The sequence below is a fragment of the Kutzneria chonburiensis genome (genome assembly GCF_028622115.1).
GTDB classification, from domain to species: Bacteria; Actinomycetota; Actinomycetes; order Mycobacteriales; family Pseudonocardiaceae; genus Kutzneria; species Kutzneria chonburiensis.
Genome location: NZ_CP097263.1, coordinates 7008716 through 7065207 on the forward strand (window position 1 = coordinate 7008716; position 56492 = coordinate 7065207).

54 protein-coding genes and 1 pseudogene (2 of these 55 running past the window's edge) are annotated in these 56492 nt (G+C 70.0%); 33 read left to right on the forward strand and 22 right to left on the reverse strand.

Features of this window, described 5'->3' with window-relative positions; all coding sequences use genetic code 11:
• The 4 genes in view from M3Q35_RS32135 to eccCa are tightly spaced (at most 26 nt apart) and all read right to left on the reverse strand, a layout consistent with a single transcriptional unit that may run on beyond the window.
• Positions 1 to 264 carry the 5' portion of a putative alpha/beta hydrolase gene (locus tag M3Q35_RS32135; protein WP_273936285.1) on the reverse strand. Its footprint begins 1470 nt before the window's first position, so only the first 264 of its 1734 coding nucleotides appear in the window; it begins with the start codon at positions 262 to 264; its stop codon lies off the left edge, out of view.
• 26 nt (positions 265 to 290) lie between these two features.
• Positions 291 to 1109, reverse strand: a complete 819-nt coding sequence (locus M3Q35_RS32140) for a TIGR01777 family oxidoreductase (RefSeq protein WP_273936286.1) — start codon at positions 1107 to 1109, stop codon at positions 291 to 293.
• A complete protein-coding gene (locus M3Q35_RS32145; RefSeq protein ID WP_273936287.1) occupies positions 1106 to 1540 on the reverse strand; it encodes a hypothetical protein in 435 nt (144 codons plus the stop codon). The genes M3Q35_RS32140 and M3Q35_RS32145 overlap by 4 nt, the downstream gene beginning before the upstream one ends.
• Positions 1533 to 5456, reverse strand: coding sequence for a type VII secretion protein EccCa (eccCa, locus tag M3Q35_RS32150; RefSeq protein WP_273936288.1), 3924 nt, complete (start codon positions 5454 to 5456; stop codon positions 1533 to 1535). The genes M3Q35_RS32145 and eccCa overlap by 8 nt, the downstream gene beginning before the upstream one ends.
• A gap of 70 nt (positions 5457 to 5526) precedes the next feature.
• On the opposite strand from eccCa, the gene eccD reads away from it, so the two are divergent.
• Together eccD and mycP are read left to right on the forward strand one after the other, a co-directional pair.
• Positions 5527 to 6900: a type VII secretion integral membrane protein EccD gene (eccD, locus tag M3Q35_RS32155; protein WP_273936289.1), complete on the forward strand. Its 1374-nt coding sequence runs from the start codon at positions 5527 to 5529 to the stop codon at positions 6898 to 6900.
• A 128-nt stretch (positions 6901 to 7028) separates the two neighbouring features.
• Entirely contained in the window at positions 7029 to 8129 is a 1101-nt protein-coding gene (gene mycP, locus M3Q35_RS32160; RefSeq protein ID WP_273936290.1) for a type VII secretion-associated serine protease mycosin, read from the forward strand.
• A gap of 35 nt (positions 8130 to 8164) precedes the next feature.
• Here mycP and eccB read toward each other — a convergent pair whose 3' ends face one another.
• A complete protein-coding gene (eccB, locus tag M3Q35_RS32165) occupies positions 8165 to 9541 on the reverse strand; it encodes a type VII secretion protein EccB (protein WP_273936291.1) in 1377 nt (458 codons plus the stop codon).
• Between the two features lie 55 nt (positions 9542 to 9596).
• On the opposite strand from eccB, the gene M3Q35_RS32170 reads away from it, so the two are divergent.
• The 3 genes from M3Q35_RS32170 to M3Q35_RS32180 are packed head-to-tail and all read left to right on the forward strand — an operon-like array spanning position 9597 to position 12344.
• Positions 9597 to 10715, forward strand: a complete 1119-nt coding sequence (locus M3Q35_RS32170) for a type VII secretion protein EccE (RefSeq protein ID WP_273936292.1) — start codon at positions 9597 to 9599, stop codon at positions 10713 to 10715.
• Positions 10712 to 11383 (forward strand): hypothetical protein, encoded by a 672-nt coding sequence (locus tag M3Q35_RS32175; protein WP_273936293.1) that lies wholly within the window; start codon positions 10712 to 10714, stop codon positions 11381 to 11383. The genes M3Q35_RS32170 and M3Q35_RS32175 overlap by 4 nt, the downstream gene beginning before the upstream one ends.
• A gap of 1 nt (position 11384) precedes the next feature.
• Positions 11385 to 12344 (forward strand): helix-turn-helix transcriptional regulator, encoded by a 960-nt coding sequence (locus M3Q35_RS32180; protein WP_273936294.1) that lies wholly within the window; start codon positions 11385 to 11387, stop codon positions 12342 to 12344.
• Here M3Q35_RS32180 and M3Q35_RS32185 read toward each other — a convergent pair.
• From M3Q35_RS32185 to M3Q35_RS32195, 3 genes are read right to left on the reverse strand one after another with little or no spacing between them, the layout of a single operon-like run.
• The gene (locus M3Q35_RS32185) at positions 12335 to 13249 is read right to left on the reverse strand and encodes an SDR family oxidoreductase (protein ID WP_273936295.1); all 915 of its coding nucleotides are present in this window, start codon (positions 13247 to 13249) and stop codon (positions 12335 to 12337) included. The genes M3Q35_RS32180 and M3Q35_RS32185 overlap by 10 nt on opposite strands.
• Positions 13250 to 13292: 43 nt before the next feature.
• Positions 13293 to 13832, reverse strand: coding sequence for a Clp protease N-terminal domain-containing protein (locus M3Q35_RS32190; protein WP_273936296.1), 540 nt, complete (start codon positions 13830 to 13832; stop codon positions 13293 to 13295).
• A complete protein-coding gene (locus M3Q35_RS32195; protein WP_273936297.1) occupies positions 13832 to 14050 on the reverse strand; it encodes a helix-turn-helix domain-containing protein in 219 nt (72 codons plus the stop codon). Before M3Q35_RS32195 ends, M3Q35_RS32190 begins: the two co-directional genes overlap by 1 nt.
• Before the next feature lie 54 nt (positions 14051 to 14104).
• On the opposite strand from M3Q35_RS32195, the gene recD2 reads away from it, so the two are divergent.
• Positions 14105 to 16294, forward strand: coding sequence for an SF1B family DNA helicase RecD2 (gene recD2, locus M3Q35_RS32200; RefSeq protein ID WP_379794254.1), 2190 nt, complete (start codon positions 14105 to 14107; stop codon positions 16292 to 16294).
• A gap of 49 nt (positions 16295 to 16343) precedes the next feature.
• On the opposite strand, the gene M3Q35_RS32205 is transcribed toward recD2, so the two are convergent.
• Entirely contained in the window at positions 16344 to 18539 is a 2196-nt protein-coding gene (locus M3Q35_RS32205; protein WP_273936299.1) for an ATP-binding protein, read from the reverse strand.
• A gap of 329 nt (positions 18540 to 18868) precedes the next feature.
• On the opposite strand from M3Q35_RS32205, the pseudogene M3Q35_RS32210 reads away from it, so the two are divergent.
• The 11 genes and pseudogenes from M3Q35_RS32210 to M3Q35_RS32260 all read left to right on the forward strand — a co-directional run.
• A pseudogene (locus M3Q35_RS32210) lies at positions 18869 to 19288 on the forward strand (ROK family protein); the annotation flags it as partial.
• Positions 19289 to 19412: 124 nt separating this feature from the next.
• Positions 19413 to 19793, forward strand: a complete 381-nt coding sequence (locus tag M3Q35_RS32215; protein ID WP_273944538.1) for an ROK family protein — start codon at positions 19413 to 19415, stop codon at positions 19791 to 19793.
• Positions 19794 to 19842: 49 nt separating this feature from the next.
• Complete coding sequence (locus M3Q35_RS32220; protein ID WP_273936300.1) at positions 19843 to 21261, forward strand: aldehyde dehydrogenase family protein; 1419 nt, start codon at positions 19843 to 19845, stop codon at positions 21259 to 21261.
• A complete protein-coding gene (locus tag M3Q35_RS32225) occupies positions 21258 to 21908 on the forward strand; it encodes a ThuA domain-containing protein (RefSeq protein WP_273936301.1) in 651 nt (216 codons plus the stop codon). The genes M3Q35_RS32220 and M3Q35_RS32225 overlap by 4 nt, the downstream gene beginning before the upstream one ends.
• Before the next feature lie 20 nt (positions 21909 to 21928).
• A complete protein-coding gene (locus tag M3Q35_RS32230) occupies positions 21929 to 23224 on the forward strand; it encodes an ABC transporter substrate-binding protein (RefSeq protein ID WP_273936302.1) in 1296 nt (431 codons plus the stop codon).
• Positions 23224 to 24093 (forward strand): carbohydrate ABC transporter permease, encoded by an 870-nt coding sequence (locus tag M3Q35_RS32235; protein WP_273936303.1) that lies wholly within the window; start codon positions 23224 to 23226, stop codon positions 24091 to 24093. Before M3Q35_RS32230 ends, M3Q35_RS32235 begins: the two co-directional genes overlap by 1 nt.
• Complete coding sequence (locus M3Q35_RS32240) at positions 24090 to 24941, forward strand: carbohydrate ABC transporter permease (protein ID WP_273936304.1); 852 nt, start codon at positions 24090 to 24092, stop codon at positions 24939 to 24941. The genes M3Q35_RS32235 and M3Q35_RS32240 overlap by 4 nt, the downstream gene beginning before the upstream one ends.
• 9 nt (positions 24942 to 24950) lie before the next feature.
• On the forward strand, positions 24951 to 26675 hold the full coding sequence (locus tag M3Q35_RS32245; RefSeq protein WP_273936305.1) for a helicase-associated domain-containing protein: 1725 nt from the start codon (positions 24951 to 24953) through the stop codon (positions 26673 to 26675).
• Entirely contained in the window at positions 26672 to 27598 is a 927-nt protein-coding gene (locus tag M3Q35_RS32250; protein ID WP_273936306.1) for an endonuclease/exonuclease/phosphatase family protein, read from the forward strand. The genes M3Q35_RS32245 and M3Q35_RS32250 overlap by 4 nt, the downstream gene beginning before the upstream one ends.
• 72 nt (positions 27599 to 27670) lie before the next feature.
• On the forward strand, positions 27671 to 29722 hold the full coding sequence (locus M3Q35_RS32255) for a DNA gyrase/topoisomerase IV subunit B (protein WP_273936307.1): 2052 nt from the start codon (positions 27671 to 27673) through the stop codon (positions 29720 to 29722).
• A 36-nt stretch (positions 29723 to 29758) separates the two neighbouring features.
• Entirely contained in the window at positions 29759 to 32242 is a 2484-nt protein-coding gene (locus tag M3Q35_RS32260; protein ID WP_273936308.1) for a DNA gyrase/topoisomerase IV subunit A, read from the forward strand.
• 45 nt (positions 32243 to 32287) lie between these two features.
• On the opposite strand, the gene M3Q35_RS32265 is transcribed toward M3Q35_RS32260, so the two are convergent.
• Both M3Q35_RS32265 and M3Q35_RS32270 read right to left on the reverse strand, forming a co-directional pair.
• On the reverse strand, positions 32288 to 33472 hold the full coding sequence (locus tag M3Q35_RS32265; protein ID WP_273936309.1) for an FAD-dependent oxidoreductase: 1185 nt from the start codon (positions 33470 to 33472) through the stop codon (positions 32288 to 32290).
• Entirely contained in the window at positions 33469 to 34062 is a 594-nt protein-coding gene (locus tag M3Q35_RS32270; RefSeq protein ID WP_273936310.1) for a PadR family transcriptional regulator, read from the reverse strand. The genes M3Q35_RS32265 and M3Q35_RS32270 overlap by 4 nt, the downstream gene beginning before the upstream one ends.
• A gap of 197 nt (positions 34063 to 34259) precedes the next feature.
• Here M3Q35_RS32270 and lysA point away from each other — a divergent pair, with 197 nt between their 5' ends.
• Positions 34260 to 35597 carry a diaminopimelate decarboxylase gene (gene lysA / locus M3Q35_RS32275; protein ID WP_273936311.1) on the forward strand — a complete coding sequence of 446 codons (1338 nt, stop codon included), beginning with the start codon at positions 34260 to 34262 and terminating at the stop codon, positions 35595 to 35597.
• Between the two features lie 219 nt (positions 35598 to 35816).
• On the forward strand, positions 35817 to 36320 hold the full coding sequence (locus tag M3Q35_RS32280) for a macro domain-containing protein (RefSeq protein WP_273936312.1): 504 nt from the start codon (positions 35817 to 35819) through the stop codon (positions 36318 to 36320).
• A 16-nt stretch (positions 36321 to 36336) separates the two neighbouring features.
• On the opposite strand, the gene M3Q35_RS32285 is transcribed toward M3Q35_RS32280, so the two are convergent.
• From M3Q35_RS32285 to M3Q35_RS32295, 3 genes are all read right to left on the reverse strand, one after another.
• Complete coding sequence (locus M3Q35_RS32285) at positions 36337 to 36606, reverse strand: DUF4143 domain-containing protein (RefSeq protein ID WP_273936313.1); 270 nt, start codon at positions 36604 to 36606, stop codon at positions 36337 to 36339.
• 122 nt (positions 36607 to 36728) lie between these two features.
• The gene (locus M3Q35_RS32290) at positions 36729 to 37037 is read right to left on the reverse strand and encodes a hypothetical protein (protein WP_273936314.1); all 309 of its coding nucleotides are present in this window, start codon (positions 37035 to 37037) and stop codon (positions 36729 to 36731) included.
• Entirely contained in the window at positions 37034 to 37327 is a 294-nt protein-coding gene (locus M3Q35_RS32295) for a hypothetical protein (RefSeq protein WP_273936315.1), read from the reverse strand. The genes M3Q35_RS32290 and M3Q35_RS32295 overlap by 4 nt, the downstream gene beginning before the upstream one ends.
• 105 nt (positions 37328 to 37432) lie before the next feature.
• Between M3Q35_RS32295 and dusB the strand changes: the two genes are divergently transcribed.
• From dusB to phoU, 5 genes are all read left to right on the forward strand, one after another.
• Positions 37433 to 38566, forward strand: coding sequence for a tRNA dihydrouridine synthase DusB (dusB, locus tag M3Q35_RS32300; protein ID WP_273936316.1), 1134 nt, complete (start codon positions 37433 to 37435; stop codon positions 38564 to 38566).
• Positions 38567 to 38634: 68 nt separating this feature from the next.
• Complete coding sequence (locus M3Q35_RS32305; protein WP_273936317.1) at positions 38635 to 39120, forward strand: hypothetical protein; 486 nt, start codon at positions 38635 to 38637, stop codon at positions 39118 to 39120.
• A gap of 153 nt (positions 39121 to 39273) precedes the next feature.
• Positions 39274 to 40083: a GGDEF domain-containing protein gene (locus M3Q35_RS32310; RefSeq protein WP_273936318.1), complete on the forward strand. Its 810-nt coding sequence runs from the start codon at positions 39274 to 39276 to the stop codon at positions 40081 to 40083.
• Between the two features lie 240 nt (positions 40084 to 40323).
• On the forward strand, positions 40324 to 43062 hold the full coding sequence (locus tag M3Q35_RS32315) for an LCP family protein (protein ID WP_273936319.1): 2739 nt from the start codon (positions 40324 to 40326) through the stop codon (positions 43060 to 43062).
• Between the two features lie 84 nt (positions 43063 to 43146).
• Positions 43147 to 43815 carry a phosphate signaling complex protein PhoU gene (gene phoU / locus M3Q35_RS32320; protein WP_273936320.1) on the forward strand — a complete coding sequence of 223 codons (669 nt, stop codon included), beginning with the start codon at positions 43147 to 43149 and terminating at the stop codon, positions 43813 to 43815.
• Between the two features lie 129 nt (positions 43816 to 43944).
• Here phoU and pstB read toward each other — a convergent pair whose 3' ends face one another.
• The 6 genes from pstB to M3Q35_RS32350 all read right to left on the reverse strand — a co-directional run bounded on the left by pstB (position 43945) and on the right by M3Q35_RS32350 (position 49724).
• On the reverse strand, positions 43945 to 44721 hold the full coding sequence (gene pstB, locus M3Q35_RS32325; RefSeq protein ID WP_273936321.1) for a phosphate ABC transporter ATP-binding protein PstB: 777 nt from the start codon (positions 44719 to 44721) through the stop codon (positions 43945 to 43947).
• Positions 44722 to 44731: 10 nt separating this feature from the next.
• Complete coding sequence (gene pstA, locus M3Q35_RS32330) at positions 44732 to 45643, reverse strand: phosphate ABC transporter permease PstA (RefSeq protein ID WP_273936322.1); 912 nt, start codon at positions 45641 to 45643, stop codon at positions 44732 to 44734.
• Positions 45640 to 46605, reverse strand: coding sequence for a phosphate ABC transporter permease subunit PstC (pstC, locus tag M3Q35_RS32335; RefSeq protein ID WP_273936323.1), 966 nt, complete (start codon positions 46603 to 46605; stop codon positions 45640 to 45642). The genes pstA and pstC overlap by 4 nt, the downstream gene beginning before the upstream one ends.
• Before the next feature lie 100 nt (positions 46606 to 46705).
• Complete coding sequence (gene pstS, locus M3Q35_RS32340; protein WP_273944539.1) at positions 46706 to 47830, reverse strand: phosphate ABC transporter substrate-binding protein PstS; 1125 nt, start codon at positions 47828 to 47830, stop codon at positions 46706 to 46708.
• Between the two features lie 223 nt (positions 47831 to 48053).
• A complete protein-coding gene (gene mshD, locus M3Q35_RS32345) occupies positions 48054 to 48935 on the reverse strand; it encodes a mycothiol synthase (protein ID WP_273936324.1) in 882 nt (293 codons plus the stop codon).
• Between the two features lie 18 nt (positions 48936 to 48953).
• On the reverse strand, positions 48954 to 49724 hold the full coding sequence (locus M3Q35_RS32350; RefSeq protein WP_273936325.1) for a winged helix-turn-helix transcriptional regulator: 771 nt from the start codon (positions 49722 to 49724) through the stop codon (positions 48954 to 48956).
• Between the two features lie 177 nt (positions 49725 to 49901).
• On the opposite strand from M3Q35_RS32350, the gene M3Q35_RS32355 reads away from it, so the two are divergent.
• Both M3Q35_RS32355 and M3Q35_RS32360 read left to right on the forward strand, forming a co-directional pair.
• Positions 49902 to 50768, forward strand: a complete 867-nt coding sequence (locus M3Q35_RS32355; RefSeq protein WP_273936326.1) for an LmeA family phospholipid-binding protein — start codon at positions 49902 to 49904, stop codon at positions 50766 to 50768.
• Positions 50765 to 51178 (forward strand): thioredoxin family protein, encoded by a 414-nt coding sequence (locus tag M3Q35_RS32360; protein WP_273936327.1) that lies wholly within the window; start codon positions 50765 to 50767, stop codon positions 51176 to 51178. Before M3Q35_RS32355 ends, M3Q35_RS32360 begins: the two co-directional genes overlap by 4 nt.
• Before the next feature lie 23 nt (positions 51179 to 51201).
• On the opposite strand, the gene M3Q35_RS32365 is transcribed toward M3Q35_RS32360, so the two are convergent.
• Entirely contained in the window at positions 51202 to 51669 is a 468-nt protein-coding gene (locus tag M3Q35_RS32365; RefSeq protein WP_273936328.1) for an Imm1 family immunity protein, read from the reverse strand.
• A gap of 11 nt (positions 51670 to 51680) precedes the next feature.
• Positions 51681 to 52157, reverse strand: coding sequence for a DddA-like double-stranded DNA deaminase toxin (locus M3Q35_RS32370; RefSeq protein WP_273936329.1), 477 nt, complete (start codon positions 52155 to 52157; stop codon positions 51681 to 51683).
• A 352-nt stretch (positions 52158 to 52509) separates the two neighbouring features.
• Between M3Q35_RS32370 and M3Q35_RS32375 the strand changes: the two genes are divergently transcribed.
• From M3Q35_RS32375 to M3Q35_RS32405, 7 genes are all read left to right on the forward strand, one after another.
• Positions 52510 to 52938 (forward strand): DUF4395 domain-containing protein, encoded by a 429-nt coding sequence (locus M3Q35_RS32375; protein WP_273936330.1) that lies wholly within the window; start codon positions 52510 to 52512, stop codon positions 52936 to 52938.
• Between the two features lie 33 nt (positions 52939 to 52971).
• Positions 52972 to 53808 carry a sulfurtransferase gene (locus tag M3Q35_RS32380; RefSeq protein WP_273936331.1) on the forward strand — a complete coding sequence of 279 codons (837 nt, stop codon included), beginning with the start codon at positions 52972 to 52974 and terminating at the stop codon, positions 53806 to 53808.
• Positions 53809 to 53819: 11 nt separating this feature from the next.
• Positions 53820 to 54131 carry a DUF1416 domain-containing protein gene (locus tag M3Q35_RS32385; RefSeq protein ID WP_273936332.1) on the forward strand — a complete coding sequence of 104 codons (312 nt, stop codon included), beginning with the start codon at positions 53820 to 53822 and terminating at the stop codon, positions 54129 to 54131.
• Positions 54132 to 54295: 164 nt separating this feature from the next.
• The gene (locus M3Q35_RS32390; protein ID WP_273936333.1) at positions 54296 to 54925 is read left to right on the forward strand and encodes a heme-binding beta-barrel domain-containing protein; all 630 of its coding nucleotides are present in this window, start codon (positions 54296 to 54298) and stop codon (positions 54923 to 54925) included.
• A 3-nt stretch (positions 54926 to 54928) separates the two neighbouring features.
• A complete protein-coding gene (gene pxpB / locus M3Q35_RS32395) occupies positions 54929 to 55540 on the forward strand; it encodes a 5-oxoprolinase subunit PxpB (protein WP_273936334.1) in 612 nt (203 codons plus the stop codon).
• Positions 55537 to 56403: a 5-oxoprolinase subunit C family protein gene (locus tag M3Q35_RS32400; protein WP_273936335.1), complete on the forward strand. Its 867-nt coding sequence runs from the start codon at positions 55537 to 55539 to the stop codon at positions 56401 to 56403. The genes pxpB and M3Q35_RS32400 overlap by 4 nt, the downstream gene beginning before the upstream one ends.
• A gap of 61 nt (positions 56404 to 56464) precedes the next feature.
• A protein-coding gene (locus M3Q35_RS32405; protein ID WP_273936336.1) for a glycosyl hydrolase family 18 protein crosses the window boundary here: on the forward strand, positions 56465 to 56492 show its 5' end (the start). 2534 nt of this gene lie beyond the right edge of the window; 28 of the gene's 2562 nt are visible here — the first part of the coding sequence; it begins with the start codon at positions 56465 to 56467; its stop codon lies beyond the right edge, outside the window.

Sequence of the window (56492 nt, forward strand, 5' to 3'; positions counted from 1 at the left end):
GTTGAGGTGCTCGGGCGTCTGCTTGGTGCCGCGCGCCTCGGCGTCGAAGTCGACCGGCGACGAGCCGTTCACCGTGTAGCCTTCGCCGACGTAGGTCTGCGCCTGCTGCTTGGCCGCGTTGGAGTCGGCCATGTCGCCGCCGGCGCTGTAGAACGCGGCGGCCAGCGTCTCGATCTGCGCCGGATCGCCGGCCTTGAGCTTGTCACGCAACGCCCAGGGATCGACACCGGCCTGAGCCACCAGTTCAGCATGTGAGAACGTCACGCGACACCTCCCTTCCCCATCCGACGTCACCGCGTCCGCAGTGGTTCCAGCGCCGCGGCGATGGTCCCGTGCTCGAACCGGAAACCGGCCTCGACCAGGCGATCGGGCCGCGCGCGAATGCTCTCCAATGCGTCGCCGGCCACGCCGCCCAGCGCCAGCCGCAGCGACCAGCCCGGAACCCGCAGCACCGCCGGGCGGCCGAGCGTGGAGGCCAGGACCCGCGTGAACTCACTGTTGCGCACCGGTTCGGGCGCGGTCACGTTGTACGGCCCTTGCGCGCCAGGAAGATGCCGGATCGCCCGCACGGCGTCGACAAGGGAGATCCAACTCCAGAACTGCCGCCCAGAGCCGAATTGAGCGCCGAGCCCGGCCCGAAAGAAGGGCACGAGCTCCCGAAGAACACCGCCGGCCGGCGTCATCACGAGACCGAAACGCAGGTGGCACACGGGGATGTCGGCCACCGCCGCCGCTTCCCACTGGCGCACCACGGACGGCAGAAACCCTCTGCCACCAACGGAACTCTCGGTCAGCACCTCGTCACCGCGATCGCCGTAGTAGCTCACGCCCGAGGCCGACAGCAGCGCCTTCGGCGGCCGCCGAGCCCGCTCGATCGCCGCCACCAGAGACGATGTCGTGTCAACCCGGCTGCGCAGAATGACGTCCCGGTACGAAGCCGTCCACCGCCGCGCCCCGATGCCGGCCCCGGCCAGGTTCACCACCACGTCGACACCGTTGACGTCCTCCACCACCCGAGGCAGCCGGACCACGGTGTGCCCATCGTCCTCATAGGACTCACGCAGCGCCGTCCCGATCAGCCCACTGGATCCGGTGATCGCGACCTTCACGGCCGCACCACCGTGACCGCCAACGAGAACACGAAGGCCGCCCCGACCAGCCCCGTCATGCACGACGCCAAAAGCCGCAACCGACGCCGATACCCCGCCAACTCCTCGACGACGGCGAAAATCCGGGCCGGCCAGTGGCGCCACGACACGTACCAGAAGATCGCCGCGGCGATCCCGTACAGCGCAACGGAAATCGCGTACCACCAGCTGACGTCCACGGCCAACGCGACACCGGTCAACACCAGCGCCGCGATCAGGCCCACGACCTTCCACCGGTTGCCGTGGGCCAGCAACAGCAGGAACTCCTCGCGCTTCTCCTCGTCCGGAAAGAAGCGGTCGACCTTGGGCTGCACCACGGTCAGGCTGTAGCCCATCGCGCCCATCCAGATGGCGGCGAGCGTCAGGTGCAGCACGAGAAGCACGTCAGTCATGGTGCGAGTCCAACCGGGCCAGCTGCACCGGAACCGCGCCCAATCGCCGGTGCACCAACGTCCCGCGCCCGGCCGGCAACCTCGAAGGTCGTACGCCGAACATGGTGCCCTCGTCCGGCGGCGCGCTGAGCACCACGGCCGGGAAGCTCAGCTCGCGCATCCGCCGCAGCACCGGCTCCAGCAACGCCGACCCCGCGCCGCCGGCCTGCCGGGCCAGATACAGATGCAGCCCGATGTTGCGCGCCTGCGGCAGGAAGTCCAGCAGCGGGGCCAGCGGATTGCCGACCGAGTTGGCCACCAGGTCGTAGTCGTCGACGACGATGTGCACGTCCGGCCCGGTCCACCAGGACCGGTTGCGCAGCTGCTCGGGCGTGACATCGGTGTCCGGCAAGCGTTTGGTGAAGCCCTCGACCAGCCCGGCGACGATCTCCACGGTCTGCTGCGGCGTCGTGCCGTAGGCCAGCACCTCCTGACCCTCGAACTCGCCGAGCATGGTCATCCGGTAGTCGATCAGCGCGATCTTCGCCGCCTTCGGCTCGCCCCGCGCCACCACCTGCCGGGCGATGGCCCGCAGCGTCGAGGTTTTGCCCGACTCGCTGTCACCGATCAGCACCAAACCCTGATCAGCCAACACAATCGGCTCCAGGCGCTGACCCTCCACGCCGATGGTGATGCCCGGCTGGGCCGGTAGGTCGCGGAACTCGATCAGACGCGGCAGCAGGCGAACCGCGGGCGCCGGCTGGCCGGACCAGTTCTCGTTGATCTTGGTGATCAGATCGGCGATGCCGACGGCGAGGTCGTCGGCGCTGCTGCGGCCGTCCACCCGGGGCACCGCGCCGAGGAAGTGCAGACGCTCCCGAGTCACGCCGCGACCGGGCCGGTCGGCCGGCACCGCCTGCTGGGCCTTGCGGTCGATCTCCGAATCCAGCGCGTCGCCCAGCTTGAGCTCGATCTTGGCGCCGATCAGGTCCCGCAGGCCCAGCCGCAGGTCGAGCCAGCGGTTGGCGGTCAGCACCATGTGCACGCCGTAGGTCAGCGAGCGGCCGACCAGGTTGAGCAGGTATGCCTCCAGGTCCTCGTAGTCCTGGCGCAGCACCGACCAGCCGTCCACGACCAGGAAGACGTCGCCGAACGGGTCGTCGCCGACCTTGCCCTCGGCCCGCAGCCGTCGGTAGTCGGCCATGGTGTCCACGCCCAGCTCGCGGAAGCGGGTCTCGCGGCGCTCCACCACCGCGCTGACCTCGGCCACCGTCCGCCGGACGACCTCGTTGTCCTGTCGGCCGGCGACCCGGCCGACGTGCGGCAGGCCGGACATCGCGAACAGCGTGCCGCTGAAGTCCAGGCAGTACACCTGGATCTCGGCCGGCGTGTGCCGCAGCGCCAGCGCCGCGACCAGCGTGCGGACCATGGTCGACTTGCCCGACCGCGGCCCGCCGACGATGGCGACGTGGCCGCCGGACCCGGCGAGGTCGATCAACATCGGGTCCCGCCGCTGGTGGTACGGCCGGTCAACCGTGCCGATCGGCACGGTCAGCGGGGCCAGCTCCGGCGCCGCGCCGAAGCCCCGCCCCGGTCGCACGGCCAGGCCCGGCAGCAGCGCGTCGAGCGTGTCCGGGGCGTCCAGCGGCGGCAGCCAGACCTGGTGCGCCGGGCTGCCCTGGCCGATCAGCTGGTCCACCATCACCGACAACATCGTTGGCCGGCTGGGGTTCTCCTCGTCCTCATCGTCGTCGTCCACCGACGGCAGATAGTCCAGCCCAGCCGGCACCGGCAGCGAGCGCGCGGTGAACGGCCGGACGTCGCCCACACCGAGCAGCGACTGGCCATCCCGGTCCTCGCCGGAGTGGTAGGCGCCGGACACGTAGGCCGCGCGGAACCGCCGCAGCGTCGCGGTGTCGGTCTTGAGGAAGCCATGACCGGGCGCGTTGGGCAGGTCGTTGGCGTCTGGCACGCCGATGGCCGTGCGGCTCTCCTGCGCCGAGAACGTGCGCAGGCCGATCCGGTACGACAGGTGCGCCTCCAGCCCCCGCAGCCGACCTTCGTCCAGTCGCTGCGAGGCCAGCAGCAGGTGCAGCCCGAGCGACCGGCCAAGGCGTCCAATTTGGACGAACAGATCGGCGAAGTCGGGTTTCTGGCTCAACAGCTCGGAAAACTCGTCGACCACGACGAAGAGGCTGGGCAGCGGCGGCAGACCGGCCCCGTTCTGCCGGGCGCGCTCGTAGTCCCGGACCGACACCAGGTTGCCGGCGTCGCGCAGGATCTCCTGCCGGCGGTTCATCTCGCCGGACAGCGCCTCCTGCATGCGGTCCACGAGGGACAGATCATCTTCGAGGTTGGTGATCACCGCCGCGACCTGCGGAAGGTGCCCCATCTTGGCGAAGGTCGCGCCGCCCTTGAAGTCCACCAGCACCAGGTTGAGCTGGTCTGGCGGGTGGGTCGCGGCCATGCCCAGCACCAGCGTGCGCAGCAGCTCGGACTTGCCGGAGCCGGTCGCGCCGACGACCAGGCCGTGCGGGCCCATGCCGTCCTGCGCGGACTCCTTGATGTCCAGGTCCAGCACGGTGCCGTCGGCGCTGATGCCGATCGGCACCCGCAGCCGGTCGCGCAGCGGGCGAGGCTTCCACAGCACGTCCAGGTCCATCGCGCCGGCATCGGTGATGCCGAGCAGGCCGGGCAGGGTCTGGCTGGTGGTGGCCAGATCGTCGGCACCCGAGGTCACGTCCAGGCGGTGGCCGCCCAGCTGCTGGGCCAGCGCCGCCGCCACCGGCGTCGGCATCGCGTCGGCCGTGCCCAGCGGCTCCAGCCGGCTTCCGTTGCGTACAGCCACTTCTCCGTCGTCGACGACCAGCTCCAGGCCGTGCGCACGGATCAGATCGCCGGCCCGGCCGTCCAGGTCCACCACGGTGACCGCTTGCAGGCCGTCGTGGCCCAGCACGAGTTCCGTGCCGGCCACCATGCCGCCGTCGATCACCACCAGCACGTGCGGGGCGTCGGGATCCGGCTCGGCGGTGCGGTTGAAGCGGGGCCGGCGGGTCAGCTCCACGCCAAGGCCGTCTTCCAGCGCGACCAGCGACGGGTTGATCATCCGCAGCGGGCCGGCGTAGTCCACCTCGTCGGGGTGGTGGCAGTGCGGCAGCCACTTGGCCCAGCCCCAGGCCGGGCCGTCCTGATCGGACGTGCAGATCAGGATCCGCAGGTCCTGCGGTGGATGAAACGTGGCGACGTGGGCAACAAGTGAGCGCACCACGGCTCGTGCGGCATCGCGGTCGCCGCCGATGCCGATGGCCGCGAACCGGCGCAGCGACACCTGCACCGGCAGGTCCGGCACCACCGTGTGGGTGCTGATGAAACGCTTGAGGGCCAAGGCGGCCAACGGATCCAGGTCCTCGACCGGTCCCGACTCGCCCGGCACCAGCTGCGTGGCCAGGTACTGCGGGCCGCGGCCGATCCGCACCACGCCGAAGTCCTCGTCGGTCGGCCGGCGCTCCCACAGCCGTTTGCTGGCCGCGACCGCCCACAGCTGCTCCGGATCCGGCGCGCCCCAGCCCAGCGACTCGTGCTGCGCGGACGCGGTCCGGCGCACCTGCTGGCGCATCCGGCCCAGGTAGCGCAGGTAGTCCCGACGAATTTGCTGAGAGTCACCCTTCTGGGTGGATCTCGAGCGCAGCAGCGAGCCGGCGACCATGGCCAGCGAGGAGAACAGGAAGAACGAGCCGGCCACGTAGGTGATCGGGTTGGCCGCGCCGCCGAGCAGGTAGGCCACCGAGCCGAGGCCGCTCAGCGCGGGCAACGCCGTCAGCCACACGTTTCCGGTGTCGGGTTTGGGCAGCTCGGGCGGCGGTTGCAGCAGGACGTCGCCGGCCGGGACGGTCGGCCGCGGCGCTCTCGGCGGCCGTCGGAACAGCGCAGTTGACACGACACCTCCCGATCGACGGATCTACTCTATGGGCTGCGTGGCAACGGCGTACTCCGTTTGGGGGAGCAGCGTGCAGGCAGAGACCGGGGCCTTTTGCCGTATCGCGGTGGCCGGTCCGCGGACCAGGGTCGACCTCGCGGTGCCGGCCGGCATTCCGCTGGCCCACCTGCTGCCGACCCTGCTGCGGCACGCCGCCGACGGCGGTGGCGACGACGGCGGGGTCGGGCATGGCGGCTGGGCCGTCAGCAAGACCGACGGTTCGCGGCTGGATGCCGCCCTGAGCCTGGCCGGTTCGGGGATTCACGACGGCGACGTGCTCGTGCTGCATCCGGCACGGGACCGCACACCGCCGCCGTTGTACGACGACGTCGTCGAGGTGATCGGCGCCGGCGGCGTGCACACCGCCTGGGAGAGCGCCCAGACCCGGGTCGCTTGCGGGGTTGTCGCCGCCATCGCCGTGCTGTCCGCGACCGCCACCGTGGCCTTCAACGGCAGTCAGGTCGGCGGTTATCTGGCGCTGGTCGCCGCGGTGTTGTTGCTGCTCGGCGGCGGTGCGTTGGCCCGGGCTTCCGGTGATCTCCCAGCCGGCATCCTCACGTCCGCGTTGGCCGCCCCGGTCGGGGCCGTCGGCGCCGGCGTGCTGCTCGGCGGCGACTGGGGCCGTGGACACCTGCTGTTGGCCAGCGCCGTGTTTCTGCTGGTCGCGGGCCTCGGGCCGGTGGTCGTCGGTGGCGGCGACGCGCTGTTCGCGGCTGTGGGCGTACTGGGACTGTTCGGCCTGCTGGGCGGGTTGGTGGCCGTGATCGGCGAGGTCGGTCCGGGGCGGGCCGCCGCCGTCGTCGCGCCGTTGGCGTTGGCCATCACGACCGTCATGCCGACCTTGGCCTTGCGCGCCGCCCGGCTGCCTCGGCCCGTGTTGCCGCGCTCCGCCGAGGACCTCGCCGACCTGCCGGGCCAGGTCGAGTTGGAGCGCACCCAGCAGCGTGTTTCCCGGGCGCGGCAACTGTTCACCGGGCTCATCGCCGGTTGTCATGCCGCCGTCGGCATCGGCATTGCCTTGCTGGCCTTTGATGTCACGTTGTGGTCGGCCGTGCTCGCCGCCGTGCTCACGGTCCTGGTCGTGCTGCGCTCCCGGCTGTTCCGGGAACGGGCTCAGGTCTTGGCCCCCGTCGTCACCGTGGCCTTCGTTTTCGTTGCCGGCACCGGCGCTGCCGTCACGCGCTTCGCTTCCGACATCACCGCCATGCTCGGCATCGCCGCTCCCGTGCTGGTCGGCTTGGCCTTGGTGGCCGGCTTGATCGGCGTGAGCAGCGGCCGGCGGCCGGCCAACCCCCGGCTCGTCCGGCTGCTCGACCTGACCGAGACCTTCTTGCTGCTGGCCGTCGTGCCTCTGGTGTTGGCCGTGTGGGACGTGTACAGCGCGTTGTTGGATCTGCACGCATGATGCGGGCTTGTGCGGCTGTCCTTCTGGTTGCCGGTCTCCTGGTCGTGCCGGCACCCATGGCTTTCGCCGCGTGCCAGCCGCCGCCCGCCTCCGGTCAGCCCATTCCTCCTGCCGCCGGCCGTGACCCCATGATCGACCGGCTCGGTCTGCCTCGCGTGAAGGACCTCAGCACCGGGTCCGGCGTCACCGTCGCCGTTGTCGATTCCGGTGTGGACAGTCGCCACCCCAAGCTCGCCCCGGCCGTCATCGGCGGCCTCGACCTGGCCGTCGTGAACGATCCTCGCATTTTTACGGAATCTCCCGGCACGCCTGAGGACTGCCAGAACCACGGCACCATGATCGCCGGCCTGATCGCCGCCCGGCCTCTCGACGACGACCGCGTGGTCGGCGTAGCCCCCGACGCCAAGATCGCCGCCATCCGTATGGTCGGCACCATCTCCGACCTGCCCGATGCCCTCATCGCCCAGGCCATCCGCGACGGCGCCGACCGTGGTTCGGTGTTGAACCTCTCGTTCGCCCTCCCCGTCGACCGTCCGTCCATCAAGGCCGCCGTTCAGTACGCCCTGTCCAAGGACGTCGTCGTTGTCGCCGCCGCCGGCAACGAGCAGCAGTCCCAGCCCGGCCAGACCTGGTACCCCGCCGCTTACGACGGTGTTCTGGCCGTCGCCGCCGTCGACTCCAACGGCGCCCCCATCGCCCAGTCCAATCAGGGGCCTTGGGTCGGCATCGCCGCCCCCGGTTCCGACCTCACCAGCACCGCTTCCGGCGGCAGCGGCTACCTCACCCAGTCCGGCACCAGCTTCGCCACCGCCATCGTCTCCGGCGTCGCCGCCCTCGTCCGCTCCCGCTTCCCCGGGCTCTCCGGCCCCGCCGTCGTTCAGCGGCTGGTCAGCACGGCCGTGCCCGTGGCGGGCAGGCGTGACGACAAGGTTGGCGCCGGCATCGTGGATCCGTTCGCTGCTCTTACCGCTCCCAGGGTTTCTCCGTCCACTTCGGACCGGCCGGGCTCTGTCGCCGTGCTTCCTCGACCTGCTGAGGATGCCGGGTTCGGTCCCGTGTTGCAGGCCGCCCTTGCCTGGGCTGGGGGTCTGGCTTTGGCCGGGTTGTTGGCGTTGGTCGGCGGGATCGCTTTTCGGCGGGCTGCTCATCGGCGGTGGCGGCCGGGTGGGCGGGATGACGTGCGGGAGAAGCCGGAGGCCGTGGAACCGACCGAGGTGGAGTTGTTGTAGGGCCGCTGTGACTGGCTTCTGTGCCCCACCCACCGCTAATTCCCGCCGACAAACTCCTTGGCCGCAGCGCTCGGGTCCAAAGTCGGCCCAGCAGGCAACAAAGTCACAAAAGGCAGGGGCACATTCCGAGCCGCCGAAGGGTCGAAGTGCAGCCGCGAAGCGGCGTCGGAGCTAGGGATGGGAAACCGCTGACCGGAGTCGGTGACCAACGTGAGCACACCGTCCTGCCCAGCAGCGGAAGAGGCCCGAACCACAGCACCGGAGCCGGAAGGGATCCGGACAGTGGTGACGTGCCCGGCCTTGGCGGTCACGGAGGAAAGACCGGCCGGAGAAGGCACCGAAGGGGGAAGGCTGACCGAAAGCGGCCAAGGGGCGTCGCCGGGAGTCTGACCAGGAGTCGTGCTGAGACAAAGGGGCTGATCGAGCTGGGGACCGACGGGAGAAGGAATCCGGTCGGGCCACGTGTTGCTGCCGGGCGGGGTGGCATGCGACTGGGGAGCCGATACGGCGACGTTGGGGTCAATGGTGTCGACGCGGCTGCCGGAAGCGGCGAGCAAGGCATAGGTGAGCTCGGAAATGGGGGCAAGACCGTCGGGCTCGACGACGAAGAACTGGGACTGGACGCCGGTCTGCCGGGTCTGGATGACGTCGCCGACGGACACGGAAGAAGGCAACGACACAGTGGGAGCACCGCCGGAGGGGACCCTCGGTTGGGTGATTTCCGCGCCCTCGGGGACGACGGCGAGGACCTCGGCCGGTAGGCGGACAGTGGCGGCGCGCTGGAGGCCGAGGAGGGCACGGGTGTTGCCGGTGAGCTTGTAACGACGGCCCTTGCTGATCAGCCACGTGCTGTCGTCGGGCAACTGGGCCAACACGCCGGCGGACGAGTCCACAACGCCCTGGCTGACGCCGGCACCGACCAACAGGGTGATCTGCGGCGGGGCGGAGAGGGAAGCGGACTGCACGGTGCAGACGGTCCAGGCACCGATGGTGAGGTTGTCCCGGGACGGCAGCGAATCGGGGGCGTTGGGAATCCCGACGGGGAGGCCGCGAGGCTTGCCGGCAAGAGCCGAAGCGCGGACCTCGGTGAGGGTGCCGCCACCGACGAGCAGGGCGGACGCGAGATTCAACGCGGGATGGACCTGGCCGTCGACGATGACGTAATGATCACCGGTGCCGCTGACGGTCACGGCGCCGGAACCGGGCAGCGCCGGACCGGAGCCGCCGCCGAGGAAGCCGGCGATGCCGAAGCCGGCCATGAGCAGCACGGCGATGACGGTTCCCCCGATAGTGGAACGGTTGAGCCGACGGCGAGGATCGGTCACGGCCTCATCGGCCCCGAGCATCAGGCTGGTAACCTGCCGCCTGCTCTCGTACGTGTAAGCCTCGACCTGGTCCCGCGTGGTAACCATCGCTGCCCTCCCCAACTGGGCGTGCCGAGTCGGACTCTATCGGCATACTGCATCTGTGGCAGACAGTCCCGCACGCACGCGACACCGACGGCCGGGCCGGATCGGCCGCGCTCGGTGGGTCGCGGCCGAGGCAGCGGTGGGCGCGGCGGCGGCCGGCGTGGCGTTCATGGGCTCGTTCGGCATCGCCCTTATGGCGCTGGGCGGCCTCACGCTGGTAGCCACTTTCCTTTTCTGGCAAGGAAAGTGGGCGACCGAGCACCTCACGATCAAGCTGCGGGCGCCGGCGGCGAGAACGCCGGCGACCGGGCCGGGGCTTGGCGTGATCAGGGAAGTGCTGCCCGACCTGCACGTTGTCGAGGTGACGGGCCGAGGCGCGGCCCCGCTGGGCGTGATCGGCGACGGCCAGGGCTTTGCCGCGGTGCTGGAGCTGGAGGTCGCCGGCAGTCTCCGGCTGGACCTGGCGAAACTGGCACAGCAGGTGCGGGCGGACCCGGCGGAGCTGGCCGGTTTCCAGGTGCTGATCGAACAGTTCCCACTGCCGGCGCTGGACGTCACCGAACGGTTCGGCCCGACGATGGTCTACAGAAGGCTGCCGACCACGGCGGTGCCGGTCCTGCGCAGAGTCTGGCTGGTGCTGCGGCACGAACCGCTGTGGGCGCCGGAGGCAACGGAGCGCAGAGGCGGTGGGGCGGCTGGTGCGCGGACGGCGCTGGTGGCGGCGGCCGCGCGGCTGCGGGTGCACCTGATGGACAACGGATTCCAGGCCCACCTGCTCGGACTGGCGGCGACGACGGAACTGCTGGCCGGCGTCGGCGACCCGAGCCAGCAGGGCCGGTTCCACGCTGACGCCTGGCTCACGCAGGCCGGGGCGCACTGCTGCCTGGCGGTCACGGGCGACTGGAGCAAGCTGCTGATGACGGCGGCGTCCATCGCCGCCGACCGCTGCGTGGTCTCGGTCGCCGTGGAACTTGACGGTCACTCAGCTGTGACCCGATCGATGGTACGGCTGTTCGCGACCGACCAGAACGCCGTGGCCAACGCCCGGGCGGCGCTGATCGCCACCGGGCTGGCCGAGCCGCTGCCGAACAACCAGCCGGCCGGCGTGGTCGCCACGCTCCCGCTCGGCGGCGGGGCACGGGACCTGACCAGCGCGATTGGACTGGTACGAGGATGAGCTCACCGGACATCTCGGCGCTGCCGTGGCGTGCCATGGACGACATCAACCCGTCCCTGCGGCTACCGGCGGCCGGCGTGCTGCTGGGGGCCGACCGCGGCGGCAACATCGCCTGCCTGCCGGCGATCCAGCCCCGGCCGGTGCGCATCGGCCTGGTCGGCGAGGTCGGCGTGGCCCGGCTCGTCGCCCACCGGCTGCTGGCCGTCGGCTGCCAGGTCACGGTCTACAGCCAACGCCAGCCGGCGTGGCAACGGCTGTGGACCAAGGTCGGCGGCCGACGGATGACCTTCGCGCAGCGCTCGGCCCGCTGGCCGGGCGTGCCGGCCGGCCCGCGCATGCCGCAGGCGCTGGTGCTCGACGCGCCGGAGGCGCCCGCGAACTGGATCGGCGACGCGCCCTGGTGCACGGTCATCCACGTCGCCAGTCGGGTCCCCACGCGCTCCGAATTCTGGCGCGCGGCCGACGTCGTCGTGGTCTGCGGACCGGGTCACGGCGAAGCCGTGCTCTCGCTGCGCAACCGCCCCGACGCCGGCATGGCCGACGACCTGCGGCCCGGGGAGATCGCGCTGTGCGGCCGCGCCGGCACGACGATCGTCCGGCTCGACGTGACGCCGGCCGAGATGGAGCTGGTGACCGAGGAGTCCGGCGCGTTCGGGCTGCCCCGCTAGTATGCGTGCCGAGCGACTGGTGGCGCTGCTGTTCACCTTGTACAGCAAGCGAAGCGCGACGATCGCCGAGCTGGCCAAGGCGTTGGACGTCTCGGAGCGGACCATGCACCGGGACATCGCCGCCTTACGTGATGCCGGCGTTCCACTGTGGACGGAGCCGGGTCGGCACGGCGGCGTGCGGCTGGTCGACGGCTGGCGGACACACCTGGACGGCCTGACCTCACGGGAAGCCGTGGCGATGTTCGCCATGGGCGTGCCGCAGGCGTTGGCCGAACTCGGCCTGGGCACGGCCATGTCGGCCGCCCACGCCAAACTCTTCGCCACGCTGCCGCCCGCATTACGCGACCAGGCGCAAGGCATGGCCCAGCGGTTCCACCTCGACGCGCCGGGCTGGTTTCGCCAGGTAGACGCGACCGAGCACCTGGCGGCGATCGCCAGGGCGGTGTGGGAGCAGCGGCGCATCGAGATCACCTACGGCCGCGAAGCCAAGACCGTGCGACGAATCCTGCAACCGCTGGGCCTCGTGCTCAAGGCCGGCGTCTGGTACCTGATCGCCCAGGTGGACGGCGATGTCCGCACCTACCGGGTGGCCAGGATCGACGCCGTCGACGAGACCGACCAGCAGTTCGAGCGGCCGGACTTCGACCTCGTCGCCTGGTGGGAGCAGTCGTCGGCGGAGTTCGAGCAGTCGCTGCGAACCGTGCCGGTGCGGATCCGGCTGAGCCCGGCCGGCGTCCGGGCCCTGCCGGCGGTGTTGGACATCGCCGCCGTGCGGGCCCTTGAGCAGGCCGGACCGCCGGGTGACGACGGCTGGACCGACGTCACGGTGGAGCTGGAGGAGCCGCACATCGCTGCCGCTCAGTTGATCCCGCTTGGCGCCGAAGTGGAGATAGTGGCGCCAGACGCCGTCAAAGCGGCTTTCGTGTCAATCGTGCAGCGGATGGCCGACCGTCACCGGTAGCCGGTGGGATCGGCCGGCTTGCCGGCAAGCGCCACCTCCACCATGTACGGCCAGGCATCGGGACGGCTGCCGTCCACGTCGTCGAAGTCGTAGATCCGGGCCAACTGCCCGCTGTCCAGGGTCTGACCGCTGAAACGCTCCCGCGAAGGGTCAGCCGCCAGGGCGGCGACGCCACGACCGACATAGGTCGGCGACTCCGAGATGCAGAAGTGCGGCACCCGGACGAGGGCGTCACGCCAGGTCTCCTCGGTCACGTGATAGTGGTCGAGCATCGCCTCCGATCGCAGGTAGCCCGGGGTCAAAGCCACGGCTGTGCAAGAAAAAGCCTTGAGTTCGGCGGCCTGGCCGATGGCCATCACGTGCGCGGCGGACTTGGCCACGTAGAACGCGAGCGTGGTGCCCTCGCGGTACACCGCGTTGAACGAGGCGGTGCCGTCGGTGAGCTCGACGACGAGCCCGCCGGGTTGGCGAATGACCAGCGGCAGCAGGAAATGGCTGGTGATCAGGTGGGCGTCGATACCGAGGCGGATCATGCGCAGGCTGCCGTCGAGCGGGTGCTCCCACACGGGTTTGGCCCAGGTCATGAGATCGTCGCCGCCCCACACCCCGTCCACCAGGATGTCGAGCCGCCCGTGCTCACGGTCTATGCGGGCGGCCAGTTCCCGCACCTCATCGGGTTCGAGATGGTCGACGCGGATGGCGACGCCGCTCCCGCCGGCCGCCGAGATCAGCGAGACGGTGTCCTCGATGGTCTCGGATCGGTCCACTTCGGACCGTTGCGTCCGGGTGGTTCGGCCGGTGACGTAGACGAAAGCGCCGCGACGGCCGAGTTCGACGGCGATGGCCCGGCTCGCGCCACGGGTGCCGCCGGCGACCAGCGCGATCTTGCCTTGAAGGTCGTTCATGCCGACCACGCTGCCGGCGAACCCTGTCAGAACATGGCAGGGTTCAGGCCGCCCGGCCCAATCCGTCCAGCAGAGCCTGGCGCAGGGCGTCCGGCGAGACCCCGACATCGGTAATGATCTTGGCGGCCCGCCCGTGGCCGTCACGCAGGATGCCGAGCAGGACATGCTCGGTGCCGATGGTGTTGCTGCCCAGGTGCACAGCCTCCCGCAGCGCGAGCCCCAGCACCTTCTTCACCCGCGGCGAGACGCCGACACGACCACGTCGACCAGCGGGCATGGCCCGCCGCAACGCATCGGACCCGAAGGTCTCGGTGATGCGCGAAAGCACAGCGTCCAGGTCGATCCCGACGGTCTTCAACGCATCGGCGTCGGCCGACCCGAGCACGCCCGCGCCGGTCAGCGCCGCGGCGATCCGTTCTCGGGTCAACCCGGCGGCGACCAGGGCGTCGTGCGCGCCGCCGGGCTGCCAGGCCAGCGCCAGCAGCAGGTGCTCGGTGCCGAGATGCTTGTGCCCCAACGACTGCGCCTCGTGCCGGGCCTGCACGACGGCGTCACGGGCCGGGCGGCTGAACCGTTCGAACATCATTCCTCCTGACGGTTGGAGTACTTCTTGTGCACGGCCTGCTTGGTGACCTCGAGCGCCTCGGCGATCTCCTGCCACGACCAGTTCTGCCGCCGCGCATTGCCGACTTGCAGTGCCTCCAGCGTTTCTGCTAGCCGGCGCAGCGCGAGCGCGGCCCGCAGGCCGGTGCGCACATCGGCACCACTGGCGGCGGCCGCGAGCTCGTTCATGTCGGTCACATCGTCAACATTAGTTGACGAGAATCGCGCCGTCAACCAAGGTTGACGCCTACGATGGGGAGCGTGACCGTCGCGGAGGGTGTGGTCGACCGCCTCATATACGTGGGGGCGGACGGCTACACGGTCGCAATCCTGACCACCGGCGAGCGCAGCGAGACGAAGATCGCCGGGACGGTGCTGCACGGCCTCCAACCCGGCGAGACCGTGCGCGTCGATGGCGACTGGACCACCAGCGGCACACTCAAGGTCGACGAATGCGAACGGGTGCTGCCGGCGACTGTGCACGCGATCCGCCGCTACCTCGGATCAGGTCTGGTCAAGGGAATCGGCCGCAAACTGGCCGACGCCATCGTGGACACGTTCGGCGACGACACCCTGGACGTGATCGACCGCGAGCCGAAGCGCCTGCTGGAGGTGCACCAGATCGGCCGCGAACGGCTGGCGAAGATCATCGCCGCCTGGGCCGACCAGCGCGCGGTCCGCGAGGTCATGGTGTTCCTCCAGGGCGTCGGCGTCAGCCCGGCGCTGGCCGTGCGTATCCACCGCAAGCTGGGCGAACAGTCGCTGCACGTGGTCCGCAACGAGCCGTACCGGCTGGTCGAGGAGGTCTGGGGCATCGGCTTCGCCACCGCCGACACGATCGCGCTGGCCGCCGGCATCCCCGAGCAGAGCCCGGAACGCATGCAGGCCGCCGTGCTGCACACGTTGCTCCAGGCCAGAACCATGGGCGGCCACTGCTTCCTGCCGGTGACGGAGGTGCTCACGCACACCACGGCGATGGTGGAGCAGGACGAGGAGCTGATCCGCACGGCGCTGCATGCCTTGCGGCGCAGGAGAAAGGTCGTGCAGGAGCAGATCGGCGGCCGGGACGTGGTCTTCTCGGCCCACCTGCACCAGCAGGAGACCATGTTGGCCGACAACGTGATGCGGCTGCTCGGCACGCCGTCGTCGCTGCCCGGCAAACCGAAGTTCGACAGCCCGGAGTTGGACGACAGGCAGCGTCAGGCGTTGGAGATGGCCCTGACCAACACCGTGTCGATCCTGACCGGCGGTCCCGGCTGCGGCAAGAGCTTCACCGTGCGGCACATCGCGACCACGGCCAAGGCCGCCGGCGCGAAGATCACCCTGGCCGCGCCGACCGGCCGGGCCGCGCGGCGGCTGTCCGAGCTGACCGGCATGCCGGCGATGACCGTGCACCGGATGTTGGGGCGCAACGCCGAACCCGAGGACGACGGCGGCCTGTTCGACGTGAACGATCCGCTGTCGGCCGACCTGATCGTGGTCGACGAGAGCTCGATGCTGGACGTCGGCCTGGCCGACGCGCTGGTCGACAAGATCCCGGCCGGCGCGCACCTGCTGCTGGTCGGCGACGTCGACCAGCTGCCGAGCGTCGGACCCGGCTCGGTGCTGCGGGACCTGCTCGACGTGCCGGACGTGCCGCGCACGCACCTGAGCCGCGTCTACCGGCAGGGCGCCGGCAGTGGCATCACCGCCAACGCGGTGAACGTGCGGGACGGCGTGCCGCCGGTCAACAACGCCAAGTTCTGGTTCGTGCCGGCCGAGGACCCCAAGGACATCGCCGAGACCGTCGTCGACATCGCCACGCGGCGGCTGCCCGCCGCGTACGGCATCGAGCCGAGCAAGGTGCAGGTGCTGTGCCCCGGCCGGGCCCGCGAGGTCGGCGCGCTCCACATCGGACGGCTCCTCCAGGACGTCCTCAATCCGCACCAGGATGGCGATCCGCAGTACTGGTCCGACGACCGTGCCTTCCGCGTCGGCGACCGGGTCATGCCCATTCGCAACAACTACGACAAGGGCAAGGCCGGTGTCTTCAACGGCACCGCCGGCACCGTGACCGCACTGTCCCTTGAGGACCGTCTGCTGGAGGTGACGCTGGAGGACGGCGAGGCCGTCGAGTACGACTTCGACGAGCTGGAGGAGCTCGCCCACGGCTACGCCATCACCGTGCACCGCTCGCAGGGCAGCGAATACCCGTACGTCGTCGTGCCGCTCAGCACCAGCGCCGGTCTGCTCCTGCTGCGCCGGAACCTGTTGTACACGGCCATAACCCGGGCCAAGGCCATGGTCGTCCTCGTCGGCCAGCCGAAAGCCCTGCGCATCGCCGTCGAGCAGACCGGCGGCCGCCGCAACACCGCCCTGACCTGGCGCTTCACCGGCGAAGACCTCGCCGCCGGCGTACTGCCGCCGCTACGCGAGGACCACGGCCAGGTGGCGGCGTTCTGATCTGCCGGAAACCGGATTTCGGTGTGCCTGAGAGCGTGACTCGCGGGGGTTAGAGCCGGGCGCGGATCTCCGCGGCCTGCGTGTCCTCGGCTTCGCCGCGGGCTTCCAGGATGACCAGGGCCTGGGTCCACGCCTGACGGGCCTCGTCGGAGCGGCCGACGTCGGACAGGAGCTGGGCGTACGCGCAGAGGGCGGCGACCTCGGCGACGGAGTCGCCGCACTGGCGGGCGGCGTTGGTCGCGCCGACGAAGTCGCACAGGGCGGCGTCGTAGGAGCCGAGGGTCTGGTGGGTCTCGGCGGAACGGGTGAGCATCTGGGCGACGCCGGGCAGGCTGCCGAGGGAGGTCATGATCGACGCGGCCTCGGTGAAGGAGACCAGGGCCTCCTCGTACGAACCGAGGGCGGCCTGCATGTCGCCGAGCACCCCGAGCAGCAGGGCCCGACCCTCGGAGTTGGCGGTCTCGGCGAAGAGCTCGACGGCGGCCTCGGAGTAGTCCTTGGCCTCGGCGATCTCGCCACGGTCGATGGCCAGCAGCGCGGAGCCGGCGAGCGACCAGGCCAGCCCGGGCCGGTCGCCGCAGCGCTCCCGCAGCCGGCGGCCGAGGGCGTAGTGCTCCAACGCGCCGGCCAGGTCGCCCATCCGCCGGTAGCCCTCGGCAAGGTTGGTGGCGACCCAGCCATGGGCGTAGTCGTTGCCGGCGGAGGCCTCCAACGCGAGCTGGTGGCTGGCGATCCACACGCCCCACGGCTGGGTCAGCAGCAGATAACTCCACAGCTCCAACGGCAGATGCCAGGCCACCTCACGCTGCCGGTGTCGCAGGGCCAGCCGCAGCACGGGCAGCACGTTGGGCAGCTCGGCCTTGCACCACGCCATGGCGTCCGGTTCGGACTCGAAGTGCGGCGGCTCGACGTCCGCCAGCACGTCGGCCACCACCAGGGGGTTGTCCCGGTACGGCGCGATCACCTTGCCGGCGGCCGAGTAGCCGTGCAGGTACCAGCTGGCCAGCCGGGCCACGGCGGCGTCCGCCTCGGGGTCGGAATACGCCAGCTCGGCGGCGTAGTCGGCGACGAGGTCGTGGAACCGCCAGTGCCCGCGCCGGGGGTTGTGGATCAGGTGCGCGGCGGCCAGCCGGTCCAGGAAGCGCCGGGCGGCGCCGACCCGTACGCCGGCCAGCGCGGCTGCGGCAGCGACGCTGAGATAGGGCCCCCGATGCAGCCCGAGCAGCCGGAACATCCGCGCGGTGTCGGGATCGAGCCGCCCGTACGACCAGGAGATGATCGTCCGCGCGGGCGTGGCGTCGGCGACGTCCAACGCGTCCAGACGGGAGTCGTCGAGCTCGGACAGCAGCTCGTCCAGTTCGGACGACGCGACCCGCTCGGCGGCGATCCGCAACGCCAGCGGCAGGTGCCCGCAGCGCCGGGCCAGCTCCCCCAAGCCGTCGGAGGACACCGAGCCCCGGTGGCCGATGATCGTGGCCAGCAGCCGTACCGACTCGGCGGCGGCCATCGGCGCGACGGTGATGCGCGCGGCCCCGGTGCGCATGGACAGCCCGGACAGCCGGTCGCGGCTGGTGACCACGACGGCGCAGCCGCCGATCCCGGGCAGCAGGTGCAGCAGCTGGTAGGAATCGGCCGCGTTGTCCAGCACGAGCAGCGTCCGGGTCGGGGCCAGCGCCGACCGCAGCAGGCTGGCCCGCTGCTCCAGCCGCGCCGGCAGGTTCTCCACGCCCAGCGACGTCAGCAGCTCCTCCAGCACGTCGGACGGCGTGGCCGGGTCGTTGGCCGAGTGCCCGCGCAGGTCGGTGTAGAGCTGCCCGCCGGGGTAGTCGTGCGCGATGGAGTGGGCGAACCGCAGGGCCAGGGCGGTCTTGCCGGCGCCGGGCGGCCCGTCGATCGTCACCACGATCGGGCCGCCGGTGTCGCCGAGGTCCCGCACGGCCGAGTTCAGCGCGGCCAGCTCCGCGTCCCGCCCGACGAACCGGGCCGGCGCGGCCGGCAGCTGGGCCGGCGACCGGACCAGGGCCCGGCGGGCCAGATGGATCAGCTGACCCTCGGCCCCCAGTGCACTGTCCAGTGCACGTGCATGCTGCTCGGTCGGCTTGCGGCGGCCGTTCTCCAGCCGGGACAGCAGCGACTTGTCGTAGCGGACCACGGCCGCGAGGTCGGTCAACGACCAGCCCAGCGCCTCCCGGCGGGTGCGCACGGCGTGGCCGAAGCCCTCGCCGATCGACTCCCGGGTCGCCATCGGTCCACTCTCCCGCATCGCCGCGTTGCGCCCAACAGGTGCGATGTGAACGCTATCGGCGAGAAGTTTGGCAAGATCCCACTGTGGCAGCGAAACAGACCACCCGTGAGCTGCGCCGACGCAACCGGTCGGCGCTGCTGTCCCGGCTGTACCTCCAGGGCCGGGGCAGCCGCCTCGAACTGGTGGACTCCTCCGGGCTGAGCTCGTCGACGGTGAGCAACGTGATCTCCGATCTGATCGCGGACGGCGTGGTCGAGGAGGCCGGCTCGGCCGAGTCCGAGGGCGGCCGGCCGCGCACCGTGCTCCAGGTCCGCCGGGACTACGGGCACGTGATCGGCGTCGACATCGGCGAGACGCACATCGAGGTCGGTCTGTTCGACTGCGCCCTGAACACGGTGGCCACCGCGACCTACCCGATGGACGGCAACCTGGAGCCGTCGCACGTGGCCGAGCTGATCCTGGCCGGCATCACCGAGGTGGTCAGCACCTCCGAGGTGTCGATCCTGGGCGTCGGCATCGGCGTGCCGGGTTCGGTCGACGGCGACGAGCTGGTGCACGCGCCGACCTTCGGCTGGCGGGGCGTGCCGCTGGCCAAGATGCTGGCCGACGGCGTGAACGCTCCCTTGTACGTCGACAACTGCGCCCGCACGCTGGGCCAGGCCGAGATGTGGCGGGGCGCCGGCCGCGGCTCGACGCGGGCGGTGATCGCGCTGCTCGGCGTCGGCGTCGGGGCCGCGCTGGCCGTGGAATCGGACTCCTACCAGGGCGTTTCCAGCTCGACCACGGAGTGGGGCCACACCGTGGTGCACGCCGGGGCTGGCCTGCCGCTGCGGCTCGCAGGGCTGTCTCGAGGCGTACATCGGGGCCGAGGGGATCCTGGACCGCTATCTGGCGCTGCCGGGCAGCGAGCCGTTCGCGGCGTTGGACACCGAGGCCCGCATGCGGGAGCTGGCCGCGCGCGCGGAGCAGCCGGGGCCGGCGGCCGAGACGATGGCCGCCACTGCCGAGTACCTGGGCATCGGCATCGCCAACCTGATCAATCTGATGTCGCCGGACCGGGTGGTGCTGTCGGGCTGGGTGAGCCTGTCCATCGGCCACTCGATCCTGGACGCCGTCCAGGACGCGGCGGCCCGGCACACGCTGAGCTACCTGCGCGACGGGACCCGGATCGAGCTGGGCCAGCTCGGGCCGGAGGCGGTCGCGCTGGGCGCGGCCACGCTGCCGGTGATGCGCTTCCTGGCCAACGGGGGCTAGCCCGAAACAGAGTATTGACCCGTCGTTCATCCGCGACTTACCTTAAGACATGGATAAAGTCGCGGACGGGCTGCTCTACGTCGGTGGAACGTTCCGTGCGGCGGATTCGGGCCGCACCGCGCCGGTGTACGAGAAGGCCACCGGCGCCCAGATCGGCAGCTACGCGCTGGGCACCGCGGTCGACGTGGACCGGGCCGTCAAGGCGGCCCGCGAGGCGCAGCCGGCCTGGGCCGCGCTGGCCGGTGCCGAACGCGCCGCCTACCTGCGCAAGTTCGCCGACTACCTCCAGGCCAACTTCGACGACCTGGTCGAGCAGAGCATCCGCGAGACCGGCGGCGTCCGCTACAAGGCCGAGGACGAGGTCGGCACCAGCATCCGCCAGCTGGCCATCTCGGCCGTGCAGGCCACACAGACCGCGGGCGACATCCTCCAGCCGTACAAGGCGGGCAAGCTCTCGCTGTCCCGGGCGGTGCCGCTGGGCGTGGTCGGTCTGATCACGCCGTGGAACTACCCGATGAACCTGGCCATGCGGGCGGTCGCGCCGTCGCTGGCCTTCGGCAACACCGTGGTGCTCAAGCCGGCCGAGCTGACCCCGTTCATCGGCGGCCTGGCGCTGGCCCAGGCGGCCGACGCGGCCGGCTTCCCGCCGGGCGTGTTCAACGTGGTCACCGGCGACGGCCTTGACGCCGGCAAGGCGTTGGCCGAGCACCGCGGCCTCGACCTGATGGACTTCACCGGCTCCCGCGAGGTCGGGTTGGAGATCGCCGCCGCGGCCGCGGTCGACCTGCGCAACATCCGGCTGGAACTGGGTGGCAGCAACGCTTTCGTGGTGCTGGACGACGCCGACGTCGAGCTGGCCGCGTCCTGCGCGATGATCGCCTCGTACGAGTTCCAGGGCCAGACCTGCATCAGCGCCAGCCGGCACATCGTGCAGCGCACGGTGGCCGACGCCTACCTGGAAGCGTTGGTGGCGCGGGCGTCCAAGCTCCGCGTCGGCGACCCGATGGACCCGGAGACCGACCTCGGCCCGCTGATCAGCGAACGGCAGCGCGACCGGGTGCACCAGAAGATCGTGCAGCCGTCGATCGACATGGGCGCGAAGGTGTTGACCGGCGCGGAGTACGACGGCCTGTTCTACCGGCCGACCGTGCTCACCGACGTCACGCCGGAGATGCCGGCGTTCACCGAGGAGATCTTCGGCCCGGTCGTCCCGGTGACCGTGGTGGACACCGAGGAAGAGGCCATCGCCGTCACCAACGGCCTGCCGATGCTGATGAACTCCGTCTTCACCAAGGACCTCATCCGCGGCATGGACGTGGCCGAGCGGCTCCAGGCCGGCGAGGTGCACGTCAACGACGCGCACGCCCGGCACGGCGCGGAGAACCAGATGCCCGGCTTCACCAAGCGGCAGTGGATCGGCGTGCAGCGCACGCCGCTGTCCATTCCGGACTGGGCCGGCCGGCGGTGAGCAGGGCACTGGTCGTCCGCGGCGGCTGGGAAGGACACAGTCCGGTCGAGGCGACCGAGATGTTCCTGCCCGGACTGGCCGACGCCGGCTTCGACGTGGAGATCGCCGAGGATCTGGACGTCTACACCGACGCCGGAAAACTGGCCGCGGCCGACCTGATCGTGCAGTGCTGGTCCATGGGCCGGCTGACGCCGTCGCAGTGCGACGGTCTCGTGACAGCCGTGCGCAACGGCACGGGTTTCGCCGGCTGGCACGGCGGTGTGGTGGCGACCTTTCAGGACAGTCCCGACTACCTGCGGATGGTCGGCGGCGTTTTCCTCCACCACCCACCGGAGTTCGAGCACTACGAGGTGCGGATCGTTCGGTCGCAGTCGGATCATCCGATCGTCGCCGGGCTGCCGGACTTCACCGTGCACACCGAGAAGTACTGGATGCTCAGCGATTCGCTGAACACGGTCCTGGCCACCACCGAGTTCGGGCCGCCGGACGGCCCGACGACCATGCCGGTGGCCTGGACGAGGAACTGGGGCGCAGGAAGGATCTTCTTCTCCGCGATCGGGCACCGCACCGAGGACCTCTGGGATCCGGCGGTGTACACATTGACCCATCGCGGTCTGGTCTGGGCGAGCCGACAGGTAGTTCAGTGAGATTGAGCGGAGACAGGGCTATGCGGAGTCAGTGGCGACTCGCCGGCGCTTTGGTTGCCGGCGCTCTGCTGGTGACCGGCTGCGGCGGCGGTGGCGGAAGCGACCAGCCGGCGGCGGACGGCAAGGTCAACCTGACCTTCTGGGACTGGGATCCCAACATGGACAAGGTGGTGGCGATCTGGAACCAGGCCCACCCCGACATCCACGTCACGCTGTCCAATCCGGCCGGTGGCGACCAGCTGGTCAGCAAGATGATCACCGCCCACGAGGCCGGCAACGGGCCGGACATCGCCAAGGTGGAGTACCAGTCGCTGCCGGCGCTGGTGGCCAAGGGCGTGGTCGCCGACATCACCCAGTACACCGGTGACGCGGCCAAGGACTTCGACGACACCACCTTGAAGGCGACCAAGTTCGAGGGCAAGGTCTACGGCGTGCCGCAGGACGTGGCCCCGCTGATGTTGTTCTACCGCACCGACATCTTCGACCAGAACGGTCTGAAGGTGCCGACCACGTGGGACGAGTTCAAGCAGACCGCGGCCGATCTGCACGCCAAGGCCCCGCAGGTCGCGATGACCAACTTCGACGCCGCCGACCCGGGCTGGATCACCGGCCTGATGCAGCAGGGCGGGGCCGACTGGTGGTCGGCCAGCGGCACCACCTGGAAGGTCGCGATCAACAGCGCCCAGTCCAAGAAGGTCGCCGACTACTGGCAGGGTCTGGTCACCGCCGGCACCGTGGCCAAGAACCCGTCGTTCTCGCCGCAGTGGAACAAGCAGATGAACGAGGGCCAGATCGCCACCTGGATCTCCGGCGCGTGGGCCCCGGCGCAGCTGGGCGGCATCGCGCCCAACACCAAGGGCAAGTGGGCCGTCGCGCCGCTGCCGGCGTGGACCGCGGGCGACAAGACCACCGGCATCTGGGGCGGCTCGGCCACCACGGTCACCGCCGACTCCAAGCACGCCGCCCAGGCGGCGCAGTTCGCGGCCTGGCTGAACACCGACGACAAGGCCGTCACCGCGCAGATCCAGAACATCAACGTCTACCCGGCCGCCACCTCCGGCCGGTCGCTGCCGATCCTGTCCCAGCCGCCGGCCTTCTTCCCCAACCAGGCCAACTACTACGACCTGGTCAAGCAGGCCGCGCCGAGTTCGCGCAGCTTCTCCATCTGGGGCCCGAACGTGACCGTCACCTTCAGCGGGTACACCGACAAGTTCGGCGCCGCACTGCAGAACAACACCTCGTTCTCCACGGCCCTGGACGACATCCAGAACGCGACCGTGGCGGACATGAAGAAGCTCGGGTTCACGGTCAGCTGATGGCCGCGCGCAACCGGGCCAAGCTGCCCTACCTGCTCGTCCTCCCAGCAGTCGCGCTGCTCGCACTGTTCGTGGTGGCGCCCGGCGTCTACGCCCTCGTGCTGAGTTTCCAGGCACGCAAGGTGACGGGCGGGCTGCTGGGAGGCGGCAGCAAGCTGGTCTTCGTCGGTCTGGACAACTACGGCCTGGCGCTGGCCGATCCGGAGCTGTGGTCGAGCATCGCGCGCATGGTGTTGGTGGCTTTGCTGTTCATCCCGGCCACCGTCGGCTTCGCGCTGCTGTTCGCCCTGCTGCTGGACGTGCCGCGGGTCAAGCTGGCCCGCAGCTCGCGGCTGGCCATCTTCCTGCCGTACGCGGTGCCGGGCGTGATCGCCTCGCTGATGTGGGGTTTCATGTACCTGCCCGCGACCAGCCCGATCGGCGGCGACCACATCGACTTCTTCGGCGCCAGCACGGTGTTCTTCTCGGTGGCCAACGTGGCGGTGTGGGGCTCGGTCGGCTTCAACATGATCGTCATCTTCACCGCGCTGCGGGCGCTGCCGTCCGAGCTGTACGAGGCGGCCCGCATCGACGGCTGCTCGGAGCTGCGGATGGCGTTGCGTATCAAGGTTCCACTGGTGCTGCCGGCGATCGCCATGTGCACGCTGTTCACGGCGTTGGCCTCGTTGCAGCTGTTCAACGAGCCCAACACGTTGCGGCCGCTGTCCAACGCCGTCTCCTCGACGTGGGTGCCGCTGATGAAGATCTACGAGGACGCGTTCGTGAACTCGGACGTGAACAAGGCCGCGGCGACGTCGGTGCTGTTCGTGATCGCCGCGCTGGCCGTGTCGTTCGTGGCCTCCCGGACCGTGTCGAGGGTGAACCGGTGACAGTGCCAACGACTTCGGGTCGCATCAGGCTTCTCCCGACAGCGGCGCTCATCCTGGGCGCGATCTACTGCATCGTGCCGACACTGTGGATCCTCATCGCGTCCACCAAGTCCAAGACGGACCTGTTCTCCACGGCCACGTACCTGCCGTCGTTCAGCGCCGGCATCTGGCACAACATCGTCGACCTGTCCACGTACCAGAACGGCATCTTCTGGCACTGGATGCTCAACAGCTTCGGCTACGCGCTGATCGGCGGCGTCGCCGCGTCGCTGGTGTCGGCCGCCTGCGGCTACGCCATCGCGCTGTACGAGTTCCGCGGCCGCAAGGTCGTGTTCAACGTGATCCTGGCCTGCGTGCTGCTGCCGCAGATCGTGCTGGCCATCCCGCAGTACCTGCTGCTGTCCAACGTGGGCCTGACCGACAGCTATCTCGGCGTGCTGCTGCCGCAGCTGTTCAACCCGTACGGCATCTACCTGTGCCGGATCTACGCCGCGTCCTCGGTACCGCAGTCGCTGCTGGAGGCCGGCCGGATCGACGGGGCTTCGGAGTGGAAGCTGTTCCACTCGGTCGGCCTGCGGCTGATGGGGCCGGGGCTGATCACCGTGTTCCTGTTGCAGTTCATCGCCATCTGGAACAACTTCCTGCTGCCCTTCGTGATGGTGAACTCCGACGACAAGTTCCCGCTGACGGTCGGGCTGTACAGCCTGCTGCGGCATGGGGCGGCCGAGGCGTCGCTGTACTCGCTGGTGATCACCGGCACCTTGTTGTCGGTGCTGCCGGTGATCGCGCTGTTCCTTTCGTTGCAACGCTACTGGCGGCTGGATCTGGTGACCGGCGCGCTCAAGTAGGTTGGCCGGGTGGAGTTCGACGAGCACCTGGCCGGTCTGGGCGAGGCGGCGCTGGCCGCGCTGCTGCGGGCCCGGCCGGACGTGCTCGTCGAGCCGGTGCCGCGCGGCTTCGCCCAGCTGGCGCAGCGGCTGTCCAGCGCATCGTCGCTGGTCGCGGTCTTGCAGACGCTCAACCGGGACCAGTTGGTGGCCGGCGAGGCGATCACCGTGGGCCGGCAGCACCAGCTCGATCCGGCCCTGTTCCGCGCCGTCCTGCCGCAGCTGCGGGCGTTGGGCCTGGTCTGGGGCACCGACCTGCGGCTACCGAAGCTGCTGGCCCAGCACTGGTCGTCCGACAAGGGCCACGGCACCGAGCTGACCGGGCCGCCGTTGTTGCCGCTGAGCAGCGCCGATGCCGCCGTGACGACCCGGGCCGGGCAGGCCGCCGCGGCCGCGGTGCTCGACGGCGTCACATCGCTGCTGGACAAGGCAACCTCCCGGCCGATCACCGCGTTGCAGAAAGGTGGCATCGGGAGCAGGGAGCTGTCCCGGCTGGTCCGCGAGCTGGCGGCCGAGCCGGGATCGGTGGCGCTGTGGCTCGACATGGCCGGCGCGTCCGGCCTGCTGGGCACGGTCGACGCGGGCTTCGCGCCCACCACGGACTACCCGCGGTGGCGGGACGGCGAGCCGGCCCAGCGGTGGGCGCAGCTCGCCATGGCCTGGTATTCGCGGCCCGAAGGCAGCCCGGTGCGGCGAGCCCTGCTGACCGCCGCGGCCGGCGGCCTGTCCGTACGGGCCGTGGTTCGGGAAATCGACTGGTTCTGCCCCGATCAGACCTCGGACGACGTCACCGCGGCTTTGACGGAGGCGGAACTGCTCGGCGCCGTTGCCGCCGACAGCCTTACTGAGCTGGGCGAATACCTGATCGGTCGGCTTTCGGAAGTCGTGCTGCCGGCGCCGTCCGCGGGCGTGATCCTGCAATCCGATCTGACGGCGGTCGTGTCCGGAACCGTGCCGCCGGTGATCGCCGCGGCAGCTCTGCGTGAAGGCGGGGCGGTGTGGCGGTTCTCCGCCGCCAGCATCCGGTCCGCCCTGGACGCCGGCTGGTCGGCCGAGGACCTGTTGCGCGAGCTCGATCCCGTGCCGCAGCCGCTGGCGTACCTGATCAACGACGTGGACCGCCGGCACGGCCACGTGCGGGTGCGGGAGGTCCGCTGTGTCGTGACGGCCGACGAGGCGACCGCCGCCGAGATCGCGCACCGGTTGCCCGGCTTCACGTTGCTGGCCCCGACCGTGCTGTCCAGTTCGGACAGTTCCATGAACGTGCTGGCACTGCTGCGAAAAGCCGGCTACGCACCGGTCGGCGAAAGCCCGGCCGGCGCGGTTGTGGTGGAGCACAAGGTCGAACACCGCGCCGTGCCGACGATGGCCGTCGCCGACACGCTGACGGCCGAGGAACTGGCCGCCCGGCTGATCGCCGAGCCGCAGGTGCCGATCGAGGGCGGTCCCACCTTCGACCGCCTCTCGGGGCAGAATCGAAGCTTGAGCCAGGTCGAGCTGGCGCTGCTGGCCGACGCGATCGACCGCGAGGGGGACGTGGTGATCGGATACCGGGACCGCACCGGCAACCGCACGGTACGCCGCATTCGTCCGGAACAGCTGCTGGGCGGCTGGCTGGACTCCTGGTGCTACCTGCGCGAGGAAGAGCGGGAGTTCGCCGTGGCCAACATCGAGTCCGTCGAGGCCGCCAGGTGAACCGGGGCCGACAAGCGGCGCTGATCGCCTGCGCCGTGGCGCTGGGCTGCGTCGCTGTGCTGGCCGTCACCCGCCTCTTCGGCTTCGACGACGGCACCTACCTGGCCGTGCCCATCGCGCTGCTGCCGTACGTGGGCCTGCTCACGGCCGCGCTGCTGGTGACGCTGCTCGCACTGCGCGGCCGGTGGCTGACCGTGGCCGCGGCGGCGCTGCTCGTGGTGCAGATCGCCTGGTTCGTGCCCCGATTCGTGCGCGACCACCAGACCGTGCCGGACGGCGCCCCACACCTGCGGATCGGCACCGTCAACACCCATCGCGGCGGGGTCGAGCCGCTGGCCCTGGTGTCGCTGGCCCACGACCAGAACCTGGACGTGCTGGTCACCGAGGAGCTCGACGCGCCGGCGATCAAGGGCCTCGACGACGCGGGGCTGGCCAAGCTCTTTCCGTACCGGGAGCTGCACCCGGAGAACGACACCTCGATCTTCTCGCGGCTGCCGATCGTGCGCGGCGGGCCGACCACCCTGGCCACCACCTGGCCCCAGACCCAGGTCACCGTGCGCGTGTTAGGCCGTGACATCCCGATAACCGGCGTGCACACGTACTATCCTGTCGGAGGCCCGGGGCTCTGGGCCCAGGACATGTCGGCGCTGCGGGCCGTGGCCGGCCGGGACGCGATCGTGCTCGGCGACTTCAACGCCACCGTCGATCACTCGCCGCTGCGCTCCCTGCTGGCGGCCGGGCTGGTCGACACGCACGCCGAGCTGGGCCGAGGCTGGGCGCCGACCTGGCCGGCGGCATTCCCGCTGGTCCAGATCGACCACGTGCTGCACGGTCCCGGCTGGGCCGCGGTGTCCGCGAGCGAACACCTGCTGCCGGGCACGGATCACCGGGCGGTGGTGGCCGAACTGGCGCTGCTGGGCTGAACTGTCGGGGCCGGGGACTACCCTCGGCGTTGTTTGGGCATCGGGCTAGAGACGATCTGGGAGAAAGACCCTGTGACCGCTGAGACTCTTTACGGGGCCGACGACCTGACGCACCTGGAGGGTCTTGAGGCGGTCCGCAAGCGGCCCGGCATGTACATCGGGTCCACCGACAGCCGGGGCATCAACCACCTGTTCACCGAGGTGGTCGACAACTCGACCGACGAGGGCATCGCCGGTTTCGCCAGCCGCGTCGTGGTCACCCTGCACGCCGACGGCAGCGTCCAGGTCGACGACAACGGCCGCGGCATCCCGACCGGGGTGCACGCCAAGTCCGGCCTGTCCGGCGTCGAGCTGGTGCTGACCCGGCTGCACGCCGGCGGCAAGTTCGGCGGCTCCGGCTACAAGACCTCGGGTGGTCTGCACGGCGTCGGCGCGTCCGCGGTCAACGCCCTGTCGCACCGGTTCGACGTCGTGGTCAAGCAGCTCGGCAAGGTGCACCAGATGTCGTTCGCGCACGGTGTGCCGGGCGTGTTCGACGCACCGGGGCCGAAGGCCAAGTTCACCCAGCAGTCCGGCCTCCAGGTCACCGGCAAGATGAAGCGCGGCGAGTCCAGCGGCACGTCCATCCGGTACTGGTACGACGCGCGCTACTTCGAGAACAACGCCGCGCTCGACCGCGAGGCCGTGAAGGCCAAGCTGCGCAACACCGCCTTCCTGGTGCCCGGCGTGACGTACGTGCTGCGCGACGCCACCGAGGGCTCGATCACCGAGGAGTCCTTCCACTACCCCAACGGGCTGTCGGACATGGTGGACTTCCTGGCCCCGTCCGGCGAGAAGCCGGTGTCCGGCACGCTGTTGGTCAACGGCGAGGGCACCTACTTCGAGAACGCCGCCGACGAGAACGGCGTGATGCGGTCCAAAGTGGAGCGTCGCGCCGAGGTCGAGGTGGCGCTGCGCTGGGGCACCGGCTACGAGCGCACCGTGGAGTGCTTCACCAACACCATCCGCAACATGCACGGCGGCACCCACCGCCGCGGCTTCGACCGCGCCGTGACCAAGGCCGTGCAGGACGCCATCTCCAAGACCCGCGGGCTGCTCAAGCCCAAGGAGGACATGCCGACGCTGGAGGACGTGCTCGAGGGCATGACCGCCGTCATCCACGTGCGCATCCCCGAGCCGCAGTTCACCTCGCAGACCAAGGACGAGCTGTCCACCGCCGGCATCACCAAGGTGATCCAGGGCGTTGTCGAGCGGCACGTCAAGGCGTGGAGCGAGGACAAGCGGACCAAGACCGAGGCCAAGACCGTGCTGCAGAAGGTGGTCGACGCCGCGCGCGTGCGGCTGACCCAGAAGCAGCAGAAGGACGCCGCCCGGCGCAAGACCGCGTTGGAAGGCGCGGCCATGCCGCCCAAGCTGGTCGACTGCCGTACCACCGGCGTCGCCCGCAGCGAGCTGTTCCTCGTGGAGGGCGACAGCGCCCTCGGTTCGGCCCGGATGGCCCGGGTGTCGGAGTACCAGGCGCTGCTGCCGTTGCGGGGCAAGATCCTCAACGTGCAGAAGGCCAACCTGGCCGACACCCTGCGCAACGCCGAGATCGCCTCCATCGTGCAGGTGCTCGGGGCCGGCACCGGCCGTACCTTCGACCTGTCGGCGATGCGCTACGGCCGGGTGATCCTGATGGCCGACGCCGATGTCGACGGCTCGCACATCCGGACCCTGCTGATCACCTTGTTCGCCAAGTACATGCGGCCGGTGATCGAGGACGGCCGGCTGTACGCCGCCATGCCGCCGCTGCACAAGCTGACCACCAAGGGGCGCAACAGCGAGACCGTCTTCACCTTCACCCAGCGGGAGATGGAGAGCAAGCTGGCCGAGCTGGAGAAGGCCGGCAAGCAGGTCGTCACGCCGGTGCCCCGGTTCAAGGGCCTTGGCGAGATGGACGCCGACGAGCTGTGGCACACCACCATGAACCCGGCCACCCGCTCGGTGCGCCGGATCACGCTCACCGACGCCGAGGCCGCCGAGCAGACGCTTGAGCTGCTGATGGGCGAGAAGGTCGAGCCCCGCCGCAACTGGCTGGTCGACTCGGCCGCCCGCGTCGACCAGTCCGCGATCGACATCTGACCGGTCCGCTTCCCGGAGTAGGAGAACAGGCAAGACATGGCACGCCGCAGCAAGGGCTCCGTGACCAAGGTGGACCCGTCGGCCTTCGACCGCGCCGGCGCCACCGTGCTGGACACCCCGGTCACCAACGAGATCGAGGACTCCTACCTGGAGTACGCCTACTCGGTCATCCACTCCCGCGCTCTCCCCGACGCGCGCGACGGCCTCAAGCCGGTCCACCGCCGCATCCTGTATTCGATGCACGAGCAGGGATATCGGCCCACGCACGCCTACGTGAAGTCCTCACGTGTCGTCGGCGACTGCATGGGCAAGTACCACCCGCACGGCGACCTGGCCATCTACGACGCCATGGTCCGTATGGCACAAGACTTCTCGCTGAACGCGCCGCTGGTCGACGGGCATGGCAACTTTGGTAGCCCGGACGATGGACCGGCCGCGTCGAGGTACACCGAAGCGCGGATGTCCAACGAGGCCATGCTGCTGGTCGGCGAGCTGGGTGAGGAGACGGTCGACTTCCGGCCGAACTACGACGGCTCGCTGGAGGAGCCGTCGGTGCTGCCGGCGGCGTTCCCCAACCTGCTGGTCAACGGCACGTCCGGGATCGCGGTCGGCATGGCCACCAACATGATCCCGCACAACCTTGGCGAGGTCGTGGCGGCGGCGCGGTGGCTGATCAACCACCCGGACGCGTCGCTGGACAAGCTGATGGAGTTCGTGCCGGGGCCGGACCTGCCGACCGGCGGCATGCTGCTGGGCCTTGACGAGGTACGCAAGGCCTACGAGACCGGCCGCGGCGTGGTCCGGATGCGGGCGCGGGCCGAGACCGGGCCGCTGGAGGGTTCGCGCGGCCGGCAGGCCATCACGGTGACCGAACTGCCGTACGGCGTCGGCCCGGAGAAGATCATCGAGAAGATCACCGACGAGGTGACGAAGTCCAAGCGCCTCACCGGGATCGCCGACGTCAAGGACCTGACCGACCGGGAGAACGGCACCCGGCTGGTGATCGAGTGCAAGGTCGGCGTCAACCCGCAGGCACTGCTGGCCGACCTGTACCGGTTGACGCCGCTGGAGCAGTCCTTCGGCATCAACAACCTGGTGCTGGTGGACGGCCAGCCCCAGACGCTGGGCCTCAAGGCGCTGCTGGAGGTCTTCCTCAAGCACCGCTACGAGGTCGTCACCCGGCGCACCCGCTACCGCAAGCGCAAGCGCGAGGAGCGGCTGCACCTGGTCGAAGGTCTGCTGAAGGCGTTGCTGGACATCGACAAGGTGATCCGGCTGATCCGCAACAGCGACAACGCGCAGGCCGCCCGCGACGGGCTGATGAAGCAGTTCAAGCTGTCCGAGATCCAGGCGTCGTACATCCTGGACACGCCGCTGCGCCGGCTGACCAAGTACGACAAGATCGAGCTGGAGTCGGAGCAGGAGAAGCTGACCGGCGAGATCGCCGAGCTGGCCAAGATCCTGGACGACCCGGCGGTGCTGCGCAAGGTCGTGTCGACCGAGCTGGCCAAGGTGACCAAGGACCTGACCTGGGAGCGACGGACCGCGCTGATCGACGGTGACCTCAAGGAGGTGCTGGCGGCGTCCAAGCCGGCCGGGCCGCTGGAGGTCGCCGACGACCCGTGCCAGGTTCTGTTGTCCGCCACCGGTTTGGTCGCGCGCACCGCGGCCGAGTCGGAGGAGGCGTCCGAGGCCCGTCGCCGCAACGGCCGGGCCCGCAACGACGCCGTCGCCGCGGTCGTGCACACCACCGCCCGTGGGCAGATCCTCGTGGTCACCAGCAAGGGCCGGGCGTTCAAGACCGATGTGCTGCCGCTGCCGGTGTTGCCCGAGCAGGTCGGCACCGTGTCGTTGAGCGGCGGCATGGCCGCCAGTGAGCTCGTGCCGTTGGACAAGGGCGAGCGGGTCGTCACCATCGCGCCGATGACCGACACCACTTCGCCCGGCTTGGCCGTCGGCACCCGTCAGGGCGTGGTCAAGGTCTGCTCGCCGGAGTGGCCCGTGCGGTCGGACGAGTTCGAGGTGATCACCCTCAAGGACGGCGACGAGATCGTCGGCGCCACGTGGCTCACCGACGGCAGCGAGACTCTGGTCTTCGTGTCGTCCGATTCTTCCTTGCTGCGCTACGAGGCCGGTCTCGTTCGGCCCCAGGGCCTCAAGGGCGGCGGCATGGCCGGCATCAAGCTCGCCGGCGACGCGCACACCGTGTTCTTCGCCGCCGTCCGCACCGACGATGACGAGCACGGCGAGCCCATGGTCGTCACCGCCACCGGCAACACCGTCAAGGTCACCCCGTTCGCCGAGTACCCCGCCAAGGGCCGCGCCACCGGCGGCGTGCGCACCCACCGTTTCCTCAAGGGCGAGCACGCTTTGCGCCTGGCCTGGATCGGCTCCCGCCCGGCCGGTTCCACCGACACCGGTTCGTCGGTGGAGCTCCCCGAGGTCGACACCCGTCGCGACGGCTCCGGCCACCCGCACCCCGGTCCGGACGTCGTCGGACACCTGGTCGAACGAGGCTGAGGTTTGAAGGGGCGCGCCGGTTTTCGACCGGCGCGCCCCGCCGGCTCAGCCGGTTACTTTGGCGTCCCAATCGATGCGGTAGCGGTGCAGCCAGCCGAACATCTTCTCCGGCTTCAGGAACAGCTTCATCGCGATCGGCGCTATCAGTCCCATCAGCGCCTTGGCGGCGCGGCCGTTCACCTTGTCCTGGTTGACCTTTTCGCCGTACGCGGCAACCTTCTCCACGCGCGGCCGGCGCAGCTTCTCGTATGTCTCAAACGCTTGCGGCACCGGCAGATCACGGAGGCACCGCGCCAACTCGACCGCGCTCTCGATGGCCATCGACGCGCCCTGGCCGGTGCTGTTGGACGGCACGTGCGCGGCGTCGCCGACCAGCACGATGCGATTCGTGTGCCAGATCGGGGCGCTGGGCATGATGTGCATGCTGCCCAACACGACCATGCTGTCGGTGGTGGCTCGGCCCAGAATCTCCCGCGCCGGATAGTCGTCGCCGTAGAGCTCACGCATGCGGCGCAACCATTCCGCCGCGCCGATGCCCCGCGCTTCCTCTCCGGTGATCGGCTCGGCGCTGGGCACGTTGGTGAACCAGCCGGTGTCACCGTCCTCGGTCAGCGCGTAGCCGAGGAATCCTCGCTTGCCTTGAGCGAAGTAGAACTCGTCCTCAGCCAGGCCGAAATCGTTGCCCGGAACGGAACCGCCGAAGCCCAGCAGGCCGGTGTAGCGCGGGCCCGGGGCGTCCGGGTCGATCAACGTGCGCACCGTGGAGTGCACGCCGTCCGCACCGAGCAGGATGTCACCGTCGGCGGTACTGCCGTCGGAAAAGCGTGCGGTGACACCATTCTCGGTCTCGGTGACGTCGACCAGCCGCTTGCCGTGGTGGAGCTTGATGCCGGCCTCGGCCGCGCGTTCGGCCAGCAGCCGGTACAGCTCCGGCCGCAGCACTGTCTGGCTCGGATTGGCCGGGTCCAGCTCGTCGAACGCCCCGAACCGCTTGCCACGGCCGTCGGTCATCACCATGCGGCGGTTGGGCCGGCCGATCGTGCGGACGGCATCGGCCGCGCTGACGATGCCCAGCGCGTTGATCCCGTTCGGCGCGATCATGAGCCAGCCGCCGACGCCATCCGCCGCCTGCTCGTACGCCTCGAAGATCTCGGCGTCGATGCCGGCCCTGTGCAGTGCGAGCGCGGCCACCGGTCCGGTGATGCCGCCCCCGATGATCAGTGCTTTCATGTTCTCCCCCTGAAGAATTCGTGCCACATCCGTTGGTAGTCGGGTCCCCCGACCCGTTCGGCCAGGCGTGCGACGTAGTCACGCTCCGCCTCACGCATGGCCAGTCGGTATTCCTCCTCGATCAGGAACCACCAGTCCAGGCCCTGCTCCGTGCACTGCCGGATGCCGTTGCCGGTCTCCTCGACCTCCGCGGTCAGCGCCGCCAGCCGTTGACCCAGTAGCTGGACCGTCTCCTCCGGCGGCAGCACGGTCAGCAGCGACAGCGCCACCCCGAAGCTCGGGTACTCGTGCACCGGTGTCGCCACCAGCTCGCGCATCCAGTCGTACAGCTCGGTCCGCCCGGCGTCGGTGATCGCGTAGATCGTGCGCTCGGGGCGCTGGGTGTCGCGGACCGTCTCGTGCTCGGCGATGAAACCCGCCTTGGTCAGCTGCTCGACGACCATGTAGAGCGAGCCGCGGTTGTACTTGATGTCCCGGTCCTTGCCCTGTTCCTTGAGCTGACGCCCCATCTCGTACGGGTGCATCGGCTGCGCGAACAGCTCCGCCAGCACAGCCAGCGCCAGCGGATTGGACACCTTGCGTCGTTTCACCGTCTCTCCAATTGGTCAGGATCAACTATCCATGTCTGACTAGCCAGTGTCAACCATGTGGCCGGGGCCACCCGGCCGTCACCATCGCGACAACGTGCTCCCCGCCGGCGTCATGACCGCGTACACAACCCCTCCCCACCTGCGCTTTCCGGAGTCTTCTTGGCATCGAAGGACCGATACCGACACCGGAGGACACGATGACTCTCGCCGAGCTGATACCCACGCTGGGTGGGTCGCTGCGCGGACACCTCGAGCCCGGGATCTGGCCGCGGTCCACCGCGCACGGCGTCGACGGCGACCTGCTGCTCGGCGGCGTCCCGCTCACCCAGCTCGCCGCCCGTTTCGGCACTCCCGCCTATCTGCTCGACGAGCTCACCGTTCGACAGCACTGCCGCGACTACCGGTCGGCGCTGCCCGACGTCGAGATCGCCTACGCCGGCAAGTCCATGATCAACCGTGGCGTGCTGCGGTGGATCGCCGAGGAGGGCCTCTCGCTCGACGTCTGCTCGGCCGGCGAGCTCGCCGTCGCTCGGGCCGTCGCCTTCCCCGCGTCGCGGATCATCTTCCACGGCAACGTGAAGACCCCCGAGGACCTCAAGGCCGCCGTCGCTTACGGCGTCGACCGCATCGTCGTCGACTCCCTCGACGAGATCGAGCAACTCGGCGCCTTGGCCCGTTATCCGCAGAACGTGCTCATCCGGGTCACTCCCGGCGTCGACGGCCATACCCACCGGGCCATCGCCACCGGCGTCGAGGACCAGAAGTTCGGCTTCTCCCTTGCTTCCGGCGCCGCCGCCGAGGCCGTCGGCCGGGTGCTCGCCCAGCCCAGCCTCCGCCTCGTCGGGCTCCATTGCCACATCGGCTCGCAGATCTCTCGCGTCGCCTCTTTCGAGGAGGCCGCCCGGCGCATGGTCGCTTTCATGGCCGCTTTGCACGTCCAGTACGGCATTTCCTTGCCCCAGCTCGATCTCGGCGGCGGGCATGCTGTTCCTTACCGTTGCGGCGATCCTTCTTTCGACCTGCACGGCTACGCCGACCGCATCCTCCGCGCCGTCAATTTCGAGTGCTCCTCACACCAGCTTCCTTTGCCCCGCCTCACCATCGAGCCCGGCCGCGCCATCATCGCCGCCGCCGGTATCACCCTCTATCGCGTCGTCACCGTCAAGCACGGCGTTTCTCGCACTTTCGTCGCCGTCGACGGCGGTATGAGCGACAACCCCCGCCCTTCCCTTTACGGCGCCCGCTATTCCGTCCGCCCCGTCGGCCGCCACTTCTCTGCCATCTCGCGCTCCGCCACCGTCGTCGGCCGCCACTGCGAGGCCGGCGACATCGTCGCCGAGGACGTCCCCCTACCTTCCGACCTCCGCGCCGGCGACCTCCTCGCCGTCCCTTGCACCGGCGCGTACCACCATTCCTTGGCCTCCAACTACAACATGGTCGGCCGTCCCCCCGTCGTCTCGGTCCGTGACGGCTCCGCCCACCTCCTCATCCGCCGCGAAACCGAGGACGACCTCCTGTCCCGCGACCTCGGCTGATTCCCACTTATCCACAGCCCCCCACCCCCGACTTCCTCTATCCACAGGCAAACCTCCACCAAGATCCACTTCGCCCCACCCGCGGTAGAATGGAGCCGGGACGCCGCCCCAGGGATGGGGCGGGGGCTGGGTTATTGCCAGGCGATCTTTCGCCCGCAGCGGATCCGCCCACGGCGAAGTCGGCCGCACGGCGTCCTCGCCGCCGCGAGAATTCCCCTCATGGCCGTCATCGAAGTCGTGCTCGGCGACATCACCCAGGAACGTGTCGATGCCATCGTCACCGCCGCCAACGAGTCCCTCCTCGGTGGCGGCGGCGTCGACTGGGCGGTGCATTCCGCCGCCGGTCCCCGCCTCGCCCAGGCCGGCGGCGCCATCGGCCCATGCGATCCGGGCGACGCCATGGCCACGCCCGCCTTCGACCTCTACCCGCCCGTCAAACACGTCATCCACACCGTCGGCCCCGTCTGGGACGGCGGCGCCTACGGCGAGGCCGACATCCTCGCTTCCTGCTACCGCCGCTCCCTCGAAGTAGCCGACTCCCTCGGCATACGCAGCATCGCCTTTCCCGCCATCGCCACCGGCCTGTACGGCTACCCGGTCCGCCCCGCCGCCCGCATCGCCCGCGAAACCCTCGCCGCCACGGCGACCAAGGTGGAGCTCATCCGCCTGGTCGCCTTCGACGAGGAGACCTACGAGGCATTGTCCGACCTGGCCCCGGCCTGACCGGCTCGACGAAGAATCACTCCGGCGATGCGGTCCACAGCGCACTGATCGGGAGGCAGGCGAGGTTCTCACCGAACGGGAGTTGCTGGTCACCGCAGTAGAGGACGAAGCCGGCGCGGAAGCGGTCGCCGAGACGACGCTGGAGCAGTCGCAGGGCCCGGAAGTCGTCGGTCCGCACGGTCTCGGCCGCCTTGACCTCGATGGCGATCACCCGCCCGGCGTTGTCCTCCAGCACCGCGTCGACCTCGTAGCCGTCACGGTCCCGAAAGTGGTACAGGCGGGGCATCGTGTCGCTCCACCTTTCGTGGATCTGCCGAAGACTTCTCCGTGGATCTGCCGAAGATCATGTCGTGGATCTTCCGGAACTTCGGCTGCCCGAAGTCAGCACACTGACAGGCAAATTCGACGTCAGGGATGCGGGCCGATCGTCACGATCGTGATCTGGGCGTCGTCGGGGCCGTATATCCACCAGATCCGCCACGCCGAAGGAGTCTTGTTCTCCACATAGGACTCCCAGAGTGTCACTCCACCGGGCCCCGGCACGGACTGGTAGTCGTGTGAATGAAGACCAGGATGACGGGGTCCGGCGTCCTGCAACAGCCGAAGTGCCTTGCGCACCTTCTTGAGCTTCGCCTCGTACTGCTTCTTGGCGCGCAGATCGTCGAGCACGCGTTCGGCTTCGCGGGTGAACAGCAGGTGGAACGGTGGAGCACTCACTCGTCGTCTGCATCCTCGTCGTCGGCCGTGACCCAATCCAGTGACCGGGCCTTGCCCTCAGCGGCGTCAGCGAGCCCACGGAACAGGGATGCCCGTAGCTCGTCGTTCTCCCACACCAGCAACTCCCGCTTCGGGATGCTGGCCAGCGGCGTCAGCAGGATCGCGCCTTCGTCGTTCACGGATACGGCATAGCGGTCGTTCTTGTGCGCGCCGGCCTTGCCCACCGCTACCCGCGCACGCTCGTCCGCCGTGACTTCGGCCACCGGCCGGAAGTCGTCAAGCATGGTCATGGCGGCCCCCTCTCGACTCCGCAAGGATAGCCGCGATGTGGGTAAATGGGTAATCCCCCGTCGGGGTGGACTCAGAGCGGGGTCTCCATCCCGCACAATGGAGGTATGAGCACCTCGGCGATGACCCTTCGGATCGGCCCGTACACGGTCGACCCGCCGGTGGTGCTCGCGCCGATGGCGGGGATCACCAACACGGCCTTCCGTCAGCTGTGCCGGCAGTACGGGGCGGGCCTGTACGTGTGCGAGATGATCACGACGCGGGCGCTGGTGGAGCGAGACGCCACGACGATGCACATGATCACGTTCCACCCGGACGAGCAGCCGAGGTCGCTGCAGCTGTACGGGGTGGATCCGGTGACGATGGGCAAAGCGGTCCAGATGATCGTGGACGAGGATCTGGCCGATCACATCGACATGAACTTCGGGTGCCCGGTGCCGAAGGTGACGCGCAAGGGCGGGGGCGCGGCGCTGCCGTACAAGCGGCGGCTGTTCGGGGACATCGTGGCGGCGGCGGTGAAGGCCGCGGAGCCGGCGGGGATTCCGGTGACGGTGAAGTTCCGGATCGGGATCGACGACGAGAACCTGACCTACCTGGACGCCGGCCGGATCGCGGAGGCGGAGGGGGCGCAAGCGGTTGCGCTGCACGCCCGGACGGCATCGCAGCGGTACTCGGGCCAGGCGGACTGGTCGGCGGTCGCCCGGCTGAAGGAAGCCGTGAAGACGATCCCGGTGCTGGGCAACGGGGACATCTTCAAGGCCCAGGATGCCCTGGACATGGTGGCGAAGACGGGCTGCGACGGCGTGGTGGTGGGCCGGGGCTGCCTGGGACGGCCCTGGCTGTTCGGCGAGCTTCAGGCGGCGTTCCGAGGGGAACCGCTGCCGGAAGGCCCGAAGCTGGGTGAGGTGGCGGGGATCATGCGCCGTCACGCTGAGCTGCTGACGGAACACTACGACGAGCACAAAGGCCTGCGTGACCTGCGCAAACACATGGCCTGGTACCTGCACGGCTTCCCGGTGGGCTCGACGCTGCGCCGCGGCTTCGCGATGGTCTCGAACCTCCAGGAACTGGACGACCTGATCGGCCAACTGGACCACGACGTGCCCTTCCCGGCGGAGGCGGAAGGCCCCCGCGGCCGTCAGGGCTCGGCGGCGAAGGTGGTGCTGCCGGAGGGCTGGCTGGACGACCCGGAAGACGCAAGCGTGCCGGCGGGCGCCGAGATGATGCACAGCGGCGGCTGACGACGGTGCCTGACGCGAGCGGGCCTACGCGGGAGGCCGGCAGAGGCGGCAAGCGGAGGCGGGCGACGGTGCCTGGCACGGGCGGGCCGACGCAGGAGGTCGACGGAAAAGGCCGGCGGGGGCGAGCGGTGCTGGCCGGCGTCGCCCTCGCGGCGCTGGCGCTGAGCGGGTGCTCGGTCGACGGTCAGGCGCAGGCCTCCCCGGATCCGGCGCTGGTGACGGCCTACTTCCACGATCTGGACAACGCGGCGAACCAAGGCGTGCAGCAGGAGCAGAGCTTCCTGACGGCCACTCAGGTGCCGGCGTTCGCGGATCGGGTGTGCAGCCTGAACGGGGTCACGATCACGGCGGACCCGACGCTGAGCACGCTGCGGGCGGAGCCCGGCTGGACGCCGCCGGGCTCGGACAAAGCGCTCAGCGGCCGCGTCTACGTGGTGGCGGTGACGCTCACGGTCCGTAAGGGGAACGCGGTGGTGGGCACGCAGATCGGCTCGCAGCGCGTGGTAGTTGACGGGGGAAAGACATACAGCTTCGCCCCCTGTCCGGCCCAGTGACGGTACTCACATACGCCCATCCGTGTTACTGAGGGTCAGCGTTTCGGGCCACCAACCGGTCAGCCAGTCGAGGGAAAAGCGCCCCGGCCGGCCCCCGTGACTCAAGCCGCGCCGCCGCCAGGACGACACCACCTTCGTGAGGAGGTGAGCGCGGTGACCGCGTCATCACAGCCCGACGTCTCCGAACCGGACGGCCAGCAGGCCGACGGCGGACTGGTCAACCTGCACGAGAAGCTCGCGGGTCTGCTCGCCTCCCGTGGCCAGTGGCGCGAGGCGTACGACCACCTGCGCTCCGCCCTCGACCTGATCTACCAGGACACGGCGGGCGGCAAGCCGGCGGTGCCGGAGCAGCTGCGCCGCGAGGTGGACCGGCTGCGCCGCGAGCACGCCGAGGCGCACGAGCAGAGCATCCGCGACAGCCTCACGGCCAGCTACAACCGCCGCTACCTGGACCAGCGCCTGGTGGCGATGCTGACCGAGCAGACCGGGGCGCTGGCGGTCGCCCTGGTCGACCTGGACTGGTTCAAGCAGGTCAACGACCGCTACGGGCACCTGGTGGGGGATCGGGTCCTCCAACAAGTCGTGGAACTTCTCCAGGTGGAGGAGCCGGCCTTCTGCGCCCGCTACGGCGGCGAGGAGTTCGTGCTGGTCCTGCCGGACACCGACCAGGCAACGGCGGTGGACATCGCCGAGGCGGCCCGGGACCGGGTGGAGCGGCACGACTGGTCGGCGATGGCCCCGGGCCTGCGGGTCACGGTCAGCGTCGGCGTGGCCCACGAGGTGGGCGGCAGCTGCGAGAACGGCGCGGAGCACCAGCTGCTGCAGGCGGACAGCCTGCTCTACTCGGCGAAGCAGTCGGGGCGCAACGCGGTCGCCTACCGCGAGAACGGCCGGGTCCGGCTGGCCGGTCCGGCGGCCGGCCGGCGGGCGATCGCCGACGTGCGGGTGGCCGAGCACTTCTGAGTCCGGCCGAGCGCTACTGACAGCAACGCGGCCCGGCTCAAGTGCCCATTCGGCCTAATGCCATCGGCGGTTTCGAGTACGAACCGTGTCAGAATTCCGGCTGCCTGTCGCTAGAACTAGCGGTCGTCCGTACTATCGCGTGCGCTGGGTGCCACGCCGCGATGTGCAACCCCTGTGGCCGCACCGACGTCAACCTGTGATGAACAGCCCGTATGGGCCGTGAGCCGGAAGGGAGCCTGGGTGCCCGACGATCCCCGCTTCGGCGGCACCGGTCCCGATGGTGCCGCGGACTCGTACGACACCCCGGACCAGGAGCCCACCGGACGTAGGAGCCGCAGGCGCAGGTCCATGGAGGCCTCGGGCGGCCTGAGCGTGTCCGACCTGGTCCAGCGGCACACCGGATCACGGCCGAACCTGCCCCGCCCGACCCCGCCGGACCCCGAGCCGCCGGTCGACCGGACGCCGGCCCGGCCCCCGCGCCGTCGGGCCGCGCAGCCGGAGCCGCCGGCGGTCCAGCCACCCGTTCCGCCTACCTCGGCCGGTCACCGGTCCGACCCCGGAACGGGTCAACGTTTGTCGCCGGTCACGCCGCCGGCCGAGCAGACGTCCGGCCGCCGGGCGCTGCGCGAGGATCCGATCGCCGCCGCGCGCCAGGGCCGCCAGGCCGCGCTGGACGGCGTGCGCCCGGGCGAGTCGACGGGCCGCCGCGCGCTGCCGGACCCCGAGCCGGAGCCCGAGGACGACGACGAGACCACCACGCTGCGTCCCGGTCGCCGGGCCGCGGAGGCGGCACAGGCCCGCCGCAACGCCCTCACGCCTCCTGGAGAGCCCTCAGGCCGCCGTACGCCCCCTGGGGAGGCCACGGGGCGTCGTGCGGCCGTCACGCCGCCGGCTGAGGCCACGGGCCGCCGCGCCATGGTGTCGCCGCCTCCGGGAGAGGCCACGGGCCGCCGGGCCGCCGTCACGCCGCCGAACGAGGCGCCGGGTCGTCGACCGGCCGGGCCGCCGCCCACGGATCGTCGAGGCATGCCGCCTGCGGGCCCGCGCCCGGGCGAGTCGAGCCTGTCCAACATGCGCCGGCCGGCGCCGCCCGGCGGTCGCCCCGTGCCGCCGCCCGGCGAGGCCACCGGACGTCGTCCGGTCGTGCCACCCGCGCCGCCCAACGGAGCGCCGCCCAACGGCATGCCGCCGGCCGGCCCCCGCCCCGGCGAGTCGAGCCTGTCCAACATGCGCCGGCCGATTCCGCCGGGCGGCCGTCCGGCGATCCCGCCGGGCGAGAGCAGTGGCCCCCGGCCGGTGCTGCCGCCCAACGGCATGCCGAGGCCCCAGGACCGCCTCGATCCGGACCTCGAGCAGACCACGATCGCCCCGCAGGACGAGCCGCTGGTGGACGAGCCCGTCGACGAGGTCGACGCGCCGCCCAAGCCGGAGCGCCGCGAGGACATCGAGCTGGCCGCGCTGACCACCGAGATGGAGCCGATCGGCGAGGAGGTGCAGCGCCGCCGCAAGGTGGACCAGACGCTGGCCCGCTTCTCCGCGGTGCACGACGAGATGCAGGCCGAAGAGGCCAAGCGGCGCAACCGGCAGAAGAAGTACATGCCGTGGATCGACACCGACGACGAGATGCCGCCCCCGCCACCGCCGGCGGCCGACGAGGTCGAGGAGCCCGAGGACGACCCCGAGTTCGACATGGACCCGGCGGAGATCGAGCGGGCCCGGGCCAAGCGCCGGATGATCGGCCTGGCGATCAAGGTGGTGGCCATCGCCGCCGCCGCGATAGTGCTGATCGTCTGCGGCATCGCCTGGGGCTCGGTCAAGGAATGGACCGGCTCGGACATCAAGCAGGTCGACGCGCTCGACCCGAACTCGTCGGCGATCACGGCCGCGGACAAGCAGCGGGGCACCGACAACTTCCTGCTGGCCGGCTCGAACATCGTGCTCGTCGCGCACGTGCCGGCCGACCGCAAGCGGGTCGTGTTCGTGTCCTTCCCGGCCGGCCTCCAGTTGAGCCAGCCGCCGTGCGGCCCGGCCCAGCTGTCCGGCGCGCTGGCGGCCGGTGGCCCGCAGTGCGTGACGCAGGACGTGCAGAAGATCTCCGGGCTGCTGATCAACCACTTCATGACGATGAACTCGGACGGCCTCAAGGGCATCGTCGACGCCATCGGCAATGTCGAGCTGTGCGTGAAGAACCCGTTGCAGGACGGGCAGTTGGGCTCGATCCTGGCCGGCACCGGCCCGCAGCCGGTCGACGGCGACGCCGCGGTGAAGATCGTCAAGGCCCGCAGCGTGGCCGGCGACTCGTCGCCCGATCTCGGCCAGATCCGCCGTCAGCAGCGGCTGATGGGGGCCATACTGCGCTCGGCCATCCAGGGCCAGGTGCTGCTGGATCCGGCCAAGCTCAACGGGTTGCTGTCCGCGGTGTCCCGCAACGCCACCGGCGACAACGTCGGCGTCGACCAGCTTTCCTCGCTGGCCCAGTCGGTGCAGGGCGTCGGGCCGGACCAGGTGGTGTTCACCAGCGTGCCGGTGAACGGCACGCCAGAGGCCACGAAGTCGTTGTTCAACGCGGTGATCAACGGAACCCCGCTGCCGTCCGAGGGCGCGACGGCCGGCGGCCCGCTGGTCGACCCGAAGTCGATGAAGATCCAGGTGGTCAACGGGTCCGGGCAGGGCAACCTGCCGAGCAACACGGCCAACTCGTTGGGGCGTCAGGGTTTCCAGGTCGTCTCGGTGGGTCGGGTGGACGCGATCGACCACACCACCGTGAAGTACGCGCCGGGCCGCGAGGCCCAGGCCCGCACGCTGTCGGCGGCGGTGCCGGGCTCCAAGCTGGTGGAGGACTCCTCCCTGGCCGGGGCGGTGCAGCTGGTGACCGGGCCGGACTTCAACGGTGACGTGGTGGCCCCGCAGCAGCCGCAGAACAACCAGCAGGCGTCGGATGTGTCGACGATCAGTGGAGCGGACGGCTCCTGCCAGTGACGTTGCCCTTTCGTCGCCGGTGGTTCACGCCTGGTTCATCCGGCGATGCCGCTGGCGCGACCCCCACGACGTAGGCTGACGGACATGCGTGAGGCTTACCACGACCAGCTCGGCGACCTCGCTGGCCAGCTGTCGAACATGTGCGGTTTGGTCGGCGACGCCATGGAGCAGGCGACCAAGGCGTTGCTGGACGCGGATCTCGCGATCGCGGAGCGAGTGATCAGCGGCGACGCGAAGATCGATGACGCGCGGGCCAAGTGCGAGGAGGACGCCTACTCGCTGCTCGCGCTGCAGGCGCCCGTCGCGACCGACCTGCGCACGGTGCTGTCCGTCATCCACGCAGCGGAAAGCCTGGAGCGGATGGGCGACCTGGCCCTGCACGTGGCCAAGGCCGCGCGCCGCCGGCACCCGGCGTCGGTGCTGCCGGACGAGGTGCGGGGCTACTTCGAGGAGATGGGGCGGATCGCCGTCGACCTGGCCCGCAAGGCCCAGGAGGTGATCCGCACGCAGGACGTGGACCTGGCCCGTCGCCTCGACGACGAGGACGACGCCATGGACGACCTGCACCGGCACCTGTTCTCCGTGATCATGGACAAGGAGTGGGGGCATGGCGTGCCCTCGGCGGTGGACATCACCCTGCTCGGCCGGTTCTACGAGCGCTTCGGCGACCACGCCGTCTCGGTGGCCAAGCGCACCGTGTTCGTGGTCACCGGCCGCATGCCCGGCTACCCCAGCGCCGCGGACGACCTGTAAGGACGAAAAACAGTGGGCCCGCCGGGAAATCCGGCGGGCCCACTGTCTTGTGTGGATGGTGCGGTGATCGGCCGACCCCTGCCGCCGACCAACCTCCGCACCGTGTCAACTCAGCCGAGCCGGCGCCGATCAGCCGAAGCGGCCGGAGATGTAGTCCTCGGTGGCCTGCTGGCCGGGGTTGGAGAAGATCTTCTCGGTGTCGTCGATCTCGACCAGCCGACCGGGCTGGCCGACGCCGTGCAGGTTGAAGAACGCCGTCTGGTCGCTCACCCGCGCGGCCTGCTGCATGTTGTGGGTGACGATGACGATCGTGAACTCCTTCTTCAGCTCACCGATGAGGTCCTCGATGGCCAGCGTGGAGATGGGGTCGAGGGCCGAGCAGGGCTCGTCCATCAGCAGCACGTCGGGCTGCACGGCGATGGCCCGGGCGATGCACAGACGCTGCTGCTGACCGCCGGAGAGGCTGCCGCCGGGCTTGTCGAGGCGGTCGGAGACCTCGGCCCACAGGTTGGCCCCGCGCAGCGAGCGCTCGGCCACCTCGTCGAGCTGCTTCTTGTTGCGCACGCCGCCCAGCCGCAGGCCCGCGACCACGTTGTCCCGGATGGACATGGTGGGGAACGGGTTGGGGCGCTGGAAGACCATGCCGATGGTGCGCCGCACCTCGACCGGGTCCACAGTGGACGCATAGATGTCCTCGCCGTCCAGCAGCACCTTGCCCTCGACGCGGGCGCCGGGGGTGACCTCGTGCATCCGGTTCAGCGAGCGCAGCACGGTGGACTTGCCGCAACCCGAAGGCCCGATGAACGCGGTCACGCTGCGCGGCGGCACCGCCAGGGTGACCCGGTCCACGGCGTGGAACTTGCCGTAGAAGATGTTCAGGTCCTTGACGTCGATCCGCTTGGCCATTGTTGTCAGCTCACTTCGTCTTGATGGCCGAGAACCGCGACACGAGGGCGGCCACGAGGTTGAACAGCATGATCAGGATGATCAGGGTCAGCGCCGCGCCCCACACCCGCAGCTGGCCCGCGGGGTTGGGGTTGTTCAGCTCGTTGTAGATCAGCAGCGGCAGCGAGGTCATGTTGCCGTCGAAGATGTTGAAGTTGATCGACTTCGAGTAGCCGACCAGCACCAGCACCGGCGCGGTCTCGCCCATCACCCTGGCCATCGCCAGCATCACGCCGGTGACCACGCCGGACAGCGCGGTCGGCAGCACGATCCGCACGATCGTCTTCCACTTGGGCACGCCCAGCGCGTACGAGGCCTCGCGCAGCTCCTGCGGCACCAGCCGCAGCATCTCCTCGGTGGATCGCACCACCACCGGCAGCATCAGCAGCACCAACGCCAGCGACACGGCGATGGCGCTCTGGTCCAACCCGAGGGTGCTGATCCACAGGGCGTAGATGAACAGCGCGGCCACGATCGACGGCACACCGGAGAGGATGTCGACCATGAAGGTGGTGACCCGGGCCAGCCGGCCCCGGCCGTACTCCACCAGGTAGACCGCGGCCAGCACGCCGATCGGCACCGCGATCACCGCGCACACCAGCGTCTGCAGCAGGGTGCCGATGATCGCGTGGTACGCGCCGCCGGCGAACTCCTTGGGCAGCACGCCCTTGAGCGAGTGGGTCCACCAGTCGCTGGACAGCAGGGCCGAGTAGCCGCGCGCGATCACGGTGACCAGCAGCCACACCAACGGCACCAGCGCGACCAGGAACGCCGCCGTCACCAGCACGGTGGCCAGGATGTTCTTGGCCTTGCGGGAGCCGCTGATGGCCTGGAACGCCGGCGGCGTGGCCGGACGGTCCAAAGTGGACGCTGTGGTGGTCATGCCGCCGCCTTCCCGCGGGCGATGGACCGGGCCACCGCGTTGACGACGAAGGTCAGGATGAACAGCACGAGGCCGGCCGCGATGTAGGCGCCGGTGGACAGCGCCTGATTGAACTCGGACGCGGCCGAGGCGATCTTGGACGCGAACGTGTAGCCGCCGTCGAACAGGCTGAACCCGGACGACTTGGGCGAGGCGTGCAGGATGAGCAGCACGGCGACGGTCTCACCGAGCGCCCGGCCGAGGCCGAGCATGGAGGCCGCGATGTAGCCGCTGCGCCCGAACGGCAGCACCGTGGTCCGGATGACCTCCCACTTGGTGGCGCCGAGCGCCAGCGCGCCCTCGATCTGCATCACCGGGGTCTGCCGGAACACCTCACGGGTGACCGAGGTGATGATCGGCAGCAGCATCACCGCGAGCACCACGCCGACGGTGAAGATGGTGCCGGCGCCGGCCAGCGGGATGTTGCCGGTGGCGAACAGCGGGAACCAGCCGAACACGTGGTTCAGCCAGGTCTCGAACGGCTCAAGCGCCGGGCCGAGCACCAGAATGCCCCACAGGCCGTACACGATGGACGGCACCGCGGCCAGCAGGTCGACCAGGTACGCGAACGGCCGGGACAGCCGGGCCGGCGCGTACTGGGTGAGGAACAGGGCGATGCCCAGCGAGACCGGCATCGCGATGACCAGCGCGACCAGCGAGCTGAGCACCGTCACGATCAACAGGTCCCTGATGCCGAACATCAGGTTGTTGGCGTCGGTGGTGATGAAGTCGGCGCTGAACAGGAAGTTGGCCTTGTCGGCCAGCAGCGACGGGACCGCCTTGATCAGCAGGAAGATCCCGATCAGCGCGATCGCGATCACGATCGCGAGGCCGGCGCCGGTGGTCAGCGTGCGGAAGATCGTGTCGCCGGGGCGGCGCGGGGCCGCGGTCCGGGCACCTGGTTGACCGCTGTCGGAGGTCATGGCACCAATCATGCGGCTACCGCCCCGATCGTCCAGAGTCTGTTCTGGACGATCGGGGCGGAGGCGCGTCGGTCGGGTGTCGCTCATCGGGTGATGACGGTCAGCTGATGGCGTCGATCGCGGTGGTCAGCTTGGCCTTCAGCGTGTCCGGCAGCGGGGCGTAGCCGTTGGTGGCGAGGTCGGCCTGGCCCGCGTTGATGGCCGTGCTCAGGAACGCCTTGACCGCCTTGCCGGTGGCCGGGTCCGCGTACTTGGAGCAGACGATCTCGTAGGTGGCCAGCAGCAGCGGGTAGGCGCCGGCGGCGGTGCTCTTGTGGATCGAGCTCAGGTCCAGCGAGAGGTCGTTGCCGCTCGGGTTCTTGAACTTGGCGCTGGCGATGGCCTTGCCGACGCTGTCCGCGCTGACCTTGACCGGGGTGCCGCCTGCGGTGGTGACGATGGAGGCGATGTTCAGCTTGTTGGCCTGCGCGAAGGACCACTCGACGTAGGCGATGCCGCCGTCGGTCTGGCCGAGCGAGGTGGCCACGGCCGGGTTGCCCGACGCGCCGGAGCCGACGCCGCCGTTGAACGTCTTGCCCTTGCCCTTGGTCCAGCCGCCGGCGCTGGTCAGGTACTGCTGGAAGTTGTCGGTGGTGCCGGACTGGTCGGACCGGTAGACCACGCTGATCGCGGTGCTGGGCAGCGTCGCGCTCGGGTTGAGCTTCTTGATCGCGTCGTCGTTCCAGGTCTTGATCTCACCGTCGAAGATCTTGGCGGTGGTGGTGGCGTCCAGGTTGAGGTCGGACACGCCCTTGACGTTGTAGACGACCGTGATCGGGCCGAAGACGACCGGCAGGTCCCAGGCCGGGCTGCCGCAGGAGGCGGCGGCCTTGTCGGGCTCGCCCTTGGCCGGGTCGAGCGCCGAGTCGGAGCCGGCGAAGTCGGTCTGCTTGCCGGTGAAGTCCGACACGCCGGCGCCGGAGCCGTTGGCCGTGTAGTTGACGTCGTTGCCGTCGCAGGCGTTGTTGTACGCCTTGACGAACAGGTCCATCGCGTTCTTCTGCGCGGTGGAGCCGCTGGCCTTGAGCGTTTTCTTGCCCGAGCAGTCCACCTTCGGCCCGGCCGAGGTGCTGCTGGTGGTGGAAGAGCCGCCCGTCGCGCCTGCGTTGTTGTTGTCGCTGCCACAGGCGGTGAGCAGGAGGGCGCCTGCCGCCATGATGCCCAGCGCGACGCCGTGCCGCTTCATGTTCACCTGGATCCTCCGTTTGGAGACTCGACTTCGAGCGCGACGGGTCCCGCCGCTCGTTTGCCGACCGTAAGCAGCGAGGGTGGACGACAGCCCTTAGCCAGGTGAACGCAAGATGAACAGGGCACACGATGTGACGACAACTACGCCATCAGGGTGATACCGCGACCGTGGCGTGACCCGGTCTTACTGAGTTCGTGACGGACCGCAGCGTAACGCCGATTCACCGTCCGTACTGCACGTCAGCGTCCCAGACGGTGAAGCCGAGCTTGCTGTAGACGGCCACCGCCGGGGCGTTGTCGGACTCGACATAGAGCATCACGCTCCGTAGTCCCGCGGCCCGAAGATGCTCCATCCCGATCACCGTCAGGGCCTTGCCGAGGCCGCCACCCTGCGCATGCGGGTCGACGCCGACCACGTAGACCTCGCCGATGGCCTCCGGCGGCCCCTGGTGGATTTTCGTCCAGTGGAATCCGAGCAGCCGATCCTCGGCGTCGATGGCCAGGAAGAAACCGGCCGGATCGAACCAGGGCTCCTGCTCCGTGGCCACCAGTTCCTCGACCGTGAGCGCCCCCTGCTCGGGGTGCCAGGAGAAGGCCGCGTGGTTGACGGCGATCACCGCGGCCTCGTCCTGCCCGGGAACGAAGGTGCGGACGCTGACGCCCTCGCGGAGCTGAGCCTGCGGCACGTCGCCGGCCATCCACCGCATCCGGCGCATCTCGCGGACCCGGTTCAGGCCGAGCTTGGCGGCGATCGCGGCCGCCGCCGGGTGATCCCCGTGCGACCACAGGCGCGGCTCGCGATCGCCGGCCAGCGCCAGCAGCCGTTCGACCAGCTGCGTGCCTACGCCGCGGTTGCGGGCAGCGGGATGGACCAGCAACTCGCCGACCGGGTGGCCGTTGGAGTCGCCGTCGGTGTCCAGGTGGGCGTAGCCGACCACGCGGCCGTTGTCCTCGGCCAGCACGTGCGTGCCGGGCTTGGCCACGAACGAGGGCAGCTCACCGGCGCCCGTCCGGTTGTCGGCGAGGCGAGCCGCCTCGAAGATGCCGGCCACCGAATCAACCTCGACCGCGGTCAGCCGGTTCCGCCCCGTCAGCTCTGCCACGTGGTCCGACGCTACCGGTCAGCGGAACTGCTGGGCCAGCGCACGGAAGGCGTCGGACTCCGAATCGTCGTGCGTGTCGTGGTCGACGCCGACACCGCCGCCGGTGCGGGCGCCGGGCCGGGAGGGACGGACGAACTTGTAGCCCACGTTGCGCACGGTGCCGATCATCAGCTCGTGCTCGGGGCCGAGCTTGGCCCGCAGCCGCCGGACGTGCACGTCGACCGTGCGGGTGCCGCCGAAGAAGTCGTAGCCCCAGACCTCCTGGAGCAGCTGGGCCCGGGTGAACACCCGGCCCGCGTGCTGGGCGAGGTACTTGAGCAGCTCGAACTCCTTGTACGTGAGCTCGAGCGGCCGGCCCTTGAGCCGGGCCGTGTAGGTCGCGTCGTCGATGACCAGCTCGCCGAGCTGGATGGCGCCGGCCGCGCCGGACTGCTCCGGCTTGCGGCGGGAGCTGACCAGCCGGAGCCGGGCGTCGACCTCGGCCGGGCCGGCGTTGGGCAGCAGGATCTCGTCGACGCCCCAGTCGGCGGTGACGGCGACCAGGCCGCCCTCGGTGACGATCGCCACAACCGGGACCTCGATGCCGCTGCTGGACAGCAGCCGGCACAGCGAGCGGGCGCCGGCCAGGTCACCTCGGGCGTCCACCAGCACGGCGTCGTGTGGACCGGCCTCGAGCAGCGCGGACACCTCGGGCGCGAGCGGACGCACCACGTGCGGCAGCAGCGACAGCGCCGGCAGCACCGACGACGGGTCCGGATCCCCGGTCAACAGCAGCAGATCTACACCCATGGGCAAGCCGCCTCCTCTCGCGCGCCGCGACCCGACCACCGGTGGTCGGGAAAGCGGCGTACGGTGGCCAGGCCCCGTTGCCTGCGGATGTCCGGGAGAATACCTGCCGTGACCAGCCCCGAGCCGGGCCGAAACACGCGCGTCACACGAATTAACACAGGTGGGGAGATACCGGCGATGACCACTGCGTCCCGTCCGCGCACCGGCCGACGGTGGAAAGTGCTGGTCGCGCTGCTGTTGGTGCTGGCCGCGCTGCTGGTCGCGGCCGACTTCACCTTCGCCGCGGTTGCTGAGTACCAGGTGTCCAAGAAGATGCGGACCGAGCTGAAGCTGGCCGACGACCCGTCGGTGACCATCCACGGCTTCCCGTTCATGCTTCAGGCGGCCCGCGGCGACTACCAGGACATCGAGATCGAGGCCAACGGCATCCCGATCGGCGACACGCTGCGTGACCTCCAGGTCAAGGCCGACCTCTACGACGTGAAGGTGCCGCTGTCCGAGCTGGTGTCCGGCTCGGCCCGGTCGGTCACGATCAGCAACGTGGAGGGCCAGGTCAAGATCAGCGCCGCCGACGTGAACCGGGCGTTCAACGCCACCGACGTCGGCCAGGCGCTGGGCGTCTCCAACCTGACCATCGGCCCGACCTCGCCGGACACCCTCTACGACACCCCCACCCCGACCCCGACGCCCACTCCGACGACCAACCCGTACACCGACACCAGCGTCGGCGTGCGGCTGTCGTTCAACGTGACCGTGGCCGGCCACCCGTTGAAGATCAACGCCTTCGGCCTGCTCGGCCTGTCCGGCACGAAGATCCAGGTCCAGCCGACGCGGCTGGAATTGGTGGACGGGGTCACGGCGTTGAAGGTTCCGGAGACGTTCCAGCAGCCGATCATCGCCGCGCTGTCGACCGAGCTGGACCTGGGCAAGGCACTGCCGTTCACCGTCGTGCCGACCAAGGTCAGCGTGGACAGCAACGCCTTCGCGGTGAGCGGCAAGGCGACGAACGTGCAGTTGGGCAGCGGGAGGAGCGGGATCGGATGACCGGCGTGTGGGTGCTGCTGGCGGTGTTGGCCGCCGCCACCGTGCTGGGCTTCCTGCTCCGCGGACGGGACGGTCGAGTGCGTTCTCGCAAGGCGGTTGCCGACCTGCCCGCGCAGGTGCGTGAGCTGATCGACCCGGCGTCTCCCGTGACGCTGGTGCAGCTGTCGACCACCTTCTGCGCCCCGTGCCGGCACACCCGCGTCATCCTGTCCGACCTGGCTTCGAAGACCGACGGTCTCTCGCACCGGGAGCTCGACCTCACCGACCTGCCCGAGGTCGCCACCTCGTTGAAGGTCCTGCGCACCCCGACCACCGTCGCCTACGCCCCGGACGGCGCCGAGCTGCTGCGCGTGGGCGGCGTGCCCAAGCGCGACGTCCTCGTCGAGGCCCTCCGACCCCATCTGGCGTGATCAGAGTCGGGCGGCCTCGGACCTCACGCCGCGTGCACCGGCGAGGCCGGCGTCAAGGCCTGGGTGATTCGACCGTAGTAGTCGCCCGTCACCCACTGGACGTTCGACGGCCGTTGCCCGCCACTGGCCACGAACTGTGTCAGCGCAGCATGGGCCTGATCCAGCGGAATCGCCGTAAAACGATCGTGGTAGCGGGCAGTGTCGACGTCGCTGGCCAACCAGGGGTCCTCAAGCGGCGGGTGCGGGTTGTAGGAGACCCACATCTCGCCGTCGGCCGCGTTGCGGAACCACAGCAGCGCCGCCACCCCGGCCTCCGGGTTGGCGCTCACCCGCAACAGCTGAGCCGGTTGATCCACGGAATCGTCGTCGAAGGGCGTGTCCGCGAGCACGACGTCACTCGGATGGCGCGGGTTGGCCCGGTAGACAAGTTCGTGCAGCAGGGCCTCGATCTCATCCGGCGTGCTGGCGTGCTTCCAGAGACCGTCGTGCACCGCGCTGAGAATCATGCTCGCCGCCTCCCTTCGAGCTCTGAGGGTACCTGGGCGCCTCGCGTCCACACGGTGAGCGAACTGCCTTCGGGCAGCACAGCGGCCACGGCCTGCCGGCAACCGAAGAGCCCTCGGCAGATCCTGTCGTTATTGATCACGAGAGTGGCATGGGTCAGGCCCCGCTCGAGCATGATCATCGCCGCATGGACCTCGACATGGCTGGCGGAGGGCACAGCCGCCAGCCGGGGGTTGCGCACGGCCGGCGCCTTCAGATACCCACGCAGGTGGGCATCGGCCTTCACGAACCACTCACTGCTCTCACCGCTGACCAGTGGCTCGTCGAACCGGTGTCCGTCGTCGTCCACCAGAACCCCGGTGGTCACATGGGTGCGCGGGTCGGTCGCATCCGGGTCGATCTCCCGACCGACCTCAGCGGCCCAGACCGCATCACGTGACCACGACGGCCTCTCAGCGGTGAACCCTGGTGACACTGGGCGATCGTACCGACACGTTCAGTCAAATCAGACAGGCCGTGGTGCTCCAGGCCTACCTGACATGAGCCTCGACCTGCCCGATCGGACCGCGATCGTGATCGAATGGCTCGGCCGACCGAGCTTTATCGATTCACGAGCCATTCCATCTGGTGGACGGCCCTCCCACCAGGAGGGAGCAGCGGGTAGTCTCCGCCGTATGGCCCAGCTGCTGACCAAGCGACGCGCGGTGGATCTCTGCCGCGTGCGCAGCAGCCTGTGTCGGCCTTTCTGACCGGACGTCCGAGGCCCGACGCCTGACGTCCCGCTGGACCCCGCACGCCTAGAGGTCCCCCGGTCAGGAGGCTGTTCCATGTCCGCACCCCAGATCGATCCCCGAGGTCCGCGCTTCGGCGCCTGGATCACGACGGTCGTGCTCGCGGTCGTGCTGGCCACCGGATGGTGGCCGCTGCTCGCGGCGCAGACCGTGGTCTTCGCCATCGGCGGCTTCCTCGGACTCCAGCACGCCCCGTACGGCCTGCTCTACCGGCGCTTCGTCGCACCGCGGCTGGGCCCGACCGACGAGCGCGAGGACGCGGCCCCGCCGCAGTTCGCGCAGACCGTCGGCTTCGTCTTCGCCCTGGTCGGCACGGTCGGCTACCTGGCCGGCCTGCCGGTCCTCGGCACCGTGGCCACCGCGCTGGCGCTGGTCGCGGCGTTCCTCAACGCGGCCTTCGGCTTCTGCCTCGGCTGCGAGATGTACCTGATCATCCGCCGGTTCGCGCCGGCCACCGGCAAGTAAACCGATCCCCCAACCCGGCGAAGGAGCCGATCGATGAGTCGCGAGAACGTGCTGGTCTCGGCGCAGTGGGCCGAGGACAACCTCGAGACCCCCGGCGTGGTTTTCGTGGAGGTGGACGAGGACACCAGCGCCTACGACGGCGGCCACATCCCCGGCGCCGTCAAGGTGGACTGGAAGACCGACCTGCAGGACCCGGTGCGCCGGGACTTCGTTGACCGTGAGGGCTTCGAGAAGCTGCTGTCGGCCCGCGGCATCGGCAACGACGACCAGGTCGTGCTGTACGGCGGCAACAACAACTGGTTCGCCGCCTACGCGTACTGGTACTTCAAGCTGTACGGCCACGACAAGGTGCAGCTGCTCGACGGCGGCCGCAAGAAGTGGGAGCTGGACGGCCGCCCGCTGGTCAAGGACGCGGTGAGCCGCCCGGCCACCGAGTACAAGGCCCAGGAGCAGGACCTGACGCTGCGCGCCTTCCGCCAGGAAGTGGTGGACGCGATCAACGTCAAGAACCTGGTCGACGTGCGCTCCCCCGACGAGTTCAGCGGCAAGCTGCTCGCGCCGGCCCACCTCCCGCAGGAGCAGGCCCAGCGGGCCGGCCACATCCCCAGCGCGATCAACGTGCCGTGGAGCAAGGCCGCGAACGAGGACGGCACCTTCCGCTCCGACGACGAGCTGCGCGAGATCTACGGCGACGCCGGCCTCGACGGCGGCAAGGCCACCATCGCGTACTGCCGCATCGGCGAGCGCTCCTCGCACACCTGGTTCGTGCTGCGGGAGCTGCTCGGCCACACCGACGTCAAGAACTACGACGGCTCCTGGACCGAATACGGCTCGCTGGTCGGCGTGCCGGTCGCGCTCGGCAGTGAATGAGAGGGACTGACATGACCGCAGCAGGGTGTGGGGCTCCGGAGCAGGGCACGGCACTGCCGGCCAACATCGACCCGGGCAAGGAGGTCGTGCTGACCGGCACGGTCTCCGCCGGCGGCCAGCCGGTCGGCGGGGCGTTCGTGCGGCTGCTCGACTCCTCGGGCGAGTTCACCGCCGAGGTCGTCGCCTCCGAGCAGGGTGACTTCCGCTTCTTCGCGGCGCCGGGTTCGTGGACGGTGCGCGCGCTGCACCGCAGCGGCACCGGCGAGACGCAGGTGACGGCCGACGGCCCCGGCCTGCACCAGCTCCAGGTCGCGGTGGCCTGAAACACGGCTCGTTGGAGGCCCCAGTCACTGCTGGCTGGGGCCTCCGGCCTTATTCTGAGCACGTGGAACTCTTCTTCACGATCCTGATGGTGCTGGTGTGCATCGCCATCGGCTGGTTCTCGGTGTACGTCGTGTACCGCCTGCTCCAGGACCACCGCTGAGCCATGACGAAGCCAGAGTTCGGCAGCGGTGACGCCGCGGTACGCGCCGCCGAGCAGCGCGCGGAGACCACGCGCGACCGCAACCTGCCGCAGTTCGACGACCTGCCGATCCCGGGCGACACCGCGAACCTGCGGCTCGGCCCGAACCTCAACGACGCCTGCCTGGCGCTGCTGCCGCTGGTCGGCGTGTGGCGCGGCGAGGGCCAGATCGTCTATCCGACGATCGACGGCCCGTTCCGCTTCGGCCAGCAGATCACCTTCGCGCACGACGGCCGGCCGTTCCTGACCTACGAGGCCCGGTCATGGCTGCTCGACGAGCAGGGCAAGGTGATCCGGCCGGCGGCCCGCGAGTCGGGCTTCTGGCGGCCGCAGGCCGACGACACCATCGAGGTGCTGGTCACGCACGCCACCGGCGTGGTCGAGATCTACTACGGCACGCCGCTCAGCCAGACCTCGTGGGAGATGGCCACCGACATCGTGATGCGCACCTCCACCGCGAAGGAGGTCACCGCGGCCAAGCGCCTGTACGGGCTGGTCAACGACGGCGACCTGGCCTACGTGGAGGAGCGGGCGATGGTCGGCGAGGCCCTCCAGCCGCACGTCTCGGCGCAGCTCGAGCGCGTCGTCGGCTGACGCGTGCGCCTGCGGCGGTGTGGCCGGCACGCGATGCTGGTCGAGCTGGACTCGCTGGCCGAGGTGGAGGCGCTGCACGGCGCGCTGCTGGTCGCCGACCTGCCGGACGTCGTCGAGCTGGTGCCGGCGGCCACCACCGTGCTGATCGCCGTCCGTCCCGGCTCGGACGGGCTGGCGCGCGCCCGGGCCGTGGTCGAGGCGGCCGACCTGTCGCACCCGCCGGATCGCACGCCGCGTCAGGTCCGGCTGCCGATCGTCTACGACGGGCCTGATCTTTCGTTGGTGGCCTCGACCGCCGGGCTTTCCATCGACGAGGTCGTCGCCCTGCACAGCGGGGCCGAGTACACGGTGGCCTTCTGCGGCTTCGCGCCCGGCTTCGGCTACCTGGTCGGGTTGCCGGAACCGTTGCAACAGGCCCGGTTGGAGAGTCCGCGTACTCGCGTGCCGGCCGGATCCGTTGGTATCGCGGGGGAATTCACCGGGGCGTATCCGACGGCGTCGCCCGGCGGCTGGCGGCTGGTCGGCCGTACGACGGCGATTCTGTTCGACCCCAAGCGTTCTGACCCGGCTCTGTTGGCGCCCGGTGACCACGTCCGGTTCGAGGTGGCTTCGTGAGCCGCTCGCTGACCGTGCTCCGCGTCGGTCCGCAGACGCTGATCCAGGACCTTGGCCGTCCCGGCAACGCCCATCTGGGCGTGCCGCCGTCGGGTGCGCTGGACGTGCCGGCGTTGACGTTGGCCAACCGGCTCGTCGGCAATCCCGAGTCGGCAGCCGGGATCGAGGCGTTGCTCGGCCGGATTCAGTTGCGCGCCAACTGTTCCTGCACGGTCGCGGTCACCGGGCCGAGCGTGCTGGTGTCGGTCGGGGATCACCTCGTCGACTCGCATGCGCCGGTCCACCTCAGCGCCGGCGACGTGCTGGTGCTCGGTGCGCCAGTAGGCGGACTTCGTTGCTACGTGGCGGTTTCCGGCGGTATCGACGTGCCGTTGCAGCTTTCCAGCCGGGCTACTGACGTTCTCTCCGGCATCGGCCCGGATCCCTTGCGGGCCAACGATGTCCTGCCGCTCGGTGATACCCATGGCTTGCCCGAGGGCGCGGACGTGTTGTCGCCTTCCGTTGCGCCGGCTGAGCTCGTGGTGCCGGTGCTGCTCGGTCCCCGTGACGACTGGTTCGACGACGCCCATGCACAGCTGGCGGCCGGCCGGTGGACGGTTTCCCAGCAGAGCAACCGGGTCGGGCTGCGGCTGGACGGCGACGCGTTGCGTCGTGCCGCCGCGTTCGAGTCACGCGAGCTGCCCAGCGAAGGCGTGATCACCGGATCGGTTCAGGTGCCGGCCAACGGCCGGCCGGTGCTGTTCCTGGCCGATCATCCCGTCACGGGCGGCTATCCGGTGATCGGCGTAGTGACCGCCGACGCCTTGCCCCTGCTGGCCCAGGCCCGGCCGGGAACACCCGTTCGGCTGCACCCGCTCCGTTGACGCAGTGGTCTAGGCCACTTTACTGTTCAGAACGGGCCGCCGCCTGGACCGTAGGAGCACCATGCGCAAGCTTGCACTGCTCTCGGCAA

Excerpts from the sequence above, each read along its gene's own strand:
- M3Q35_RS32190 (WP_273936296.1), bottom strand. The coding sequence starts at position 13,832 with ATGTTCGAACGGTTCAGCCGCCCGGCCCGTGACGCCGTCGTGCAGGCC.
- M3Q35_RS32350 (WP_273936325.1), bottom strand. The coding sequence starts at position 49,724 with ATGGGTGTAGATCTGCTGCTGTTGACCGGGGATCCGGACCCGTCGTCG.
- M3Q35_RS32355 (WP_273936326.1), top strand. The coding sequence starts at position 49,902 with ATGACCACTGCGTCCCGTCCGCGCACCGGCCGACGGTGGAAAGTGCTG.
- M3Q35_RS32280 (WP_273936312.1), top strand. The coding sequence starts at position 35,817 with ATGGCCGTCATCGAAGTCGTGCTCGGCGACATCACCCAGGAACGTGTC.
- M3Q35_RS32385 (WP_273936332.1), top strand. The coding sequence starts at position 53,820 with ATGACCGCAGCAGGGTGTGGGGCTCCGGAGCAGGGCACGGCACTGCCG.
- pstB (WP_273936321.1), bottom strand. The coding sequence starts at position 44,721 with ATGGCCAAGCGGATCGACGTCAAGGACCTGAACATCTTCTACGGCAAG.
- M3Q35_RS32380 (WP_273936331.1), top strand. The coding sequence starts at position 52,972 with ATGAGTCGCGAGAACGTGCTGGTCTCGGCGCAGTGGGCCGAGGACAAC.
- M3Q35_RS32185 (WP_273936295.1), bottom strand. The coding sequence starts at position 13,249 with ATGAACGACCTTCAAGGCAAGATCGCGCTGGTCGCCGGCGGCACCCGT.
- M3Q35_RS32235 (WP_273936303.1), top strand. The coding sequence starts at position 23,224 with ATGGCCGCGCGCAACCGGGCCAAGCTGCCCTACCTGCTCGTCCTCCCA.
- M3Q35_RS32260 (WP_273936308.1), top strand. The coding sequence starts at position 29,759 with ATGGCACGCCGCAGCAAGGGCTCCGTGACCAAGGTGGACCCGTCGGCC.
- M3Q35_RS32205 (WP_273936299.1), bottom strand. The coding sequence starts at position 18,539 with ATGGCGACCCGGGAGTCGATCGGCGAGGGCTTCGGCCACGCCGTGCGC.
- eccB (WP_273936291.1), bottom strand. The coding sequence starts at position 9,541 with ATGGTTACCACGCGGGACCAGGTCGAGGCTTACACGTACGAGAGCAGG.
- M3Q35_RS32375 (WP_273936330.1), top strand. The coding sequence starts at position 52,510 with ATGTCCGCACCCCAGATCGATCCCCGAGGTCCGCGCTTCGGCGCCTGG.
- pstS (WP_273944539.1), bottom strand. The coding sequence starts at position 47,830 with ATGAAGCGGCACGGCGTCGCGCTGGGCATCATGGCGGCAGGCGCCCTC.
- pstA (WP_273936322.1), bottom strand. The coding sequence starts at position 45,643 with ATGACCACCACAGCGTCCACTTTGGACCGTCCGGCCACGCCGCCGGCG.
- M3Q35_RS32285 (WP_273936313.1), bottom strand. The coding sequence starts at position 36,606 with ATGCCCCGCCTGTACCACTTTCGGGACCGTGACGGCTACGAGGTCGAC.
- mycP (WP_273936290.1), top strand. The coding sequence starts at position 7,029 with ATGATCGACCGGCTCGGTCTGCCTCGCGTGAAGGACCTCAGCACCGGG.
- M3Q35_RS32390 (WP_273936333.1), top strand. The coding sequence starts at position 54,296 with ATGACGAAGCCAGAGTTCGGCAGCGGTGACGCCGCGGTACGCGCCGCC.
- lysA (WP_273936311.1), top strand. The coding sequence starts at position 34,260 with ATGACTCTCGCCGAGCTGATACCCACGCTGGGTGGGTCGCTGCGCGGA.
- recD2 (WP_379794254.1), top strand. The coding sequence starts at position 14,105 with ATGGGGAGCGTGACCGTCGCGGAGGGTGTGGTCGACCGCCTCATATAC.
- dusB (WP_273936316.1), top strand. The coding sequence starts at position 37,433 with ATGAGCACCTCGGCGATGACCCTTCGGATCGGCCCGTACACGGTCGAC.
- pstC (WP_273936323.1), bottom strand. The coding sequence starts at position 46,605 with ATGACCTCCGACAGCGGTCAACCAGGTGCCCGGACCGCGGCCCCGCGC.
- M3Q35_RS32180 (WP_273936294.1), top strand. The coding sequence starts at position 11,385 with ATGCGTGCCGAGCGACTGGTGGCGCTGCTGTTCACCTTGTACAGCAAG.
- M3Q35_RS32175 (WP_273936293.1), top strand. The coding sequence starts at position 10,712 with ATGAGCTCACCGGACATCTCGGCGCTGCCGTGGCGTGCCATGGACGAC.
- phoU (WP_273936320.1), top strand. The coding sequence starts at position 43,147 with ATGCGTGAGGCTTACCACGACCAGCTCGGCGACCTCGCTGGCCAGCTG.
- M3Q35_RS32360 (WP_273936327.1), top strand. The coding sequence starts at position 50,765 with ATGACCGGCGTGTGGGTGCTGCTGGCGGTGTTGGCCGCCGCCACCGTG.
- M3Q35_RS32220 (WP_273936300.1), top strand. The coding sequence starts at position 19,843 with ATGGATAAAGTCGCGGACGGGCTGCTCTACGTCGGTGGAACGTTCCGT.
- M3Q35_RS32295 (WP_273936315.1), bottom strand. The coding sequence starts at position 37,327 with ATGACCATGCTTGACGACTTCCGGCCGGTGGCCGAAGTCACGGCGGAC.
- M3Q35_RS32145 (WP_273936287.1), bottom strand. The coding sequence starts at position 1,540 with ATGACTGACGTGCTTCTCGTGCTGCACCTGACGCTCGCCGCCATCTGG.
- M3Q35_RS32230 (WP_273936302.1), top strand. The coding sequence starts at position 21,929 with ATGCGGAGTCAGTGGCGACTCGCCGGCGCTTTGGTTGCCGGCGCTCTG.
- M3Q35_RS32265 (WP_273936309.1), bottom strand. The coding sequence starts at position 33,472 with ATGAAAGCACTGATCATCGGGGGCGGCATCACCGGACCGGTGGCCGCG.